Genomic DNA, 57,152 nt, shown 5'->3' with positions numbered 1-57,152 from the left:
TACGACACGCCGGACGGAACCTGCATCCGCGATTACGTCCATGTCTGCGATCTGGTCGACGCCCATGTTCTGGGGCTGAAATGGCTGCAGGAGGGCAAGGAAAGCCGCGTCTTCAACCTGGGCACCGGATCGGGATTCTCAGTGCGCGAAGTGATCGACGCCTCCCGCGCGGTGACCAATCGCGAGGTGCCCTATTCCGAAGGGCCGCGGCGTGCCGGCGACGCGACCAAGCTGGTTTCCGGTTCGGTCCGGGCAGAGAAGGAGTTGGGCTGGCAACCGGGCCGGTCTAAGATGGATCAGATGATCGCCGACGCCTGGAGATGGCACCAAACTGGCCACTACGAGAAATAGCATCCCGCTTGCCCCGGTTCCGGCGCGTCTGCTGGATATCACCCGTCTGATCCGTCGGTCGGGGCGGCGCCCCACCGGGGTGGACCGGGTGGAACTGGCCTATCTGCGGCACCTCTCGCATGAGAGCGTGCCGCTTTTCGCTTTGGTGCGCACGACTCTGGGCTGTGTGCTGCTGGGCCCCGACGGGGTGGCAGAGATCGCGGCGCGGATTGACGGGCGGCTGCCCTGGGGGCGGGCGGATCTGCTGTCGCGGCTGACCCGGCGCGACGGGGCGGTGCGGCGGGCGGAAAGCGACCTGCGCCGCTTCGCCCTGGCGCGCTGCCGGCCGAAACGGCTGGCCGCCATGCTGGCGCGGCATCTGCCCGAGGGGTTCGCCTATCTCAACGTCGGTCACAGCAACCTGACGGCGCTGACCTTGCGGGCGGTGCGTCAGGGCGGCGCCGGGCGGATCGCGGTGCTGATCCACGATGCGATCCCGCTGGAGTTTCCGCAGTATCAGCGCCCTGGCGTGGCAGAGGAATTCGCCGGCCGGCTGCAGCGGGTGCGGGCGCATGCCGATCTGGTGATCTACAACTCCGCCGACACCCGCGCCCGGGTCGAGGCACAGATGCAGGCCTGGGGGCTGCTGCCGCCGGCGCTGGTGGCGCATCTGGGGGTGGAGCCGGCGGTGCCGGGGGCGCTGCCAACGGGGATAGATGCGGAGCGGCCCTATTTCGTGGTGCTCGGCACCATCGAGCCGCGCAAGGGCCATGACCTGCTGCTGGATCTCTGGGAAGAGATGGGGCCGCAGGCGCCCGGGCTGATCATCTGCGGTGCACGCGGTTGGAACAACGCGGCGGTTTTCGCCCGGCTCGACGCGCTGCCTGCCGATGGCCCGGTGCGGGAGATGGCGGGGCTGGACGATGCCCAGATCGCCGCCCTGCTGCAGCGATCCTGCGGGTTGCTGTTTCCCAGCCGCGCCGAAGGCTATGGCCTGCCGCCGATGGAAGCCGCCGCGCTGGGGGTGCCGGTGGTCTCCTCCGATCTGCCGGCAATTCGCGAAGTGCTGGGCAACATTCCGGTTTACCTGAAAGAATCTGATCGGTATCAATGGCTAAGCGCCATCGAGAGCCTGAAAACAGGCCATAAGACGCAACAACTGACAGTGAGCGGAGCAGATTTCATCCCCCCGACATGGGAGGATCATTTCAACCTCGTTTTAAGGTTAACCTGATAGACGCGGTAAGTGATCTGTCTGCGGAATGTGTGAAAAGGGTTCGATTTGGGCGTATGGCAATCATACCGCCTGAGGCTGCAACGGCAGCGTTGGCGCATTCGGGCGTTTCGCAAGCGCCGCGAACTGTCGTCTGTGGTGAACCGGACCCAGAAGCTGCGCGGCGATGATATCCTGCTGTTTTCCACCCTGCGCAACGAACGGGTGCGGCTGCCCTATTTCCTGCAGTATTACCGTGGGCTCGGGGTCAATCACTTCCTGATCGTCGACAACGGCAGCTCCGACGGCTCGGCCGAGTATCTGAGGGAGCAGGCCGATGTCTCGCTCTGGTCTTCGACCCACAGCTACAAGCGGTCGCGCTTCGGGGTGGACTGGCTGAACTGGCTGCAGCGCCGCTACGCGCACGGGCATTGGTGCCTGGTGGTCGATCCCGACGAATTCCTGATCTACCCCTTCTGCGATACCCGGCCGCTCCGGGCGCTGACCGACTGGCTCGATGCCTCGTCGATCAAGTCGTTCTCGGCGATGCTTTTGGACATGTATCCCAAGGGGCGGATCGATGCGCAGCCCTATCGAGAGGGCGACGACCCGATCGAGATCGCGCGCTGGTTCGACAGCGGTAACTACACGCTGCGCAAGAACAAACGCTATGGCAACCTGTGGATCCAGGGCGGTCCGCGCAGCCGGGTGTTCTTCCGCGACGCCCCCGAAAAGGCGCCGGCGCTGAACAAGATTCCGCTGGTGAAATGGGACCGCAAATACACCTATGTCAGCTCGACCCACATGCTGCTGCCGCGCGGTCTGAACCAGGTCTACGATGAATGGGGCGGGGAAAAGGCCAGCGGCATCCTGCTGCATGCCAAGTTTCTCGATACCTTCTCGGCCAAGGCGGCGGAGGAGTTGGAGCGCAAGCAGCATTATGCGGCCTCGGTGGAATATCTCGCCTATGCCGAAAGCCTGAAGGACGATCCGGAGCTGTGGTGCAAGTGGTCGGAGAAATACATCAACTGGCGCCAGCTTGAGATCCTCGGGCTGATGTCCAAGGGGAACTGGGCATGAGCGGCAGCGTCGGCATCGTGATGCTGGTGCATACCGCCCTGCACCGGGCGGAGCAGGTGGCACGGCACTGGACGGCTTCGGGCTGTCCGGTGGTGGTCCATGTCGATCGCAACGTGTCGCGCCGGGTGCATCGCGATTTCGTCCAGTCGCTGGCTGACGATCCGCTGATCCGGTTCAGCCGGCGGCACCGCTGTGAATGGGGTGGCTGGGGGATCGTCGCTGCCAGCCAGTCGGCGGCGGAGCTGCTGCTGGCGGAATACCCCGAGGTGCGGCATGTCTACCTCGCCTCCGGCTCCTGCCTGCCGTTGCGCCCGGTGCAGGAGCTGGTGGATTATCTCGCGGCCCGGCCGCGCACCGATTTCATCGAAAGCGCCACCACCGCCGATGTGCCCTGGACCGTCGGCGGTCTGGACGAGGAACGCTTTACTCTGAGGTTTCCGTTCTCGTGGAAGCGGCAGCGATATCTGTTCGACCGCTATGTCGAGCTGCAGCGCCGGCTGGGGGTGAAACGGCATATCCCGGCGGGTCTGGTGCCGCATATGGGCAGCCAGTGGTGGTGCCTGACCCGCCAGACCCTGTCGGCCATCCTGCAGGACCCGGACCGCGGTACTTATGAGCGGTACTTCCGCCGTGTCTGGATCCCGGACGAGAGCTATTTCCAGACGCTGGCGCGGCGCTACTCCACCAGTATCGAAAGCCGGTCGCTGACGCTGTCGAAATTCGATTTCCAGGGCAAGCCACATATCTTCTACGACGATCACCTGCAGCTGCTGCGGCGGTCGGATTGCTTTGTCGCCCGCAAGATCTGGCCGCGGGCGGACCGGCTGTATCAGGCGTTTCTGACCGACAGCGATGCGGCGATGAAGCGGACCGAGCCGAACCCGGGCAAGATCGACCGGCTGTTCGCCAAGGCGGTGGAGCGGCGCACCCGCGGCCGTCCCGGGCTCTATATGCAAAGCCGCTTTCCCAATTCCGGCTGGGAAAATGGCCTGACCGCCACGCCCTATTCGGTGTTCCAGGGGTTTTCGGAGCTCTTCGACAATTTCGAGGGTTGGCTGACCAAGGCCACCGGCGCGCGGGTGCATGGCCACCTCTATGCCGAGACGCGGGTGGAATTCGCCGGCGACCAGCCGCTGATCAACGGGGCGCTGCCGGACAGCGCCGCGGCGCGCGATTACGATCCCAGGGGATTTCTGACCAATCTGATCTGGAACACCCGCGGCGAATGGCAGTGTTTCCAGTTCGGCCCGGCCGACAATCAGAAGATCAACTGGACCCTGGCACGCGATCCCAATGCGCAGATCTCGGTGATCACCGGGGCCTGGGCGGTGCCGCTGTTCCGGTCGAACCGTAATTTCGCCGAACTGCGCAAGGAGGCGGCCCGGCTGCAGCGGATCGAGAGCCGGCAGCTGGACATTCTGCGGTCGTCACATACCAAGGCGCGGATCCGGATCTGGAACATGGCGGAGTTCATCGAGGCGCCGATGGAACCGCTGCAGACCATTCTGGACGAAATCCGTCCGGCGCAGCAGCGGCATCTGGCCGAGGTGCCGAAGATGGTGGATCTCGACGGCTTCGGCCAGTTCCTGCAAAATCTCAAGAACCAGGGGATGCACCCCTATCTGATGGGGGATTTCCCGGTGGAACAGAGCCCGGCGGCAACGGCCAAGCCCGCGCGCAAACCCTATCTGGTGCGGTAACCGGATATGACGGCGGTTTTCGATTACTTCGTCATTTTCGCGGAAATGCGGACCGGGTCCAATTTCCTGGAAACCAACCTGAACGCGCTGGACGGCGTCGCCTGTCTGGGCGAGGCGTTCAACCCGCATTTCATCGGCTATCCCAACCGTGACGCGATCCTGGAGGTGACCCAGGCGCAGCGCGATGCCGATCCGGACAAGCTGTTGCGCGCGGTGCGCGAGATGCCGCAGACCCTGGCGGGGTTTCGCTATTTCCACGATCACGATCCGCGGGTGCTGGATCCGGTGCTGGACGATCCGCGCTGTGCCAAGATCATCCTGACCCGCAACCCGCTGGACAGCTACGTGTCATGGAAGATCGCCCAGGCGACCGGTCAGTGGAAGCTGACGGACGTGAAACGCCGCAAGGCGGCGCAGGCGCAATTCGACGCGGTGGAGTTCGCCGCCCATGTCGAGGCGCTGCAGCAATTTCAGATCACCCTGCTCAACCGGTTGCAGACCTCGGGGCAGACGGCCTTCTACATCGCCTACGAGGATTTGCAGAGCCTTGAGGTGATGAACGGGCTGGCGCGCTGGCTCGGGGTTCCGGCGCGGCTGGAGGCGCTGGACCAGTCGCTGAAGCCGCAGAACCCCGGGGCGATCGGCGACAAGGTGGCCAACCCGCGAGAGATGGAGCGAGCGCTCGCTGCGCTCGACCGTTTCGATCTGAGCCGGACGCCGAATTTCGAACCGCGCCGCGGCGCCGCGGTGCCCAGCTATGTCGCCGGGATCGGGCTGCCGCTGCTCTACCTTCCGGTGCGCGGTGGGCCGGAGGCGGAGGTGACCGGTTGGCTGGCGGCGGCCGAGGGTGTCGCGTCTGATGAGCTGCCGGTGAAGATGACGCAAAAGGCCCTGCGCCAGTGGAAACGCAAGCATCCGGGTCACCGCAGCTTTACCGTGCTGCGTCATCCGGTGGCGCGGGCGCATCATGTGTTCTGCACCCGGATCCTCAGCGATGGGCCGGGCAGCTATCGCCAGATCCGCGAGCTGCTGCGCAAGAAGTTCAAGCTGCCGATCCCGAAGTCGGGGCCGGACGACAGCTACAGCCGCGGCGATCATCGCGCCGCCTTTGTCGCCTTTCTGGAATTTCTGCGGATGAACCTGGCCGGGCAGACCCCGGTTCGGGTGGATGCGGCCTGGGGCACCCAGGCGCAGACGGTGGCGGGGTTCGGCGATTTCGCCCTGCCGGATCTGATCCTGCGCGAGGACGAACTGGCCGGCGCGCTGGCGGAACTGGCCCGCCATTTCGGCCATCCGGCGCCGGCTTTGCCGCAGCTGCCGGATCCGGGGCCGCATGCTCTGGCGGATATCTATGACGCAGAGCTGGAGTCGCTGGTCGCAGATGTCTACCAGCGCGATTACATGATGTTCGGATTCACCGCCTGGCGCGATGACGGTGCCTGAGCCGCGGGGCCGGTGGCGTCACGCCGCCAGCGAATGGGATTCGGTCAGCAGCGTATAGAGCGTGGAGGGATCCGGGTTCGCCCGCAGCTTGGCGCAGAGCGAGGCATCGCGCAGCGTCCGCGACACCAGCGCCAGCGCCTTGAGATGTTCGACGCCTGCCTCTTCCGGGGCGAAGAGGGAAAAGGCGATATCGACCGGCTGCCGGTCCACCGCGCCGAAATCGATCGGTTTTTCCAGCATCAGGAACAGCCCGATCACCCGGTCGATGCCGGGCATCCGCGCATGCGGCAGAGCGACGCCATGGCCCACACCGGTGGGGCCAAGGCTTTCGCGATCGAGCAGAGCTTCGACAGTGGCCTGCGGGTCGAGGCCATAGGCGCTTTGAGCAACATCCCCGATTTCCTGAAACAGTCGCTTCTTGCTGGAGACAGCAGAAAAGACCTTCACCGCCTCAGGGCTGAGGATGCTCGAAAGTGCCATCAGAGATTGCTCCGCTTCCGGGGCCGGCAGACGCGGCGCCATTTGCCTTCAGGTTGCGACTTGCGGGTCGATCCATCCGATATTGCCGTCCTCCCGGCGATAGACCACGTTCAACCCGTCCTTGCTCTCGTTCCGGAAGATCAGCACCGGCGCGCCGGCCAGCTCCATCTGCATCACCGCTTCACCGACAGAGAGCGAGGGAATCTTCGTCTCCATCTCTGCGATGATGATGGGCTGCAGGCTGTCGGGCTCTACATCATCGGTCTGTTCTTCCGCGGCGAGGATATACGAGGCCGCGCCGAAGAGTTCAACCGGTTCCGAGCGCACGCGATGGTGGTCTTTCAGCCGCCGTTTGAACCGGCGCATCTGCTTTTCCATCTTGGCGCAGCAGGCGTCGAAAGCGGCATAGATTTCGGTCGCGCTGGCCTTCGCGGTGGCGGTCAGCCCGGTCGAAAGATGGACCGTGGCTTCGCAGACATATTCATGCGCATCCCGCGAGAAGATCACATTCGCGTCGATGGGGTTATCGGAGTATTTCTTGATCGCTGCATTCAGTTCCTCCTGAACATGGGTTTGCAGCGCCATGCCGATGTCGATCTGTTTTCCGCTGATTTGGTAACGCATGTGCTCTCCTTTTCGTTATTCACCCGGCATTTTCCGGGCAGAACCCCGGCCTGCGTCAGTTGCGGGTGGTTGAGAATGGCAGCGCGGCAGAAACTGCACGACCGGGCCTTTTCGCAAAGGCCGGATCGGGAACCTCATGGGAAGCTGCGCGTGCCATGACACCATTTGAGGCGAGAACCCGGTCAGGTGTCAACGCGATCCTTACATCGCGAGACATAAAATCGCGGCGATCTGCCGGCGGGTCCGGTGGCGTTCGGGGGTGGCCATCGCGGCCGGTTCCGGGCCCGCGTCCGGTCAGGAAATCCGGAAGCTGTCGCCCAGATAGACCCGGCGGACGTTTTCGTTTTCGACCACTTCGCCGGGGGTACCGGACATCAGCACCTGACCGTCGTGCAGGATATACGCGCGGTCGACGATTTCCAGCGTCTCGCGCACGTTGTGATCGGTGATCAGAACGCCGATGCCGCGTTTCTTCAGGTCGGCCACCAGGTGGCGGATATCGCCGACGCTGATCGGGTCGACCCCCGCAAAGGGTTCGTCCAGCAGCAGATATTTCGGATCGGCGGCGAGACAGCGGGCAATCTCGACCCGCCGGCGTTCCCCGCCCGAGAGCGCCAGAGCGGGGGCGCGGCGCAGGTGTTCGATGGAGAAATCCGACAGAAGCTCCTCAAGCCGTTCGCGCCGCGCATGCGGGTCGCGGGCGGAGATATCGAGAACCGCGAGGATATTGTCCTCGACGCTGAGGCCGCGGAAGATCGACATCTCCTGAGGCAGATAGCCGATGCCCAGCCGGGCGCGGCGGTACATCGGCAGCGTGGTCACCGCCTGACCGTCCAGCGTGACGGCCCCGGTCTCGGGAAAGACCAGACCGGCAATTGTGTAGAATGTGGTGGTTTTACCCGATCCGTTCGGTCCGAGCAGGGCCACGACCTCGCCCCGGGCCAGTGTCATCGACACGTCCCGAATCACTACCCGCTTGCGATAGGATTTGCGGACACGCTCGACGCGCAGCCCGGAGGACCCTTCGGTCACGGTCAGGTCGGGCTGGGTCATTCGTCGTCGCTGTCCTGATTCAGGATCGTTTTCACCCGACCGGCCATGCGGGCGGTGCCGCTGTCGAGATCGACGGTCATTTTCTGCGAGCTGAGCACACTGGGCCCCTGGCTCAGCAGGACATTTCCGGTCATCACAATGGTGCCGCTGTCGATGCTGTAATCGGCGCGCTCCGCCTCGGCGGCATCGTCGCCGCTGACCAGCAGCACATCGCCGGTGGCCTCCAGCCGCTCGATCCGGCTCTGGGCGCGGTCATAGACGACAAAGACGCGGTTGGCGGTCATCCGCATGGCGCCCTGCACCACCAGAACGTCGCCGGTGAACTCTGCCGAGCCGTCGGCCTGATTGACGTCCAGATTGTCGGCGGTCACCTCGACCGGGGCAGAGCTGTCGGTCCGGCTCTTGCCGAAGGCGACGGGGACCTCCTGCGCGGCCAGCGCGCCGGCGCCAAACAGCAGCGTAACGGTCAGAAAAAGAAGGCGAAGATGGCGCACGTTACTCATCCCGGGACTGTTGCGGGTCGTATATCAGCTTTACGCCCTTGGTGAAAAGCATATGGACAGGGGCGTCCTTGTTTTTTGCGCCGATCTGCATCTGCCCGGCGGTGAAATCGCCAAACGGGCCGCTGGCCTGAACCGCGCCCGGGGTGCGGGCCGACAGGGTGCCGATACCGGCGTCGAGATGATCGGTCGTCACCGTGTAGCCGGTGGAGGTGGTGATCTTCACGTCGCCTTCGAACCGGGCCTGATCTCCGGCGATGTCCAGGCTGCCGGTCGCGGCTTCCAGCCGGATATCGCCGCCCTTGGACAGGGTCATATGGGCGCGCAGGTCCTGGGCATCGGCCATGCCGCCATCGCCGGCGGGATGGGCGACACTGGCGCTGACGGTGATCTCGTCGCCGCCATCGGTGATCCCGGAGAAGAACGGGCCGGTGATCTGCTGACCACGCATGCGCTCCTCCATGTCCTTCTGGGCGAAGGGCACGGTGGCGGTGGGGGTGGTGCCGCGCGACAGCAGAAACAGCGTCGACAGCAGCACCAGCGCCGCCAGTGGCAGGATGACCTTGAAGTAGGTGACCAGTCGTGAATGACGGTCCATTGCGGTTCCCTTTCCGGCTCGGTCCCGATCTCAGGCCAAACCCCAGTCCAAACCCCAGTCTAAACCTCAGCCCAGGCCGGCGCGCAGGCAGTCGTGGATATGCAGAAGTCCGGTGACCCGGCGCGAGCCTTCTGGATCGACGACGAACAGGCAGGTGATCTTGCGCCGGTTCATCACCGCCACCGCGGTTTCGGCCAGCGCGTCAGGGCCGATGGTGGTGGGATCGGCGGTCATCACCTCGGCCGCGGTATGCTGCATCAGCCCCTCCATGTGGCGGCGCAGGTCGCCATCGGTGATGATACCGATCAGCGCGCCCTCTGGATCGGTGACGCCGACCACGCCAAAGCTCTTGCGGCTGATTTCCAGAAGCACGTCGCTCATCGCGGTATCTGCGGCGACCAGCGGCAGCGCGTCGCCGCTGTGCATCAGGTCGCGCACCTTGGACAGCTGTGCGCCCAGCTTGCCGCCGGGGTGGAAGTCGCGGAAATTCTCCGGTCCGAAATGACGGTACTTCATCAGCGCGACAGCCAGCGCGTCGCCCATCGCCAGGGTCAGCGTGGTGGAGATCGTCGGCACCATGCCGAAACCGCAGGCCTCTCCCTGGTTCGGGATCAGCAGATGTTCGTCGGCCTGGGTCATCAGCGTGCTGTCCGGCCGGCTGGACAGGCCGATCAGCGGGATGTCGAAACGGCGGGTGTAGGCGACCAGATTGGCCAGCTCCGGTGCCTCGCCGGAATTGGAAATCGCCAGAACCACATCGCCCCGAGAGATCATGCCGAGATCGCCATGGCTGGCCTCGGCCGGGTGGACGAATTGCGCCGGCGTGCCGGTGGAGGCGAGCGTGGCGGCGATCTTGCGGCCGATGTGGCCGGATTTGCCGATGCCGCTGATGATGATCCGGCCCTTGGCGCTGAGGATCAGGGTCAGCGCGCGGACGAATTTGTCGTCCAGCGCCGCGGCCAGAACGTCCAATGCGCGGGCCTCGTCGGTGACGACCTGGCGCGCGGTGGCGAGGAAGGTTTCTGCGTCGGTCATGAGTGGGCGAAGATATCGGTTTCGGGCCAGCCTTCGAGATCGAGAAGCGAGCGGTGGGGGAGGAAGTCGAAACAGGCCTGGGCGATTTCGCTCCGCCCCTCGCGGGCGAGGCGCTTGTTCAGCTCCTGGCGCAGGCGGTGGAGATAGAGCACGTCCGAGGCGGCGTAATCCAGCTGCGCGGCGGTCAGGGTTTCGGCGCCCCAATCGCTCATCTGCTGCTGTTTGGAGATATCGACGCCGATCAGTTCTGAGGTCAGGTTCTTCAGCCCGTGGCGGTCGGTATAGGTGCGCACCAGCCGGCTGGCGATCTTGGTGCAATAGACCGGCGCGGCCAGCGCACCGAAGGCGTTGTACATGGCGGCGATGTCGAAGCGGCCGTAGTGAAACAGCTTCAGCACCTCTGGATCGGTCAGCATGCGGCAGATGTTCGGCGCTTCGGTCTGGCCCTTGGCCACCTGCACGATATGGGCGTTGCCGTCGCCGCCCGACATCTGGATCACGCAAAGCCGGTCGCGATGTGGATTCAGCCCCATGGTCTCGCAGTCGATGGCGACCACCGGCCCGAGATCGAGTCCGTCTGGCAGGTCGTTCTGATAGAGATGATTTGCCACGTCGGGGTCCTTAGATCGGAAAACGCCATAGGGTCCCGCCGGAAATAGGAGGTTTGCCGGCCAAACTCAACTGGCCGGGCGGTTGTGGGGGCGGGCATCGGGACCCCGGGGCTTGCGGCCGGGGCCGATCCGCGCCACGCTGCCGGCCCCGCAACCGGAGCGCATCCTGACCGTCCAGAGACATATCCCGCCCCCGCCGGAGCTGATCGGCGAGCTGCGTCAGCGCGGGCTGATCGTGCCGGGACCGGTGCGGATGCTGTCTGGCGGGCGATCGAACCTGGTCTGGCAGGTGCCGGGGCCGGTGGGGGCGCTGGTTCTCAAGCTCTATGATCCCGGCGCGGCGACGCCACTTTTCGCCAATGACGCCGGGCGTGAGGTTGCCGCGCTGCGGGCGCTGCAGCGGACCGGGCTGGCGCCGGAACTGGTGGCGGAGCGGGTCGACGGGCCTCTCTCTTGGGTGCTTTACCGCCACCTGCCCGGCGCCGGCTGGACCGCCGGTGCCGGGCAGGTGGCACGACTGCTGGGCCACTTGCATCGCCAGCCGCGGCCCGATCTGCCGGCCGGCCCCCGGGGCAGCGCCGCGCTGGTGCGCCAGACCCGGGCGCTGCTGGCGCTTTGCCCCGAGGATGGCGGGCTGGCGGGGCTGGAGCCGCCGGGGCGGGTGGCGGAGGTGGCACCCGCGCTGATCCACGGCGATCCGGTGCCGGGCAATATCGTCCTGGGGCCAGAGGGCGCTGCACTGATCGACTGGCAGTGCCCGGCGCTGGGCGATCCGGCCGCCGATCTGGCGATCTTCCTGTCGCCGGCGATGCAGCTGATCTATCGGGGTGCCCCGCTCAGCCCGGCGGAGGAGGCGGCCTGTCTCGCCGCCTATCCCGACCGGCGGGTCGTTGCCCGCCTGAACGCGCTCCTGCCCTGGTTTCACTGGCGGATGGCGGCCTATTGCCAGCTGCAGGCCGGGCGCGGCCAGACCCCCTATGGCGCGGGTCTGGCACTGGAACGCGCAGCGCTTCAGAGATCCTTGACGCGGAACGCCAGATAGGCCGGCGGCATCACGATGCGGCGGAAGCGACCGAAGGGAAAGCGGCCCATCGGCCGGCCCATGAACCCGGGATAGGGGCTGTCGGGGCGGTGGCCCTGGGCCAGCGCGGCCAGCAGGCTGCCGGCATAGCTTCCCATCGCGACGCCATTGCCGTGATAGGCGAGCCCGGCGAAGACCCCCGGCATTCCCGGCACTGGCCCGGTAAAGGGGATCTGGTTGCGCGAGACGCAGACCATGCCAGACCAGCTGTGGCGGCTTTCGACATGGGCCCAGGCGGGGAACATGGTTTCGAAATCGCGCCGCACCCGGGCGCGCGATCCGGTCTCCGACCCGGGGGTGGAGGTCAGTCCGCCGCGCATGCCGAACAGGAACCGCCGGTCCGGCATCAGCCGGAAGTAATGCAGCAGGTGGCGGGTGTCATAGGCCATCTGATCGCTGGTCCAGCCCTGCGCCGCCAGCTCCTCCTCCGTCAGTGGCCGGGTGACCAGTGCGGTGGATTGCGCCGGGATATAGCGGCCGGCCAGCCAGTCCGGCAGATCGTCGCTGGAATAGCCATTGGTGCAGATCAGCACGGTTTCGGCGCTGAGGCTGCCGTGTGGCAGGGCGATCACGTTGCGGCCGCCCTGTCGGGTGATCCGGCCCGCGGGGCTGTTCTGATAGATCCGGGCACCGGCGCCGGCCGCAGCCCTTGCCAGGCCGAGGACATATTTGCGCGGGTTCAGCCCGAAGCCATGGCGCACCGTCAGCCCGCCCTGGAAGGGACCGGTCAGGCCGCTGGCCTGCATCCCCTGATCGGCCAGATCCTGACGGCCGTGCAGGATGGCGTCGGGGTCGCCTTTGGCCTGCTGGCGCAGCCGCTCCATGGCGCGGGGCGAATGGGCCAGCTGGGTTTCGCCATGGGAATGGGTGTCGGCGTCGATGTCGAACCGCTTCAGGATATCTGCGACCAGATCGATGGCGGCGATTTCGGCGTGGTGGAACTCTGCCGCCTGATCGGCGCCGTAGGCTTTGGCGATCTTCTCGCTGCTGAGCTTGGCACCACCGACGCAGCAGAAGCCGCCGTTGCGCCCGGAGGCGCCCCAGCCGGGGTATTCGGCCTCGACCAGGGCGACATCTATGCCGGCCTCGGCCAGGTGCAGGGCGGCGGAAAGACCGGTGTAGCCGCCGCCGATGATGGCGACATCCGCCGTCAGATCGCCTCTGGCCTCGGGCCAGACCGGGGCCGCGATGGTCTCATCCCACCAGCACCCGTCCCGCGGCCCGGCGGAATAGGCATAACGTCCGAAGATATGTTTCATTATTGTGCGCGTGCAGCTTCCTGTTCGTCGCGCTGTTGACGAACCTTTTGAGTCTTGGTGACGAGCGAGGCGGTGATGACGCCGATCGCCACGATACCGATCATCACCGTCGACAGCGCGTTGATCTCGGGCGAGACGCCCAGACGCACGGCGGAGAAGATCTTGATCGGCAGGGTTGTGGCCGAGGGGCCGGAGGTGAAGGAGGCGATCACCAGATCGTCGAGCGACAGGGTGAAGGCCAGAAGCCAGCCGGAGATCACTGCCGGCGCGATGATCGGCAGGGTGACCAGCCGGAAGGCTTCGGCCGGGGTGCAGCCGAGATCGAGCGCGGCCTCCTCCAGCGACTTGTCGAAGGTGACGAGGCGAGAGGAGACCACCACCGAGACATAGCACATCGCGAAGGTGGTATGCGCCAGCACGATGGTAAAGACACCACGGTCCAGCCCGATGCCGATGAACAGCAGCAGCAGCGACAGGCCGGTGATCACCTCCGGCATCACCAGCGGCGCGTAGATCATGCCGGAGAACAGCGTGCGGCCCAGGAACCGGCCGCTGCGCACCATGACATAGGCGGCCATCGTGCCCAGCACGGTGGCGATGGTCGAGGACATGACCGCGACCTTAAGCGTTACCCAGGCGGCGCTGAGAAAGGCTTCGTCCTGCAGCAGTTCTCCGTACCACTTGGTGGAGAACCCGGCCCAGACCGTCACCAGCTTGCTTTCGTTGAAGCTGTAGATGATCAGGATCACCATCGGGATGTAGAGAAAGGCGAAGCCCAGCGTCAGCGACACGGTATTGAACCAGCTCAGGCGTCTCATTGTTCGGCCTCCGCCTGTTTTTGCTGGTTGCGCTGGAACAGCATGATGGGGACCACCAGGATCAGCAGCAGCACGATGGCCACGGCGCTGGCGACCGGCCAGTCTCGGTTGGAGAAGAATTCCTCCCACAACACCTTGCCGATCATCAGCGTGCCCGATCCGCCCAGCAGAGACGGGATCACGAATTCACCCAGCGCCGGGATGAAGACCAGGAAACAGCCCGCGACGATGCCGTTCTTCGACAGCGGCACGGTCACCAGCCAGAAGGCCGAGAGCCGCGAACAGCCCAGATCCTCGGCCGCCTCGATCAGGGATTCGTCCAGCCGGTCCAGCGCGGCATAGATCGGCAGGATCATGAAGGGCAGGTAGGTGTAGACGATGCCGATATAGACCGCGATCTTGGTGTTGAGGATGATCAGCGGTTCGCTGATCAGGCCGGTCCACAGCAGGAACTGGTTCAGGAAGCCTTCCTGGCTGAGAATGCCGATCCAAGAATAGACCCGGATCAGAAAGCTGGTCCAGAACGGCAGGATGATCAGCATCATCAGCGTGGCGCGCCATTCCTCGGGCGCGCGGGCCATGCCGTAGGCGATGGGATAGCCCACCATCAGGGTCAGCACCGTGGAAATCAGCGCGATCGTCAGGCTGGAGAGATAGGCCTTCCAATACAGATCGTCCTGCGTCAGCCAGACGAAGTTCTCCAGATCGAGATCGGCGAAGAAGCTTTTCAGACCGGCCCAGCCGCCGGCGAAATCCAGCGTCGGAGTATAGGGCGGGATCGCCAGCGCGGTGTCGCTGAGCGAGATTTTCAGGACGATGACGAAAGGCACCAGGAACAGTGCCAGAAGCCAGGCGTAGGGGATGGCGATCAGAAGGAACCGGCGCATGGGCTCACTCCGCCAGAAGGACGCCGCCGGTGACGGTCCAGGACAGCCAGACGCTGTCTTCCCAGGTGAAACTGCGGCGTGAGATGCGGCGGGTGTTGGCGGTCTGCGCCTTGATCACGGTGCCGGAGGGCAGCTCGACGTGATAGGTGGAGATATTGCCGAGATAGGCGATGTCCAGGACCTTGCCCTTGACCGCGTTGATCGCCGCCTCGGGGCGGTCGGCGGAGATGGTCACCTTCTCGGGGCGGATGGCAAGGTAACATCTGTCGCCGGTGGCGAAGGGATGGGCGGAGGTCGCCCTGATCGGCTCCTGCCCTTCGGCCCAGTCGATGCGATAGGTGTCCTGGCCGTCCGGGGTGGCGGTGCCCTCGATGATATTCACGTCGCCGATGAAGTCGGCGACATAGACGCTGTCGGGGGTCTCGTAGATACGATCGGGGGTGGCGACCTGCATCAGCCGGCCTTCGTCCATCACCGCCACGCGGGAGGCGACGGTCATCGCCTCTTCCTGGTCGTGGGTGACGATCACGAAGGTGGTGCCGGTCTTCTCCTGAATGTCCATCAGCTCGAACTGGGTGTCCTGGCGCAGCTTCTTGTCGAGCGCGCCCAGGGGTTCGTCCAGCAACAGAAGTTTCGGTGCCTTGGCCAAACTGCGTGCCAGCGCCACCCGTTGCCGCTGTCCGCCGGAAATCTGATGCGGCTTGCGCTTGGCGAATTTCTCCAGCCGCGTCAGCTTGAGCATTTCGGCCACGCGGTTTTCCAGGTCGATCTTGGGCATGCGGTCGCGGCGCAGACCAAAGGCGATATTGTCCCAGACGGACAGATGCGGGAACAGCGCGTAGGACTGGAACATCATGTTGACCGCGCGTTTGTTCGGCGGCACGCCGGAGATATCCTGTCCCGACAGCTCGATCCGGCCCTCGGTCGGGTTCTCGAACCCGCCCAGCATCCGCATCATCGTCGTCTTGCCGCAGCCCGAGGGGCCGAGAAGCGCGAAGAATTCACGCTCGTAGATATCCAGCGACAGGTTGTCGATCGCGGTGAAGGTTCCGAACCGCTTGGTGACGTTCTGGAACCGGATCAGCGGTTTCGCCTCTGGGTCTTCCCAGGGCGCAAAGGTCGTGGCGTGCAAGGTGGAGGTCCCCGTTTGGTTCCGGACTGGGAGAACGGCAAAACAAAAACGGCGGCCCCGGTCTCGGGGGGCCGCCGTCGCACCGGGGTCAGGTGCCCGATTTGATCTTGGTCCACAGCCGGGTCACGACCCGCTGCACCTTGGCGTCATAGGGGGTGGTGGTGAACAGGTTGTCCAGCGCCTCGGGCGAGGGGTAGATGGCCGGATCGCCGATCACGTCCTCTTCCAGATACTCTTGCGAGGCCAGGTTGCCGTTGGCGTAATAGACGTAGTTCGACGCCGCCGCCATGTTCTGCGCGTCCATGATGAAGTTCAGGAACTTGTGGGCCCCGTCGGGGTTCGGCGCATCGGCGGGGATCGCCATCATGTCGAACCACATCTGGGCGCCTTCCTTCGGCGCGTTATAGGCGACTTCGACACCGTTGTCGGCCTCGGCCGCGCGGTCGCGGGCCTGCAGCACGTCACCCGACCAGCCGACCGCGACGCAGATGTCGCCATTGGCCAGCGCGTTGATGTATTCGGAGGAGTGGAATTTCTGGATGTAGGGGCGGATCGCCATATAGACCGGCTCGGCCTTGGCGATGACATCGGGATCGTGGCTATCGGGATCCTCGCCGATGTATTTCAGCGCGGCCGGGATCATCTCGGTCGGGGCGTCGAGGAAATAGACCCCGCAGGAGGCCAGCTTTTCCATGTTCTCCGGCTTGAAGACCAGGTCCCAGCTGTCGATCGGGGCGTCTTCGCCCAGCACTTCCTGAACCTTGCCGACATTCACGCCGATACCGGTGGTGCCCCACATGTAGTTGATGGCGTAGTCATTGCCGGGGTCGTATTTGGCGGTGCGCGACGAGATCACGTCCCACATGTTCTTCAGGTTCGGCAGCTTGGACTTGTCCAGCTTCTGGAAGGCGCCCGCGGCGATCTGGCGCTGCAGGAAAGTGCCGGTGGGCACCACCACATCGTAGCCCGAGCCGCCGGCCAGCATCTTGGTTTCCAGCACTTCGTTGCTGTCGAAGACGTCATAGACCAGATCGATGCCGGTCTCTTCCTCGAATTTGGTCAGCAGGCTTTCGTCGATATAATCCGACCAGTTGTAGACGCGAACTTCCTCGGCCTGCGCGGCCGCGGTGCCCAGGGCGATAATCGCGGTCGCTGTGAGCGTTTTGAAGGTCATGTGTAGCTCCCCGATGAGGGCGGGTTGGGCCCGCACCTCTATTTGATCAAGTTTTTTGCCTTCTTGCTTGGCACAAGCTATGTTTCCATGCGTCCCGGCACAGCGCAAGCATGGACATCTGGAATGGAACGACTCTGTTGAATTTGATCAAAAAACCAGCAGCAAAAGCCCGCAAATCCCCGTCGGCCCCGCCTGTGCATGAGCAGGTGTACCAGAAACTACGGGCGCAGATTCTGTTCGGAGAGATGGCTCCGGGCCAGGCTGTGACGATCCAGGGGCTGACTGATTCGCTGGGGGCGGGCATGACTCCGGTGCGTGAGGCGATCCGGCGGCTGATCTCGGACGGGGCGTTGATGTTTCAGGGCAATCGCCGGGTTTCGGTGCCTGTTTTATCGGCAACAGATGTCGAACAGTTGACGTTCATCCGCAAGAAGATCGAGGCCGAGCTGGCCCGCCGCGCCGCCCAGCACGCCAGCCCGGCCCTGGTGGAAGAGCTGGAACGTATTGATGCAGAAGTGGATTCTGCGATTTCCATCGGCGATGTCTCTGGCTATCTGATGCAGAATTATCGCTTCCATTCGGTGCTTTATGACTATGCCGACGCGCCGATCCTTTCCGAGATGGCGGAACGTCTGTGGCTGCGCTTCGGCCCGTCGCTGCGGGTGGTCTGCGGCCGATTCGGCACCCAGAACCTGCCCGACCGCCATAAGGAGATGCTGACTGCGTTGCGCCGTCGGGATGCCGAGGGCGTGAGCCGCGCGATTGAGCAGGATGTCGATCAGGGTGTGCAGATGGTGACCGCGGTGCTGGCGGAACGACGCAGCGACAGCTGATTCGATTGACAGCGCGCAATTTGATCATATCTTCGGGGCAACCTTCGTTTTCAGGAGCCCCGCGATGCCCGCTATTACCAATCACATGCCGACTGCCGAGCTTCAGGCGCTGGATGCGGCCCACCACATGCACCCCTTCACCAACAATGACGAGTTGGCGGCAAAGGGCGCCCGGGTCATCACCCGGGCCAAGGGCGTTTACCTGACCGACAGCGAGGGTGTTGAGATCCTCGACGGCATGGCCGGGCTGTGGTGCGTCAACATCGGTTACGGTCGCGAGGAACTGGCGGACGTCGCCTCCCGTCAGATGCGCGAGCTGCCCTATTACAACACCTTCTTCCAGACCACCCATGTGCCGGCCATCGCGCTGGCCGCCAAGATCGCCGAGAAGGCGCCGGGCGATCTGAATCACGTGTTCTTTGCCTCTGGCGGATCCGAGGCGAACGATACCAACATCCGCATGGTGCGCGCCTACTGGCAGGCCAAGGGCAAGCCCGGCAAGTCGATCATCATCAGCCGCAAGAACGCTTACCACGGCACCTCTATGGGCTCCGCCTCGCTTGGCGGGATGAGCGCGATGCACGCCCAGGGCGGCATGCCGATTCCGGATATCCACCACATCAATCAGCCCTACTGGTGGGGCGAGGGCGGCGATACCGCGCCGGAGGATTTCGGCCTGGCCCGGGCGCAGGAACTGGAAGCGGCCATCCTGCAATACGGCGAAGACAAGGTCGCCGCCTTCATCGCCGAGCCGATCCAGGGCGCCGGTGGGGTGATCGTGCCGCCGGCGACCTACTGGCCGGAAATCCAGCGCATCTGCGACAAGTATGAAATCCTGCTGATCGCGGATGAGGTGATCTGCGGCTTCGGGCGGACCGGCAACTGGTTCGGCAGCGAGACCATGGGCATTCGTCCCGACATCATGACCATCGCCAAGGGGCTGAGCTCGGGTTACCAGCCGATCGGCGGGTCGATCGTCACCGACGAGGTGGCCGCGGTGCTCGACAGTATCGAGTTCAACCACGGCTATACCTACTCCGGTCACCCGGTGGCCGCGGCGGTGGCGCTGGAGAACATCCGGATCATGGAAGAGGAAGGTATCGTCGAGCATGTGCGCGATGTCATCGCCCCTTATCTGGCGGAGAAATGGACCGCGCTGGCCGATCATCCGCTGGTGGGCGACACCAGCATCGTCGGCATGATGGGCTCTCTGGCACTGACGCCGGACAAGGCGGCGCGGGCCAAGTTCGCGTCGGAGGCGGGAACGATCGGCTATATCTGCCGCGAGCGCTGCTTTGCCAACAATCTGGTGATGCGCCATGTGGGCGACCGGATGATCATCTCGCCGCCGCTGGTGATGACCCCGGGCGAGGCCGACATCCTGATCGAACGCGCCACCCGCGCGCTGGATGAAACCTATGCCCGGGTGAAGGACGAAGGCCTGCTGAAAGCCGCATCCTGATCGGTGCTGCGCAGCTGCGACATCGAACGGCGTCGGGGGTTCCCGGCGCCGTTTTTCGTTCGGGGCAAATTGCCGCTTGTGATTTCCGATTGTTTTTGTCAGATATGCGCCGACGCCAGATGCCGCGCATCCAGCCTGGGGACTTCAGCCTTTCGGGGCGGCCTGCGGGACGGATGCCGGTTGTGGCGTGTGATCCTGCCGCCACCCCGGAAACGAACCCGGCGCCTTCCCCTCGGTGGCGCTGCGGGCGGTGACGGGGCGGCGGCGGCGATCTGCGCCGTGGGTCCGCCCCGGCATCGGCGAAGCGTGCCGCCGGCGGAGCGGCGCGGAGGATCAGAAATCGACGCCGCGCTGCGCCTTGATGCCGGCCTGAAACGGGTGCTTCACCTCGGTCATCTCGGTGACCAGATCGGCGTAATCGCAGATCGCGGCCGGCGCATCGCGGCCGGTCAGGATCACCCCGGTGCGGGGCGCGCGCGCCTCCAGCCCTTCCAGAACTTCCTCGGCGCTGAGGTAGTCGTAGCGCAGGGCGATGTTGATCTCGTCCAGCACGATCAGATCGAAATCGCCGCTCTCCATCATCTCACGCGCGCGGGCGAAGGCGGCCTGAGCTGCGGCGATGTCGCGGTCGCGGTCCTGGGTGTCCCAGGTGAAGCCTTCGCCCATGGTGTACCAGGTCACCCCGCCGAGCCGTTCGAAGAACTGCCGTTCGCCGGTGATCCAGTTGCCCTTGATGAATTGCACCATGCCGACGGATTTCTTCCACCCCAGCGCCCGCACCACCACGCCGAAGGCGGAGGAGGACTTGCCCTTGCCCTTGCCGGTATGCACCAGCACCAGGCCGCGATCGGGATCGCCGGCCTCGGATACCTTGGCGCGGTGTTCCGCCTGCAGTTTCTGCATCTTCGCCTTGTGGCTGGCGGCGTCGGCTGTCTGGTCGCTCATCTCGGTCTCCTGATCTTTGTCCGGATCATAGGGCGGCGGCCGCCGGGGTAAAGGCGCCCGCTGTCCGGTCAGGCCTTGGGATCGCTGACCGCCCGGGCGCGGGACCGCTCCAGCCCCAGCTGATGTTCGCGCCAGATCACCAGGATGTTGCCGGCGATCACCAGCGCCGCTCCCGAAAGCATGATCAGCGTCGGGACCTCCTTGAACCAGACATAGCCGATCAGGATGGCGAAGAGCATCGAGGCATATTCATAGGGCGCCAGCATCGAGGCCGGACCGAAGCGATAGGAGGAGGTCACCAGGATCTGGGCGCCGCCACCGATCAGCCCGGCCAGGATCAGCAGCGCCAGTGTCTCGCCCCGGGGCACCACCCAGCCGAAAGGCATGGTCAGCAGCGCCAGCCCGGCGGCGGTGGCGGAGAAATAGAACACGATGGCCGAGGTCCGTTCGGTTTCGACCATCTTGCGGATATGGATTTGCACCAGCGCCCTGAGCGAGGTGGCACCAAGGATCAGAAAGGCGCCGAGCGTCGCCGCGCCCTGCCCGGAAGTGGTGCCGCCCAGCCGCGGCCAGAGCATAATCAGCACCCCGACCAGGCCGATGGCGACGGCGGAAAGCCGGATCATCCGAATCCGCTCGCCCAGCATAACGGCGGCCAGGATCAGCGTCAGGATCGGCGTGGCATAGCCGATGGCGGTGACCTCGGGCAGCGGCAGCAGGCCCAGCCCCGAGAAGGTCAGCCCCATCGCCGAGGTGCCGATCAGCCCGCGCCAGAAATGCACGATCGGCCGCTGCGCCACCAGCCCGCTGCGCAGCTCGCCGCGCGCGGCGATCCACACCAGGATCACCGGGATTGCAAAGAACGACCGGAAGAACACCGCTTCGCCCGGCGGTACATCGTCGGCGGTGGCCTTGATCAGCGCCGACATGATGGAAAACAGGCAAATCGCGCTGAGTTTCAGCGTGATGGCCAGGGCGGGTCGATGCGATGTTAACGAAGTTGCCATGCGCGCGACCCTGCTTCGGTTGCCGGAAAAGATCAACGGCTTGATTTCCGCCGCTCATAGGGCGCACAAACGCGCAGCGAGGAGAAGGAGCGCCCCATGTATGACGACAACTATCTGATCGCCCGGCTGCATGCCGCCGCCGTCGGCCAGGAAACCCGCAATTTCGCCACCTTCCCGGCCCGGGCCAGCATGACCTTCGGTGAGCTTTTCGCCGGTGCCGAACGCAATGCCGCGGCGCTGGTCGCGATGGGGGTGCAGCCCGGGGACCGCGTCGCGGTGCAGGTCGACAAGAGCATCGAGGCGATCCAGCTCTATCTCGGCACGGTGATGGCGGGGGCGATCTTCCTGCCGCTCAACACCGCCTATACCACGCCCGAGGTCGCCTATTTCCTGGGCGACGCCACCCCGCGTGTGGTGGTCTGTGATCCGGCGAAATACGAGGCGATCGAAGGCATCGCCGGCGACGCCCGGGTGGTCACGCTCGACGCCAAGGGGCTCGGCACGCTGACCGACGCGGTGGTCGGGCGCGGCGGGTTCACCCCGGTGCCGCGCGGCCCCGACGATCTGGCGGCGATCCTCTATACCTCCGGCACCACCGGGCGGTCGAAGGGTGCGATGCTGAGCCATGCCAACCTCGCCTCCAACTCCGAGATGCTGCGCGACTACTGGCAGTTCACCAAACAGGACGTGCTGATCCACGCGCTGCCGATCTTCCACACTCACGGGCTCTTCGTGGCGACCAACGTGGCGCTGCTGGCGGGCGCACAGGTGATCTTCCTCAAGGGCTTCGACGCCGACGAGATCCTCAAGGCGATGCCGCGCGCCACCGCGCTGATGGGGGTGCCGACCTTCTACACCCGGCTGCTCGCCGATCCGCGGCTGACGCGCGAGCGGGCGGCGAACATGCGGCTCTTCATCTCCGGTTCGGCGCCGCTGCTGGTCGACACCCATGAGCAATGGGAGGCCCGCACAGGCCATCGCATCCTGGAACGCTACGGCATGACCGAGACCAACATGAGCTGTTCCAACCCTTATGACGGCGAACGCCGCGCCGGCACCGTCGGCTTCCCGCTGCCGGGGGTCGAGGCGCGGGTGATGCACGACGGCAAAGAGGTGCAGGCGGGCGAGATCGGCGTGCTGGAGGTGCGCGGTGCCAATGTGTTCAAGGGCTACTGGCAGATGCCGGAGAAGACGGCGGAAGAGCTGCGCCCCGACGGCTGGTTCATCACCGGCGACATGGCGATGATCGACGCCGACGGCTATGTCACCATCGTCGGCCGCGAAAAGGACCTGATCATCACCGGTGGCTTCAATGTCTATCCGAAAGAGGTCGAAAGCCTGATCGACGATCTGCCCGGCGTGCTGGAAAGCGCTGTGATCGGGGTGCCGCATGCCGATTTCGGCGAGGCGGTCGTGGCCCTGGTGGTGCCGGAGGGCGAAGGCACGACGCCGGAGGCGATTACCGCCGCGCTCAACGGTCAGCTCGCCCGGTTCAAGCAGCCCAAGCGCATCGTGATGATCGATGCGCTGCCGCGCAACACCATGGGCAAGGTGCAGAAAAAGGCGCTGCGCGACACCTACGCCGAGCTTCTTGGCTGAGCGCGCGCCCGGTCCCGGCCGCGGGATCGGTGAGTATTTTTGCAGAGAAGAAGCAGGCTGGCGCGGCCGGAGGGGCGGGCCGGCCGCTCCGCGACCCTAGGCGGACGCTCAGGTGAGCCAGGCGAGCAGGATGTTCAGCGTCACGAAAGCGCCCGAGGTCGCCAGCAGGAGCGCGATGGCGGCGGCCCCTCCCAGCCCGCGTTCCTGCGCCAGAATCGGATAGATGCTGAACATCGGGATCGCCGCCGACAGGACCGCGGCGGCGTACATGTCGGGCGACAGGGCGGCCAGCCCCAGCGCCGGCAGCAGCGCCGCGGCCAGCGCCACCATCGCCGGGTGCAGCAGCAGCTTGACCGTGGCGATCTGGCCGGCCAGCAGCTTGTTGCCCTTCATGGGCAGCCCGACCAGAGAGCCGCCGATCACCACCAGCGACAGGGCGGCGGCGGAGGTGCCGAACATGCCGGTCAGCCGCAGGACCGGCGCCGGCAGCTCCCACCCCAGGGCGGAGACCGCCAGCCCGGCGATCATGCCGATCACCATCGGCCGGCGCAGCAGGGTGCGGAGCACCCGGGCCAGCAGGCGGAGCGGCGACAGCCCGGCCTGGCCGGAGGCCAGATCCATCAGCACCAGGCCGATCGGGATGACCACCACATTCTCGATCAGCACGTTCAGCGCCAGGATCACTCCGGCCAGATCGGGAAACAGCAGCAGCATCACCGGATACCCGATGAAGCCCGAGTTCGGACAGGCCGACCCCAGCACCGCCAGCGCCCGGCGCAGTTTGTCGGGAGCGGTGAGAGAAAACCAGCCGAAGCTGAGCGCCATCGTCGCCAGCCCGCCGGCCAGCATCACTAGCAGGTAATCGGTGCGCAGCACCGCCGAGAGCGGCCTGGTCGCAAGCGCGGTGAACAGCAGCGCCGGCAGCGCAAGGTTCAGCACATATTGTCCCATCATCCGCATGTCTTCGGGGCGGAACCAGCCGAGGCGCACCACAAGATATCCGATCAGGACAGCCGCGTAGATCGGAGCGGTGATGCTGATGATGTCGTTCATGGGGTCTTCCAGTCCGGGGGCAGATCGGTGCCGATTTCCTCGGCGAGGTCTTCGAGAAAGCGGATCATGCGCGCGGCGCGGCGCTGCGCAAGGGCGCGGCCGCCCCGGGTCAGCATATCGGCGGGAAGTCTCAGAAGTTTGACGCGAAAATGATCGAGAGTCTGGTGCCGGTCATCGAGATTGCGCGCTGTGGCGAAGGGATCGGCGGGATCGTAGAGCGGCCGGCCAAGGGCGCCGGAGACCGCGAAACAGCGCGCGATCCCGATCGCCCCCAGCGCATCGAGCCGGTCGGCGTCGCGCAGGATGCGCGCCTCCGGCGTCTCCGGGGGGAGGCCAGCGGAAAAGCTGTGCGCGGCGATGGCGTGCCGGGTGGCGGCGATGCGGTCCGGGGCGAAGCCCAGATCGTGCAGGATCGGCGCCGCTGCCCTGGCCGCGAGGGTCGAGGCACGGGCACGATCGGGGCTGTCCTTGGGCAGGTTGACCAGATCGTGCAGATAGCTTGCCGCCAGCAGAACCTGCCGGTCGGCATCCGCATCCGCGATGGTGCGGGCATTGGCCCAGACGCGGTCCAGATGCGCCAGATCATGGGCGCTGTCCTGAGCCATCCGGTGGGCCGCGATCTGTCGCAGCCGGGCGCGCAACCCGTCGAGATCAGCCAATACGGCCCCGGGTTTCGCCCACCGCGCCGCCGATCTGGCCGCGGTTCAGCAGGATATGATCGAGGATCACGCAGGCCATCATCGCTTCGGCCACCGGCACGGCGCGGATGCCGACGCAGGGGTCGTGCCGGCCCTTTGTGATGATCTCGGCCGCTTCGCCGGATTTGGTGATGGTCGCCCGTGTCTTCAGGATCGAGGAGGTCGGCTTCACCGCGAAGCGCACCACGATGTCCTGCCCGGTGGAAATCCCGCCGAGAATGCCGCCGGCGTGGTTCGACGAATAGACAGGCTTGCCATCGGGGCCGATGAAGATCTCATCGGCGTTTTCCTCGCCGGTCAGCAGCGCGGCGGCCATGCCCTCGCCGATCTCGACCCCCTTGACGGCGTTGATCGACATCATCGCCGCGGTCAGATCGGTATCGAGCTTGCCGTAGATCGGCGCCCCGAGGCCGGCGGGCACGCCCTTCGCAACCACCTCGATGATGGCGCCGACCGAATTGCCGGATTTGCGCAGCGCGTCCATATAGCCGGCCCAAGCCTCCGCCGCGTGGGCATCCGGGCACCAAAAGGGGTTCTGGCCGATCTGCCCGGCATCGAAGCGGCTGCGGTCGATGCCATGCGGGCCGATCTGGGTCATGAAACCCTGAATTTCGATCTCCGGCGCCAGCGCGGAGAGCGCCGCGCGCGCCAGCCCGCCGGCAGCGACCCGGGCGGCGGTTTCACGGGCCGAGGAGCGGCCGCCGCCGCGATAATCGCGGATGCCGTATTTCTGCCAATAGGTGATATCGGCATGACCGGGGCGGAATTTCTCCATGATCTCGGAGTAATCCTTGGACCGCTGATCGGTGTTCTCGATCATCAGCTGCACCGGTGTGCCGGTGGTCTGGCCTTCGAAGACGCCGGAGAGGATCTTCACCGCATCGGGTTCGCGCCGCTGGGTGGTGTATTTGCTGGTCCCCGGCTTGCGCAGATCCAGCCAATGCTGAAGCATGCTCTCGTCGATGGCGATGCCCGGCGGGCAGCCGTCGACCGCGGCGCCGAGCGCCGGCCCGTGGCTTTCGCCCCAGGTGGTGACACGGAAGAGATGGCCGAATGTGTTGATGGACATGGGGGCTCTCCTTTGCCGGGGTGATTAGCGGCGTGCGCCCCATGGCTCAAGCGGATTCGCCCGGTGGGCAGGTGGCGGACCCGGGGCGCTGCCCCGGATCCCGGAGTATTTCGGCAGAGAAGAAGCGCTGGCACGCGCCCGGTGTTTCGGGGTCAGAGAGTCGCCAGCAGGATCGCCACCATCGCGATCATCGCCACGATCTGGGTGAAGTAGAAGGTGAAACGCAGGAAGATCACCCGGTCGGTCTGTTCCAGGGCAATGTGGATGGTGCTCTGCACGATGCGGGCGGCGAGGACGATCACCGACAGGATGCCGAGCGCCGGCGCGGTGGCGCCGACCCGGTCGATCACGAAGACGATGGTGCCGAAGACGGGCAGGTTTTCGATGCAGTTCATATGCGCCCGCATTGCACGGGGATAGAGGCCGGAGCCGGCGTCGGGATCCGCGGTCCAGTGACTGATGCGGGTCTTGCCGGTGAGGATGCGGCTCCAGCGATAGACGCCGACGGTTGCGAAGAGGATCAGCAGGGTCCAGAGTGCAAAGCCCAGAAGCGCTGCGACAGGGAGTGTCATTTATGGTCCTTTCGGTAGGGGAGGCCGTTCGCGTGGCCGGTGTGGCACGGGGGATCCCGGCAGGCCAAGCGGCAACCTTTCCGGATCGGAAACCAGACGGGGACGCGGCATGACAGAGCGCCCGTCGCGCAGCATCTACGACGCCGCCCTGCCGGAGGATCTGCGCCAGGCGCTGAGGCAGGAGGTGCAGGAGCAGATCATTGGCTGCCTGAACCGGTTCTATTCGCTGGAAACCGCGATGTGGGGCAAACCGGTCGATGCGCTGATCGTGCGCACGGTGGTTCAGGGGCAACTGCAGAACAGGCTTTATGACCTGAGCGCGCTCTCTGCCGCGCTGGACCTGCCGATCGCGACGCTGCACCGCAAGGTCGGCGATCTGGAGGCCGCCGGCTATCTGCGCCGCGAGCGTCGGGGCAAGTCCGTTTGTCTGGTGCCGACGGAGGAGACCTGCCGCGCTCTGGATCAGTCGTTCGAGGAGATGATCGGCGCATTGCGCCGGCTCTATCGCGCCAATACGCTCTGACCCTGCAATCCGCTTGCCTCGCATCGCCCCCGCGCATAGGGTCGGCGCCACCTCGGGGTGCCCTGGCGCCGCATCGGGGGCGCGGGTCAGGCCCGGCGCCCGGCTGCTGCGGAAGACGGGCTGAGATGCGCGATGCGAACCCGTTGAACCTGAACCGGCTCATACCGGCGGAGGGAAGGTTTATGGACATGCCTCCACCCTTGCCCTGACGCCGCAAAGGAGGATGCCATGAAGTATCTTGCATTTGCAGCGGGACTGATCACCAGCGCAGCGGGCCAGATGGCCGCGGCGGAGACCCCCGTTCTCACCGTCTATACCTATGACAGTTTCGTCAGCGACTGGGGTCCGGGTCCGGCGATCGAAAAGGCCTTCGAGGCGGACTGCGGCTGCGATCTGAAATTCGTCGCCGCCGGCGATGGCGCCGCGCTGCTGGCGCGGCTGCGGCTGGAGGGCGCGCGGTCGGAGGCGGATGTGGTTCTGGGTCTCGATACCAACCTGACCGCCGCCGCCCGCGACACCGGGCTGTTCGCGCCGGTCGAGGTCGCGGCCGAGTACACCCTGCCGCTGGAGTGGTCCGACAGTACCTTCATCCCCTATGACTGGGGCTATTTCGCCTTCGTGCAGAACCGCGATCTGGTGGCGCCGCACAGCTTTCGCGAACTGGCCGACAGCGATCTGAAGATCGTGATCCAGGACCCGCGCTCCTCCACCCCCGGGCTGGGCCTGCTGATGTGGGTGAAGGCCGCCTATGGCGATGAGGCGCCGGCGATCTGGGCCGGGCTTTCCGACAATATCGTCACCGTCACCAAGGGCTGGTCGGAGGCCTATGGGCTGTTCCTGGACGGGGAGGCCGACATGGTGCTGTCCTACACCACCTCGCCGGCCTATCACCTGATTGCGGAAGAGGACGACAGCAAGACCACCGCGCTCTTTGACGAGGGCCACTACATGCAGGTCGAGGTCGCGGGCAAGCTGGCGGCCTCCGATCAGCCGGAGCTGGCGGATCGGTTCCTGCAGTTCATGGTGACCGATGCCTTCCAGTCGGTGATCCCGACCGCCAACTGGATGTATCCTGCCGTCACCCCCGCCGCAGGGCTGCCGAAGGGGTTCGAGACGCTGACCCAGCCGAAGACCGCGTTGCTGTTCCCGTCCGATGAGGCGGCGGCGCTGCGCGATCCGGCGCTGGCCGAATGGCTCGCCGCGCTCAGCCGCTGAGCCCGGCGCTGGGGGTCGTCGCGGCGCTGGGCGTCGCGGTGCTGATCCTCGGTGCGCTGGCGGCGGTGTTCTGGCGGGCGGAGGCTGGGCGTGGCCTCGGTCCCGCCGATTGGCAGGCGGTGCGCTTCACCGTGGTGCAGGCGGCGCTGTCGGCGGGGGTGAGCGTGGGCTTCGCCCTGCCGGTGGCGCGGGCGCTGGCGCGGCGGCGGTTTCCGGGCCGCGCGGCGCTGATCGCGTTGATGGGGGCGCCCTTCATCCTGCCGGTGATCGTTGCGGTGCTGGGGCTTCTGGCGGTCTTCGGCCGCTCGGGGTGGATCAGTCAGGGGTTGAGCCTGATCGGACTGCCGCCGCTGCGCATCTACGGGTTGCATGGGGTGGTGCTGGCGCATGTCTTCTTCAACCTGCCGCTGGCAACGCGGCTGATCCTGCAGGGCTGGCAGGAGATCCCGGCGGAACGGTTTCGTCTGGCCGCCCAGCTGGGCGCCGGGCCGGGGGCGATCTGGCGGCTGCTGGAATGGCCGATGCTGCGCCGCACCGCGCCGGGGGCGCTGGCGGTGATCTTCGCCATCTGTCTGACCTCCTTCGCCGTGGCGCTGACGCTGGGCGGCGGGCCGCGGGCGACGACGGTGGAACTGGCGATCTATCAGGCCTTCCGCTTCGATTTCGACCTGGCCCGCGCGGCGCTGTTGTCGGTGCTGCAGATCGTTCTGACCGGCGTGGCCGCGGCGCTGGCCCTACGCGCGGCGATGGGCGAGGGCTTCGGCGTCGGGCTCGACCGCGCGATCCGGCGCTGGGATGCGCAGGGCTGGGTGCTGAAGGGGCAGGATGGGCTGGCCATTGCCCTTGCCGCGCTGTTTTTGCTGCTGCCGCTGGCCGCCATCGCGACCGAGGGTGTCGCGGGCCTGATCGCCCTGCCGGCCAGCGTCTGGGGCGCGGCGCTGAATTCGCTGCTGATCGCGGCGGGCAGCACGGCGATCCTGCTGCTGATCGCGCTGCCGATGGCGGTGGCGGTGGCGCTGATGCGTCATCCCGGCTGGGTCGAGGGTGCGGGGTTGTTGGGCATGGCGGTGTCGCCGCTGGTGATCGGCACCGGCGCTTTCATCGTGATCTATCCAGTCGCCGATCCGGCGGCCCTGGCGCTGCCGGTGACGGCGCTGGTCAACGCGCTGATGGCCTTGCCTTTCGCATTGCGCATCCTGGTGCCGCGGGCGCGGGCGGTGATCGGCGATTTCGGGCGCCTGGCGCTGAGCCTGAACATGGGGCGAAGGGCGTTTGTCCGCCTTGTGCTCTGGCCCCGGATGCGGCCGCAGATCGGGTTTGCCGCCGGGCTTGCCGCGGCGCTGTCGATGGGCGATCTGGGGGTCATTGCGCTGTTTGCCGATCAGGAGGTCGCCACCTTGCCGCTGCAGATCTATCGCCTGATGGGCGCCTACCGGATGGAGGCGGCGGCGGGCGCGGCGCTGTTGCTGCTGACCCTGTCGGTGCTGTTGTTCTGGCTCTTCGACCGGGGAGGGCGCCGCCATGCTGAGGCTTGAGGGCGTGCAGATCCGGTCGGGCGATTTCACCCTGCGTGCCGACTGGTCGGTGGAGACCGGGGCACGGGTGGCGGTGATCGGCCCCTCGGGCGCCGGCAAGACCACGCTGCTCGAGGCGATTGCCGGGTTTCGCGATCTGGCGGCGGGGCGGATCCTCTGGGACGGGCGCGATATCGGCCGCGACGCTCCGGGGGCGCGACCCATCGCGATGTTGTTCCAGGACGGCAACCTGTTTCCGCATCTGAGTGTGGCGGAGAACGCGGGTCTCGGGGTCAGTCCCGACCTGCGGCTGACCCCGGCGGATCGGACACGGGTGCGGCAGGCGCTGGCGCGCGTCGGGCTGGAGGGGCTGGAGGATCGAAAGCCTGCCGCGCTGTCGGGCGGGCAGCAGAGCCGGGCGGCACTGGCGCGGGTATTGCTGCAGGGCCGGCCGCTTCTGTTGCTGGACGAGCCCTTCGCGGCGCTGGGTCCGGCGCTGAAGGCGGAAATGCTCGATCTGGTGGCGGAGCTGGCGGCGGAGAGTGGCGCGACGCTGATGATGATCAGCCACGATCCTGCCGATGCCCGGCGGATCGCCGGGCAGGCCATTCTGGTGGCCGATGGGGTGGCCGGGGCGCCGCAGCCGGTGGCGGCGCTGCTCGATACCCCGCCGCCGGCGCTCCGGGCCTATCTGGGCGAAGGGTAGGGGGCGCTGCCCGCATCGCCTGCGGCGATCCCCCCCGGGATATTTAAGGCCGGAAAAAGGGGGGTGAGCGGCGTCCCGGAAACGCTCCGGGGGAGCGTTTCAGCCGCGAACGGGCGGAGCCCCGGGAGGCGCTTGAGGCACTCCGGGGAGCCTCCTTTTCAATGCAGCGTCTGCCATTGCCAGATGCCACTCGGCGCGACCGCAATTCCCGCGAGGAGTGTCCGCGATGAACGGCCGGAGGGGGCTCCCCCCTCCGGCGCGGCATCACTCCGCGGCCAGCGGCAGAAGGGCGGCGCGGGTTCTGGTGATGGCGCGCGCGGCCTCGGCGGCCTCACGGCCCTTCTGAACGAAATGGGCGCGGAAGAACTCAGTGTGCTGCGGCGTTTCCTGATAGTGGTGCGGCGTCAGCGACACCGAGAGCACCGGCACCCCGGTGTCGAGCCCGGCGCGCATCAGCCCGTCGACCACCGCCTGGGCGACGAAATCGTGGCGATAGATGCCGCCGTCGACCACCAGCGCGGCGCAGGCCACGGCGGCGTAATTGCCGGTCGCTGCCAGATCGCGGGCCAGCAGCGGCATCTCAAAGGCGCCGGGGACATCGAAGACATCGACCTGATCGGCCGGGATCAGCTCAAGAAATCCGTCGAGCGCGCGGTCCACCACATCGGCGTGCCACTGGGCTTTGACGAAGGCGAAGCGGGTGGGTGTCATCATGATCTCTCCTATAGGTTCAGACACGTCACCCAAGGCGATCACGGGCGCCCGCACGGGCGGGGCCGGGCGGGACGCACGTTCTCTTTCATCCGGACTGTAACCGTCGGCCCCGGCCTCTCACCGGATCTGCTGACACCCCGATTGGGGCCGCTCGCGGGCTCACGGGTCGTGCCCGCATACCGCCGGTGGGGAATTTCACCCCGCCCTGAGAACGCCGCCAACTTGCCAAGCCGGGCGGCAGGTTTCAAGACTGTCCGGGAAGGAGACGCCACGATGCATCCAAATCCGGTCTTTCATACCGCCAGCGTGGCGGAAAACCTGGCCTTTGCACGGGCCCGCAGCTTCGGGGTCCTGGCGGTGTCCGTTGCTGGCGCCGCCCCGATGCTGAGCCACGTGCCTTTCCTGCTGTCGGAGGATGGCGAGACGGTGGAGCTGCATCTGGTCCGATCCAATCCGATCGCCCGGGCGCTGAGCGCGCCGCTGCCGGCCAGGCTCGCCGTCAACGGACCCGACAGCTATGTCTCCCCCGACTGGTACGGCATCGACGATCAGGTGCCGACCTGGAATTACGTTGCCGTGCATCTGACCGGTGTTCTGGAGCTGCGGCCGCAGGAGGAGCTGGCCGGCGTTCTGGACCGGCTGTCCGATCTGTTCGAAGATCGCCTGTTGCCCAAGATTCCCTGGCGCAGAGCCAAGATGGACCCGGAGGTTCTGGCACGGCTGATGCGGATGATCGTGCCGGTGCGGCTGAGGATCGAGACGGTGGAAGGCACCTGGAAGCTCGGCCAGAACAAGCCCGAGGCGGTGCGGCTGGCGGCTGCCGCCGGCATCGAGGAGGCCGGGATCGGGGCGGAGCTGGCAGCGCTCGCCGGGCTGATGCGGCAACAGTAGACAGCGGCCCGGCCTGCGCCTAGGGTCGAGGCGAAACGGGAGGAGGAGTTCGTTTTGATGAAGCTGATCATGTCCCCCGCCTCGCCCTTCGTGCGCAAGGTGCGGGTGCTGGCGGCGGAAATCGGGCTGACGGCGGAGATCGAGGAACTGCCGGTGGTGACCACCCCGGTGGACACCGATGCCATGCTGCGCGAGGCCAATCCGCTGGGCAAGATTCCGGCGCTGGTGCTGGAGGACGGCCGCACGATCTATGACAGCCGGGTGATCACCCGCTATCTCGACGTGCGCGCTCAGGCGGGGGTCTATCCCGAGGACCGGCTGTGGGATGTTCTGGTGCTTGAGGCCACCGCCGAGGGGGTGCTCGAGGCGGCGGTTCTGATGGTCTACGAGGGGCGCATCCGCCCGGAATCGCTGCATTATCCTCCGTGGATCGAGGCGCAGTGGGCGAAGGCGATCGGCGGTGTCCAGGCGATCGAGGCGCGGATGATGGAGCTGCTGTCGGGCCCCCTGAACATGGGGCAGATCGCGGTGGCCTGTGCGCTGGGGTATCTGGATTTCCGTCATCCCGGGCGCGACTGGCGCAGCGGCTGCCCGCAGTTGGCGGCTTGGTACGCCGACTTCGAATCACGCCCCTCGATGATTGCGACTCGCCCGGAAACATGAGTTTCGGCTATAAAATTAAGGCGGGCCGATTGCTCACATAAGTGTGACCATTCTGCGTCAAACCACCCTTCAGGTGCCTCTTGAAGGGGTCAAGGTGGCTGGACGTGAACGAATGTCATCGGTAGAAAACCACGCTGAGACACTGCGCGCGTGCGGTGTTGGCGCTTACCGCCCCGAAGGGGGCCTGGAACTGGAGAAAACCTCGTGTCCCACGCAGAAGACCACGAAGGCACCCGGAGGGATTTCCTCTATTACGCGACCGCAGGTGCGGGTGCCGTCACAGCCGGGGCCGTCATCTGGCCTCTGGTCAACCAGATGAACCCCTCGGCCGACGTTCAGGCGATGTCCTCGATCCGAGTCGATGTCAGCGGCGTCGAGACCGGCACCCAGATCACGGTCAAATTCCTCGGCAAGCCGGTGTTCATCCGCCGTCGCACCGAGAAGGAGATCGAAGAGGGCCGTGCCGTCGAGATGAGCGAGCTGGTCGATACCAACGCGCGCAACGTGAACAAGGGCGCCGACGTTCCGGCCACCGACGAGAACCGCACCATGGACGAGGCCGGTGAATGGCTGGTCATGATGGGGGTCTGCACCCACCTCGGCTGTGTGCCGCTGGGCAACAATTCGGGCGATTACGATGGCTGGTTCTGCCCCTGCCACGGGTCGCATTACGACACGGCCGGCCGTATCCGCAAAGGGCCGGCACCGGAGAACCTGCCGGTGCCCGTCGCGGAATTCGTCGACGAAACCACCATCAAGCTGGGGTAAGGGAGGCGCTTATGTCCGGAATTCCGCACGATCATTACGAGCCCAAGACCGGTGCAGAAAAGTGGCTGAACCGCCGCCTGCCGATCGTTGGGCTGATCTATGACACCATCATGATCCCGACGCCGAAGAACCTGAACTGGTGGTGGATCTGGGGCATCGTCCTGGCCTTCTGCCTGGCGCTGCAGATCGTCACCGGCATCGTTCTGGTGATGCATTACACCCCGCATGTGGATCTGGCCTTCGCCAGCGTCGAGCACATCATGCGCGACGTGAACGGCGGCCATATGCTGCGCTATCTGCATGCCAACGGCGCTTCGCTGTTCTTTGTCGCGGTCTACATCCATATCTTCCGCGGTCTGTTCTACGGCTCGTACAAGGCGCCGCGCGAAATCACCTGGATCGTCGGCATGCTGATCTATCTGGCGATGATGGGCACGGCCTTCATGGGCTATGTGCTGCCCTGGGGCCAGATGTCCTTCTGGGGCGCCACGGTGATCACCGGCCTGTTCGGCGCGATTCCCTTCATCGGCGATTCGTTGCAGACTTGGCTGCTGGGCGGGCCGGCGGTGTCGAATGCGACGCTGAACCGCTTCTTCTCGCTGCACTATCTGCTGCCCTTCGTGATCGCGGCGCTGGTCATCGTGCATATCTGGGCCTTCCATACCACCGGCAACAACAACCCCACCGGGGTCGAGGTGCGCCGCGGGTCGAAGGAAGAGGCCAAGAAAGACACGCTGCCGTTCTGGCCCTATTTCGTGATCAAGGACTTCGTGGGGCTCGCCATCGTTCTGGTGGTGTTCTGGGCGATCGTCGGCTTCATGCCGAACTACCTGGGTCACCCGGACAACTATATCGAGGCGAACCCGCTCTCGACCCCGGCGCATATCGTGCCTGAATGGTACTTCCTGCCGTTCTACGCCATCCTGCGCGCCTTCACCTCCGACGTCTGGGTGGTGCAGATCGCCTCCTTCGTCACCGGCGGGATCGTCGATGCGAAGTTCTTCGGGGTGATCGCGATGTTCGGTGCCATCCTGGCCATGGCGCTGGTGCCCTGGCTCGACACCTCCTCGGTGCGCTCGGGCAAGTACCGGCCGATGTTCAAATGGTGGTTCCTGCTGCTGGTGATCGACTTCTTCGCCCTGATGTGGCTGGGCGGCATGCCGGCCGAGGAACCCTATGCCTCGATCTCGCTGGTGGCGGCGGCCTACTGGTTCGCCTACTTCCTGGTGATCCTGCCGATCCTCGGTGTCATCGAGAAACCCGATGCCGTTCCCGCGACGATCGAAGAGGATTTCGATGCGCATTACGGCAAGAAAACCGCCTCGGCCGAGCTGAGCGGCGCCGAAGCGACCCCCGCCGAGTAAGAGAAGGGACCGGATAAGATGTTGAAGAAACTTGCTATCGGTGCCGCCCTCGCTCTGGCGCTGGGACCGTCGATGTCGCAGGCCGCCGGCGGCGGTGGCCATGTCGAGGATTTCTCCTTCTCCTTCGAAGGACCCTTCGGCACCTATGACCAGAACCAGCTGCAACGCGGTCTGCAGATCTACACCGAGGTCTGCGCCGCCTGCCACGGCATGAAATTCGTGCCGATCCGCACGCTGGCGGACGAAGGCGGCCCGGCGCTGCCCGAGGATCAGGTCCGCGCCTATGCCGCGCAGAACTTCCAGGTCTACGACCCCGAGCTGGACGAAGACCGGCCGGCCACGCCGACCGATCACTTCCCGGTTGGCAACGACCCCAAGGCACCCGACCTCAGCCTGATGGCCAAGGCGCGTGCCGGCTTCCACGGGCCGCTGGGCACCGGCATCAGCCAGCTGTTCAACGGCATCGGCGGGCCGGAGTACATCGCCTCCATCCTCACCGGCTATACCGGCGAGACGAAGGAAGAGGCCGGTACGCTGTTCTACGAAAACCACGCCTTCTCGACCGGCTGGATCGCGATGCCGCCGCCGCTGTCGGGCGAGGATGTGGAATTCGCCGACGGTCACTCGAACGAACTGCATCACGAGGCGCAGGATGTCGCGGCCTTCCTGATGTGGGCGGCGGAGCCGAAGATGATGGCGCGCAAGCAGGCGGGCCTGGTCGGGGTGATCTTCCTGGTGATCCTGGCGGCGCTGCTCTACCTCACCAACAAGCGCATCTGGGCGCCGATCAAGGGCAAGAAGCTGGAAGCCTGATCGCCGCTCCCGGTGACAAGGATATGGCCCCCGCCGGTTTCGGCGGGGGTTTTCTTTTGCTTGGATGAAAAGGGGCTCCGCCCCCGCCGCGGCTGGCGCCGCGTCTCCCCCGGAGTATTTGGGCAGAGAAGAAAGGTTGGGGGAAGACAGGATTGGCGTGCGCGGGACCTCCCGCCTTCTGACGCTGGATAGCCGGGAGGCGGCCCGATGAGGCGCTGGGACAGCGCCCCTGGACCCGTTCAGAGCGGGATCGCGGTCAGTTGGCTGTCGTCGTTGCGGCCGGTGAGGCGGGCGGGGACGATCTGACCCTCTGGCTGCGGCGCGGCGAAGGTCACTTCGGTGAACTGCTCGGTCCGGCCCATCAGGGCGTTTTCCATCAGCACCTGTGCCGACCGGCCGATCTGGGCGGTCAGGTGTTTGTCGACCTGCAGATCGCCGGCGGCGCGCAGCCGGGCGGCGCGGGACTTTATCACCGGGCCGCTGACCTGATTCGGAATGCGCGCGGCGGGGGTGCCGGGGCGTTTGGAATAGGGGAAGACATGCAGCCAGGTCAGGTCGCAGTCGGTCACCAGCTTCAGAGAGTTTTCGAAATGCGCCTCTGTCTCGGTCGGGAAGCCGGCGATGATATCGGCGCCGAAGGTCATCTCCGGGCGCAGGCGGCGGGCCTCCTCGCAGAAGCGAATCGCGTCTTCGCGCAGGTGGCGGCGTTTCATCCGCTTCAGGATCAGATCGTCGCCATGCTGAAGGCTCAGGTGCAGATGGGGCATCAGCCGCGGTTCGGTGGCGATGGCCTGCATCAGGTTGTCGTCGGCCTCGATCGAATCGATCGAGGAGATGCGCAGCCGCGGCAGATCTGGCACCAGGCGCAGGATGCGCATCACCAGATCGCCCAGGCGGGGCTCTCCTGGCAGATCGGCGCCCCAGCTGGTCAGATCGACGCCGGTCAGCACCACCTCGTTATAGCCGCGCTGCACCAGCCGCTTGATCTGGTCGACCACCACCCCGGCGGGGACCGAGCGGGAATTGCCGCGGCCGTAGGGGATGATGCAGAAGGTGCAGCGGTGATCGCAGCCGTTCTGCACCTGTACATAGGCGCGCGATCTGGTGCCGAAGCCGTCGATCAGGTGGCCGGCGGTTTCGGTCACCGACATGATGTCGTCGACCAGCACGCGTTCGGTCTCGCCGATGAAATCGGCGGCCATGCCGGCCCAGGTGGCGGGCTGCATCTTTTCGGTATTGCCGATGACCTGATCGACCTCGGCCATGGCGGCGAAGGTTTCCGGCTCGGTCTGGGCGGCGCAGCCGGTGACGATGATTCGCGCCTCGGGATTGTCGCGGCGCAGCTTCCTGATTTCCTGCCGCGCCTTGCGCACCGCCTCGGCGGTCACCGCGCAGGTATTGACCACCACGGCGTTTTCCAGCCCGGCGTCGCGGGCCAGTTCCTTCATCGCTTCGGTCTCATAGGTGTTGAGCCGGCAGCCAAGGGTGGTGAAGACCGGCGCGCTCATCCGAGGCTCTTCAGGAAGGCGGGGGTGAACTGCCCGGAGAAGACATGCATGGTGGGGCCGGTCATCCAGACGCCATCGTCGCGCCAGTCGACCCGCAGGGTACCGCCGTCGAGCTCGATGGTGACGGCGCGCCCGGTGAGATCGCGCCGGGCCGCAGCGACGGCGGTGGCGCAGGAGGAGGAGCCGGAGGCCAGAGTCACTCCCACGCCCCGCTCCCAGACCCGCATGCGCAGGTGGTCTGGGCCGATCAGGCTGGCGAATTGCACGTTGGTCCGCTCTGGATAGAGCGGATGGTGCTCGATCTCCGCCCCGCGGGCCTCCAGATCGACCGCCTCGGCATCCGCGACGAAGAAGGTGCAATGCGGGTTGCCCATGCCGGTGGCGGTGGGCTCCCCTTCGATCGGCAGGCGCAGCGTGTCCATCTCCCGCGCCAGGGGGATTTCGTCCCAGCGCAGTTGCGGCGGCCCCATGTTGACCGAGGTGAGCCCATCGCCGGCGTCGCGGGCATAGAGCGTGCCGCGTTCGGTGGTCAGGGTCAGCGCATCGCGGCGGGTTTCGGTCATCAGGTGGCGGGCGATGCAGCGGGTGGCATTGCCGCAAGCGGCGGAGGTGGAGCCATCGGCGTTGTAGAACACCAGATGCGCATCGGCCCCGTTCCGGCCGGGTTCGATCACCGCCAGCTGATCGAAGCCGACGCCGAAGTGGCGATGGGCGATTCCCTTCACCAGCGCCGGCGGCAGGCCGATCGCCTGCGCGCGCGCATCCAGAATGACGAAGTCATTGCCGAGCCCGTGCATTTTCATGAAGGGCAAAGAGGGGGTCGCATGGTCTGCCATGGCCGGCATATAGACCCGGCGCGAAACGGAATCCAGTCTCCGGCGCAGAAACCTCGCTTTTGGGCTTGACCGCCGGCGTCCCCGCCATTAGAGACCCGCCATCCGCTGCGCGGGACCTTGGAAACGCGCATCGGCACCGCAATTTAGGCGTTGAACCTCAGTTGGTTCTGTCCTAGGAAGCGGGACCGCAAGGGGCATTGCCCCGGCGACAGAGTGGGCCGTTAGCTCAGTTGGTAGAGCAACTGACTTTTAATCAGTGGGTCGCAGGTTCGAATCCTGCACGGCTCACCACTCATCACAGAAAATGATTTCTTTTCTTAAGGTTGTCAGCCTCATTGGCGGACCTTTGGGAAGGTTCACCAGATTTCGTTCGCGGTCCGGCCTCGCAATCAGCTTGCCGAAGGCAGGATCGGCCCCTCCTTCGTGCTGAGCTTCTGTGGTGCATTGCAGGGTTTGGGAGAGCGTTTTGTGGCCCGCCATTGCGCCGATCTCATGGGCGGTCGCCTCTGCCTTGGCCGGGCACCGCATTGCACGTCCAGCCTTGCGGTGGATCGTGTCTTGCCCGGACCTGTTGCAAAGAAAGTCCGATCACCCGGCAAGCTGTCCCGTACTGCGCAGGCCTGCGCTTGGGTTGCGGAACGTCCCGATGTCGTCGAACCCCGTTCCGGGGTGTTTCTTTGCAGGATCTGCTGGTCCCGCGCCCGATCCGCTCTTGTTTGAGCTGATTGAAGACGCTCTCGGGCAGGACCTTGTCAGCCATGGTTCGAGGACCGCGGGCGAGGGCGCTATTGTTCCAAGCCTTCCGGTGGCGCAAGACGCGTTTGCTCCTAAAATCCCGCCCCTCCCGCACGCCCGGGAGATCTCGCTTCGTCCGCCGGCCCTCGGCATCCTTCTCCGTCTCGCCCGACCGGCCTTGTCTATGACGGGTGGTGATCGACGTGGGGTGTGCGCTTCGTGTAGTCTCGATGCAGTCAATTCCAACTGAGCGGCCCGGTGCCGTTGTCCGACATGATCGCCTATCCTCCCCGTCGTTCGCGTGTGCATGAGGCCTTCGGGCCTGCTGCGGTAAGTTTTGCGCTCTGGACCGCGGCGCAAATCGGGGCGGATGTGTTTTGGGTGCGCGAAGGCTGGCGACCCGAGCGGCTCAATCCGCCGGGTTTCGGGGGCTTCGATCCGTCACGGCTGATTCTGGCGCAGACGAAGGACCAGACCGACACGCTCGCAGTGGCGGAGGAAGCTCTGCGCGATGGCGCGGTGCCCTTCGTTGTGCTGGAACTGACGGCCCCGATCAGCCTGACCGCCGGGCGGCGGCTGCAGCTGGCAGCCCGGGCCGGAACCACGACAGGGCTATGCCTGATCCCCGAAGGCATGGGATGTAATGCGGCCGAAACCCGATGGCATTGCGCGCCGGTCTTCGATGCGCAGGACTCGACTCGCCAATGCTGGAGTCTTAAAAAGAACAAATCAGGAACAAATGGAGCCTGGCATGTTCGATGGGACCCGGAGACGCATCGTGTCACTGTGGTTTCCCCGGTTCGCGAGTGACCGGGTTTTGCGGGCACGTCCGGTCGATGGCCCCTTTGTCCTGACGCTGCAGCAAAACAATGCCAACCGGATCTATTGCCTGAACGAGCCCGCCCGAGCGCGCGGGCTCTATCGCGGGATGCCATTTTCCGATGCGCGGGCTTTTTGTCCGAACCTGTCGAGCCGGCCGGCGGACCTGCATGCGGATCAGCGGTTTCTGGGTCTGCTGCGCCGTTGGGCGGTACGCTGGTGTCCCTGGGTTGGGTTTGAGGGGGCTGACGGGCTGGTTCTGGACATTACCGGGTCGGCGCATCTGTTCGGGGGCGAAGCGGCGATGATTACCGCGATGCGCGCACGCCTCGCCCGCGCGGGTCTGTCGGTGCGGATCGGCTGCGGCGATACGCGTGGGGCAGCCTGGGCACGCGCGCACCACGGCGAGGAGGCGGTGCTGGAAACCCTGCCCGTCGAGGCCCTGCGGCTTGATCCCGACACGGTCATGGCGCTGCAGCGCATGGGCCTGCGCAGCATCGGGCAGTTGGCCGAGAGCCCGCGAGCACCACTGGCGCGCCGGTTCGGGCCGGAACTGCTGTTGCGTCTCGATCAGGCGTTTGGCACCCGGCCGGAACAGATCACCCCTGAGGCCGAACCGCCCTGCTATGCCGTGCGGATGACCTTTCCTGATCCGATCGGACTGGTCGACGACGTCATGGCCGGAACAGAGCGGCTGCTCGAACGGCTGTGCGGCAAGCTGGCAGATCATCAGGCGGGGGCGCGGGTGCTGTGCCTGACCCTGCGCCTGGTGGATGGCGGGGTGCAGGATGTCGAGCTGCGTTTGGCGCGCGCCCTGCGCGATGCGGCCCGCATCCTGCCGCTGTTCCAGCGTGGGGTGGCTGAAGTGAATGCTGGCTTCGGCATCGACCAGATACGGTTGGAGGCGCTGCAGGTCGAGCCCCTGCCTCCCGAGCAGGTCACGCATGTCAGCACACGCGATCCAGGGCGGCTCGATGACCTGATTACCAGGATCGGCGCCCGGATCGGGCTGGAAAATGTACTCCGCTTCCTGCCCGCCGACAGCCATATCCCCGAGCGGAGCTTTTCCATTGCCCCGGCGGCGTTTTCCAAACCCGAAGCGGGCTGGGCCTGCCTGCGCCCGCGCCCGGTCCTGATCTTTTCTCCGGAACCCATTGCGGCGACTGGCCCGCGCCCGCCCCGGCGTTTTCGCTGGCGCAGAATGGCACTCACCACGGGTCGCGCTTCCGGGCCGGAACGGATCTGCCCGGAATGGTGGCTGGTTGACGATGCCTGGCAAAGTGGCCTGCGTGATTATTGGCAGGTCGAGACCCTGGAGGGGCGGCGGCTGTGGATGTTCTACACGCCACAAAACCCCGGTTGGTTCGTGCAGGGGGAATTCGCATGAGCTATGCCGAACTCTGCGTCACCTCGAACTTCACCTTTCTGACCGGTGCGTCTCACCCTGAAGAGCTGGTGACGCGCGCCGCCGAACTGGGGCTGACCGCCATTGCCATCACCGACCGCAATTCGCTGGCCGGTGTGGTGCGGGCCTATCGTGCCTTGCAGATTCTCAAGGACCAGGCTGCGGACAGGGGGCCAATTCGTTCACAACATGGGGTGGACAGCTCCTTGGGGCAGGACATCGGCAAGCAGGAGGACATGCCCCCTCCGCCGCCGCATCTGCCCAAGCTGATCACCGGCTGTCGGCTGGTGCTGCGCGACGGCCCGGTGGAGTGGCTGGCTCTGCCCACCGACCTCGCCGCCTATCAGCGGCTGTCCCGGCTTTTGACGCTGGGCAAGCGGCGCGCCGGGAAAGGCGAATGCGATCTGACGCTGGAGGACATGCTGGAAGGGTGCGAAGGCATGATCCTGATCATGCTGACCGACAGGCTGGAAATGGCGGCGCCGGCTCTCCAGAAACTCCGGTGCCGCTTTCCCGGCTATGTCTATCTGGGGGCCGCGCCGCGTTATGATGGTTCGGATCAGGACTGGCTGGCCGCCTGCGCCCGGCTGGCCCTGCGCTGTGCCACGCCGATGGTGGCCGTGGGCGACGTGCTTATGCACCGCGCCGCACGGCGGCAGCTGGCCGATGTGCTGACCTGCATGCGCGAGGGCTGTACGATTGACACGATCGGCACCCGGTCGCTTGCCAATGCCGAGCGCCGCCTGAAAGGCGTGCAGGAGATGCAGCGGCTGTTTCACCACCACCCCGCGGCCCTGCGCCGGACGCTGGAGATCGCGAATCGCTGCAGTTTCGATCTGTCCGAACTCAGCTACCAATACCCTGACGAGATCGCAGATGGCGGGGAACCTCCGATGGTGCGCCTGACCCGGCTGGCCCGGGAAGGGCTGGCCCGCCGCTATCCGGGCGGCGCAACCGAGAAGGCGAAAACTCTGCTGGCCAAGGAACTGGCCGTGGTGCAGGAGTTGAACTACCCGGCCTATTTCCTGACCGTCCACGATATCGTGCAGTTCGCCCGCTCCCGGGGCATCCTGTGTCAGGGGCGTGGCTCGGCGGCGAATTCGATCCTGTGCTATCTGCTGGGCATCACAGATGTTTCCCCTGACATGATCGGCATGGTGTTCGAACGTTTCATTTCGCGTCACCGTGGCGAGCCGCCCGATATCGATGTCGATTTCGAACATGAACGGCGCGAGGAAGTCATTCAATGGATCTACGCCCGATATGGTCGCCATCGCGCGGGGCTGTGTGCGACTGTGATTCATTTCCGTTCCCGCGCCGCGATCCGTGAGGTGGGCAAGGTCATGGGGCTTAGCCAGGACGCGACAGCCAGCCTGTCGGGACAGATCTGGGGGTCGTCCAGCTCGGGGCTGAATCCTGAACGCATCCGAGAGCTGGGTCTTGACCCCGGCGACCGGCGGTTGTCGCAAACTCTGCGCCTGATCGGCGAGATCATCGGCTTTCCCCGCCATCTCTCGCAGCATGTGGGCGGCTTCGTCATCACTCGGAGCCGGCTGGACGAGCTCTGCCCGATCGAGAATGCGGCAATGGCGGACCGCACCCTGATCGAATGGGACAAGGACGACATTGATACGCTGAACATCCTCAAGGTCGATGTGCTGGCGTTGGGAATGCTGACTTGCATTCGCAAGGCGTTCGGCCTTCTGAAGGACCATGAAAAGCAGGACCTGACGCTTGATTGTGTGCCCGCAGAGGATTCCGAAACCTATCGGATGTTGCAGCGTGCCGATGCGGTCGGCGTGTTCCAGGTCGAAAGCCGGGCGCAGATGAATTTCCTGCCCCGTATGAAACCGCGCGAGTTCTACGATCTGGTGATTGAGGTTGCCATCGTGCGGCCCGGCCCCATTCAGGGCGGCATGGTTCAGCCCTATATCCGGCGCCGGCAGGGGCTGGAGGCGCCAGAGCCTTTTGGCCCCGCGCTTGCAGAAGTTACGCGCCGGACTCTGGGTGTGCCGCTGTTTCAGGAACAGGCCCTGCAAATCGCCGTAGTCGGTGCGGGGTACAGTGCCGAAGAGGCCGACCACCTGCGCCGCTCTCTGGCCAGTTTTCGCCGCATGGGCACTATTGGCGAGCATCGCGACAAATTCATCGCCGGCATGATGGCCAAGGGCTATGATCTGGATGTGGCCGAGCGCTGCTTTTCCCAGATCGAGGGCTTTGCCGATTATGGCTTTCCCGAAAGTCATGCGGCGGCCTTTGCGTTGCTGGTCTATGTTTCCGCCTGGCTGAAGCGCCATCACCCGGCGGTTTTCGCCTGTGCACTGCTGAACTCCCAGCCGATGGGGTTCTATGCCCCGGCCCAGATCGTACGCGACGCCCGCGACCATCAGGTCGAGATCCGTCCGATCTGTGTCAATCACAGCGATTGGGACAGCACACTCGAACGCCGCCCCGACGGGGCGCTGGCGCTGCGGTTGGGGTTCCGACAGATCAAGGGCTTCCGGCAGGAGGATGCCACCTGGATCGTGGCGGCCCGCGGCAATGGTTATCGTGACCCTGAAAGCGTCTGGCTACGCTCCGGCGTCGCACCCTCGGCGCTTGAGCGGTTGGCCGAGGCGGACGCTTTTGCCGGCATGGGGCTGACGCGGCGCGATGCGCTGTGGCAGGTGCGCGCGATCCGGGCGCCGGCGCAACTGCCGCTGTTCAACGACCCGCTGGACGGAGAGGCGATCCACGAACCCGCGGTCTCCCTGCCGCAAATGCACCTGGGCGAGGAGGTGGTCGAAGATTACGTCGCCACGCGCCTGACCCTGCGCGCTCATCCGATGGAATTGCTGCGCCCCTCGATGCCCGGGCTCACCCGCCACGACGCGCTGGCCACCGCCCCGCTGCGGGATACCACGGTCTGCGGCCTCGTCATCACCCGCCAGCGGCCCGGCACCGCCTCGGGGGTGATCTTTCTGACCCTGGAGGATGAGACCGGGGTCAGCAACATCGTGGTCTGGAAGCAGGTGTTCGAGCGGTTCCGCCGCGCCGTGATGGGGGGACGGCTGTTGCGGGTAACGGGGCGGCTGCAGCGCGAAGGTATCGTCACCCACCTGATCGCGCAGCAGATCGAGGACGTCTCGCACCGGCTGTCCGAACTGGGCCACCCGATGGATGATGCCATCGGCCAGACCACCGCACAGACAGACAGCGCGCCGAGATCTCGCCCGGTTCCACGCGCCAGGCACCCCCGCGAGCAGGCCAAGCGATTGTTTCCGAGCCGGGATTTCCATTGACGCGGAAATAGGGGGCAAGCCGAAAGGCGGCGCGGAAGGCCTTTGGGGGTCTCCCACGGCCGGCCGCGACCGGTGCAGGTTGCGGTTTCCGGGATTCGCACGGTCCGGACCGGATCGGGGGATTGCGCATTGGCGGGCCAGCTCGGCTCGGGCGGACGATCCGCAGGATCAAGATGTGACCGTCAGGCGATAGCAAGACGGCAGCCAGGGTCAGCCGGGCGGCCGCCTTCCCAACAGCCTGCACACCCGCACCTGGGCCCGGTGTGTCAGGCGCGCGCCGATCAAGGCGCGTGGCAACCATTATGTGCGGATCGACGGCGCCGCATGGCAGACCCGGCATGGCCGGCGACAACATCCGCAAGGGCCGGATGTCAGCCCCGATCGCTTCATTGCCGATCTGATCCGCCGCGGCGGCGGCGGGGCTCAGGTGGCCGGGGCGATGTTGTGGTTCACCCGGAACAGGTTGCCGGGATCGTAGATCGCCTTGACGCGGGACAGCCGTTCCATGTTCTGCAGATAGATACCGGGAACCCGGGCGGTCTCATCTGCGGGCATGAAGTTCACATAGGCGCTGCCGATGGCATAGGGGCTGAGGCGGTCGAACAGGTCGCGGGCCCAGCCGATGCAGATATCGTCCTTCGCCGGGTCTTCCCAGCGGGTGTGGACGTTGACGATGAAATGCGCCGACCGGGACGGAAAGGCAGTTTCCGAGGCCGGGACCCGCGCCATCTGGCCACCGATATGGGCCACGAAAATTTCCGAGGCAGGGTCGGGCAGATCGGTCACCGCCGCGACCAGCGCTGAGATCGCCTCTTCGGGAAGAGAGTCGAAATCGTGGCTTTTCCAGTAATTGCGCACGCCCGGTGTCAGCAGCGGATCGAAGGCGGTCTGCCAGCCGGTCAGCGGGGTCGGGCCGATCGCCTCGGCGACCGGGGTGCCGAGACCGCGCAACTCCGCCAGGGCGGCCTCGCCCACCGCCAGATCGCCGCAATAGCAGACCGCGAAGACCAGCACCGGTTTGCCATGCCAGGCCTCGGGCAGGAACGGCAGCGGCGGCGCCAGTCGCAGCACGCTCCAGATCGTCAGCTCGTCCGGGGCGTCATCGGCGATGCGGGCGAAGGCCGGCAACAGCGCCTCTGCTGCGTCGAGCGGGTGTACGATCAGGCCCGAGAGCACCTCGGGGCCGACCGGATGCAGCCGAAACTCGAAACTGGTAATGACACCGAAATTGCCGCCGCCGCCACGGATGGCCCAGAACAGATCGGGGTTCTCGGTCGCGCTGGCGGTCAGCAACCGGCCGTCGGCGGTTACCACATCGGCGGACAGCAGGTTGTCGATGGTCATCCCGAACTTCCGCGTCAGCCAGCCGAAGCCGCCGCCCAGGGTCAGCCCGGCGATGCCGGTGGTGGAGTTGATGCCGGTGGGCACAGTCAGCCCATGTGGCTCGGTCTCCCTGTCGATATCTCCCAGGGTGGCGCCGGGTTCGACCCGTACGGTCCTGCGGGCGGCATCCACCCGGACGGAGCGCATCTGCGACAGGTCGAGCAGCAGGCCGCCGTCGGCGACGGCATGGCCGGCGATCTGATGGCCGCCGGAGCGGATCGCCAGCAGCAGATCGTGATCGCGGGCGAAATCCACCACCTTCTGGACATCGCTGGCGCCAAAGGCGCGGGCCACCAGGCCGGGGCGGCGATCGTTCATCGCGTTCCAAAGCGTGCGGGCGGCATCATATTCGGGGCTGCCGGCGGCATAGACGTCGCCGCGCAGGCTTGCGCCCAGGGCGTCGGCGGTGTCGGCAGAGATGTCGGCAGTGCCGCCGGACAGGGTTTTCAGACCAGGCATGACTTCGGTTCCTCCCAGGGTATGGAGGCTTCTTGCCCGGTCTGCCGCGCCGCCATCGGTTCGCGGCCACATCCGGCCCCGCGCCGCTGACGATCTTTGGTTGATTGCCGCCGCCCCGCATGGGGCGCTGCGGGGGCGCTAGGCGAAGATGCCCGGGTCGACTCGGTCAACCGGGGTGATCACATCGGCGGGGATGTTCAGCCGCTTTGCGGCCCGTCGGATCGCATCCTCGTCCGGCGCCTCGTAGAGGCAATAGGTTTTCCGCTTGTCGGCGCTGAGGAAGGAGAAGATCCACTCGATCCCCTCGTCGTCGTTGATTTCCTTGATGTGCAGCTTGGCGTCGTCAGAAATCTGAAGCTGCTCGGCGAATTGTCTTTCGATCAGAAAACGCGGCATCATTGGCTCCTGTCACTATGATGACGGGGATCAGTGCAGGGGTCCCCGCAAAGTTGACGCTAAGTAAAGCATACCGTGTTTTTCGGCAATTTCCAGCGCTTCAACCTCAAGTATATTGGCGGCCTTCTCGTCCTGCGGCCGACCGCGGCCGTGCAGGGTGCGGGCCAGACCGGCCTTGGTATGGGCGATCCAGGGCAGGGCCCGCATCCGGGTGTCGACCTCCAGCGCGCGCTCGAAATGCGCCTCGCTCGCGGTCCAGTCGCCCAGCAGCGCGGCCAGCGCCCCCAGCCGCCGGCCCGCCGCACCGATGCAGACGGTGGTGACCCCGGCGGTCACGGTGATGTCGCGGTAGGGCAGCAGCAGCTCATAGAGCGGCGCGGCCAGCTTGTCGTCGGTGACGGCGACGCAGATATCGGCAAGATAGGACAGCGTCGTCGAATAGAGCGCGTCCATCGGCAGATCGAACCCGGTTTCGGCCATTTCCGTCAGGATCCGCCGCGCCGCGTCGAGATGGCCGAGCTCTGCCGCGATCACCCCGAAGCCGGGTTTCCAGGCCATCTCGTCGGGATTGTCGTCGAGCAGCTTGCGGATCACCGGCGCGACTTCTCCCAGGCGGGCCTGTTCGCGCCGGATGGTGAACATCTGCACCCCGTAGACGCCCTCGATATGCGGCCCATGGGTCTGTCGGCCGATGCGCAGCGCCTTTTCCGCGTGCGCCTGCGCAGTGTCGAACTGCCCGTTGAGGATCGCCATCAGGGCGCGGCCGTGCTGTTCCACCCAGTGCAACTGCGGATGGTTGCGGGCGCGGCTGACCTCCGACAGGCGTTCGAGCGCCTCCTCGGCCATGTCGCGATCCCCCATTTCGGTGGCGACGTAGAAGTGCAGCGACCGGTCGCGCCCGCGGTCGATCTCGCTGAGGCCATCGGCGACGGACTGCATATCGGCGAGCCGGCCACGCCAGTTGGTGACCTCGTCGGGCGCGCGCGCCGGCAGCGGCGCGAAGAACCGCGACATCATCACCGCGAATTGCGCCCGTTTGTCGCCCAGCCGCGGTGCCAGCCGCAGCACCTCGTGGCTGAGCCGGGCACTTTCGGCGAAGCGGCCCAGGTGCATCGTGCAGCGGGCCATCTGCCCCGACAGCCGGCAGCGCATCCGTTCATCCGAGTCTGGCAGCGTCTCCAGGGCGGCGCGGCAGGCGGCATAGGCGGTCTCGACCCCGTGGCTGGACATCAGCGCCGCGTCGGCGGACCGCTGCGCCGCCTCGGCGTGCAGGTCGACCAGGCCGGCGCGGGAGGATTCGTCGATCGCCGCGAAGAGGGTATCGAGCGCTTCGGGCAGGCGGCCCACGCCCTCCAGGCTGCGGCCCAGCAGGATCCGGGCGGCGATCCGTTCCGGCAGGGCGGCGCGCCCCAGCTTCTCGGCGGTGGCGACGGTGGCCTTGGCATGGGCCAGCGCCTCTTCGTTTGCGGAACGCGCCAGATCCATCTCGGTCGCGCGTTTCCAGTGCGGGAAGGCCTCTGCCGGGGCCTCGGCCTCGGTGAAATGCCGGGCGATCAGCTCGGGTTCCCGCTCCGCCACGGCGGGGCGCAGCGCCTGCAACACCACGGCAGCCCGCCGATGGCAGTCGCGCCGGGTCTCCGACACCATCGAGTGATAGGCGGTGTCGCGCAGCAGCGCATGGCGGAACACATAGGCATCGCGGTGCTGGCCGCTTTCATAGACCAGCCCGGAATTGCACAGCTCGTCCAGGCTGGTGTGCACCGCTGCCAGCGACCGGTCCATCGCCCGTGCGATCAGATCGGCGTAGAATTCGCGACCGAAGACAGAGGCGGTCAGCGCGGTCTGCTTGGCCTCGTCCGAGACCGCGTCGAGCCGGGCCATCATCGCGCCCTGCAGCGATGGCGGCACCTCGCCGGCCAGATGGGTGCCGGCGGCGAAGACGGCGCGGGTGACTTCCTCGACGAACAGGGGCACACCGTCGGTCTTGGCGATGATATCCCGCGCGACGGCGGGATCGGGGCGCTTGCCCGAGACCTGAGAGATCAGCTCTGCTACTTGCTCGGGGTCCAGGCGGCGGATGTGCAGCGTGGTGACATGGCCATGCAGACTGGCCCAGTCGCAGGTCCATCCCGGCCGGTGCGTCACCAGCAACATCAGCCGCATATCCGAACAGGTGGCGACGATCCGCCCGAGGAACTGCGCTGTCGACGGGTCGATCCAATGGGCATCCTCGACTACCATCAGCACCGGATGCGCGACGGCGCGGGCGCGCAGCACCTCCAGCAGGGTGCGGGTGACCATGTCCTTGCGCTCCTCCGGCGGCATCGACACGATCGGTGCGGCGGCCTCGGCATCCGGCGCCACCTGGGTGAGATAGACCGACACCACGTGATCGAGATCGGCGGTCTTGCGCAGGAGCAGCAGGTGCCGCAGTTTTTCGGTGATCACCCTGGCATCGTCGCCGGGCTGCAGCCCGGCATCCTGGGCGATTCGTTGGGCGACCGGATGGAACGGTGTCTTGCTGAAATAGGGCGAACAGTTCAGGCGGATGATATCGGTCTCGTCGGCTGACACATGCTGGGTCAGGAAATCCTCCACCAGCCGCGATTTGCCGATGCCGGCCTCTCCGGTCAGCAGGACGACTTCGCCGGTGCCGGCCCGCGCCCGGGTCCAGGCCTGTTCCAGCAGGTCGCGTTCGATCTGACGGCCGACGATCTTCTCCCCGCGGGAGGGATGGGCGGCGTGATAGCGGCTTTCGGCGGTTTTCTCCCGGACCACCTGCAGGATCCGTTGCGGCGCCCGAAACCCCTTCAGCTCCATCGGTCCCAGATCGCGGCATTCGAACATCCCGCCCAGCAGCGTCTCCATCTCGGCCGGGATCACCAGCGTATTGGGGGTGGCCTGCGCCTCGATCCGGGCGGCGAGATTCAGGACCCGGCCGGTCACGGCGCCATCGTCGCGGGTCTGCTGCCCGACCAGATCGCCCACCACCACCGGCCCGGTTGCCACCCCGATCCGCAGCGCCAGCGGGCTGCCGTCGGGGGCCTGGATCTCTCCGATCCGTCCGAGGATTTCCAGCCCGGCGGCCACCGCGCGATAGGGGTGATCCTCATAGGCGGTGGGCCAGCCGAAATAGACCAGCATGCCGTCACCCAGAAACTTGGCGATATGGCCGCCGAACCGGGAAATGCCGCCGGCGACCATATCCTGATAGCGTTGCAGCGGCGGCCGCATCTCCTCGGGGTCGAAGCTGTTGCTCATTTCGGTGTAATTGACCAGATCGGCGAACATCGCGGTCAGCTGCCGCCGCTCCGCTGTCGAAACGGCGCCATCCGTACCCGGAGGGCTGTCGGCTTCGGCGCCGCCGGCGTGATGCGAAAGCTCTGCGATCGCGGCCAGCAGAATGCGCCGGTGGCCCAGGCTGATGCCAAGCTCTACCAGGTCCGTTTCCGTGACATGAGGAAGCGCCCGGAGGCCGATATCGTTCTGATTGAAGAGATCGGCGTATTGGTGCAACCCCAGGTCGTTGAGCCAAAGGTCTACACGGTCTCCCATGGTCTCATGATGCAGAGGGATGCCGATTCCCTCAAGTTTTTCATTGCGAAATCGGGCGGGCGCCGTTGTTTCGCAGGCAGGGGGAAGTCACCGGTTGGCCCCGCCGCACGGTCGGGACCGAAGCCGGTTGATTTGCCCGCCGATCCGGGGTGATCCTGCGCTGACCCTCTCTGAAGACGGAAGAGCGACATGGACAAGGAACGTCTGGCGGCCCTGCGGGCGCAATTCGGCGCGCAGAACAGCACCCGCATCTACGACCCGAAATTCGCCCGCGTCGGGCAAAAGCTGTTCAATCCCGCGGGCACCCGGGCGATGCCCTGGTCCGGGGTGCCGACGCTGCTGGATGCGCCGCACCGGCCCGACGGATCAGCCGAGGGGCTGCAGATCGCGTTGACCGGGCTGCCGATGGATCTGGGCATCACCAACCGGCCCGGCACTCGCTTCGGCCCCAGGGCGATGCGCGCGATCGAGCGGATCGGACCCTACGAGCATGTGCTGGACTGCCTGCCGCTGCATGAGGCGCGGGTGGCCGATATCGGCGATGTCGCCTTCACCGGGCGCTACGATCTGGAGCAGAGCCATCGCGATATCGAGGCGCATATCGACCGTATTCTGGCCGCCGGGGCGTTGCCGCTATCGGTCGGCGGCGATCATTCGGTGACCCATCCGATCCTGCGCGCCCTGGGGCGGGACCGGCCGGTGGGGCTGATCCATATCGATGCCCATTGCGACACCGGCGGCTCCACCGACGGCACCCGCTTCCACCACGGCGGGCCGATGCGCAACGCGGTGCTGGACGGGGTGCTGGACCCGGAGCGCACGATCCAGATCGGCATCCGCGGGTCTTCGGAATACCTGTGGGAATTCTCCACCGTCTCCGGCATGAGCGTGATCCACGCCGAGGAAGTGCCGCATCTGGGCATGGTCGAAATCATCCGCCGTGCCCGCGCCGTGGTGGGCGATGGGCCGACCTATCTGTCCTTCGACATCGATGCGGTCGATCCGGGTTTTGCGCCGGGGACCGGCACGCCCGAGGTCGGCGGGCTGACCCCGCGCGAGGTGCTGGAGCTGCTGCGCGGGCTGAAGGGGCTGAACCTGATCGGCGCCGATGTGGTCGAGGTGTCGCCGGAATATGACGCCACCACCAATACCGCCCATGTTGCCGCCCAGGTGATGTTCACCATCCTCAGCCTGATGACCTTCAGCCCGTCGTTGCCAGCCTGAGCCGGCGGGATGGTTGCGGCGCCGTCCCGGCCGGGTCTATGGGGGAAGGGTGCAGCTGTCGGCTCTGCCGGACGGCTGCTGATCGCAATTCGGCGGGCGCCTGCCCGCCGCAGCAAGGCCCGATGCCATGAATGATCTGATCGCCCGGCTGCGCACCCGTCTGGGTGCGGCCCATGTCCTGACCGGAGAGGACGCCGCGCCCTGGGCGCGGGACTGGACCGGCGACTATGCCGGCGCGCCGCTTGCGGTGGTCCGCCCCGCCGACCGGGACGAGGTCGCGGCGGTGCTGTGGCTGGCGGCGGATTTCCAGGTGCCGGTGGTGCCGGTGGCGGGCAATACCGGGCTGAATGGCGGTGCCATTGCCCCAGGGGCGATCGCGTTGTCGGTGGCCCGGCTGAACCGGATCCGCGAGATCCGGCCCGAGAGCCGGCTGGCGGTGGTCGGCGCCGGCGTGATCGTCGAGGCGCTGGATCAGGCGGCGGCAGAGCATGGTCTGTGCTTTCCGCTGTTCTTCGGCGCCGCCGGCTCGGCGATGATCGGCGGGGTGCTGTCGACCAACGCGGGCGGCTCGAACGTACTGCGCTATGGCACCACCCGGGCGCTCTGCCTGGGGCTGGAGGCGGTGCTGCCGGACGGTCGGATCCTCGATCTGATGACCGGACTCAACAAGGATAACACCGGGTTCGATCTGCGCGATCTGATGATCGGCGCCGAGGGCCAGCTGGGGATTATCACCGCCGCGGTGATGCGGCTGCACCCGCGCCCCGTCGAACGCGCGACCGCGATGGTGGCGCTGGATGGGCTGGCGCAGGCGCCGGCGCTGCTGACGGCGCTGCAGGATGCCAGCGGCAACGAGGTCGCCGCCTTCGAATACATGCCGCGCGCTTATATCGAACATGCCAGGGCGCTGTTTCCCCAGATGCGGGAGCCGTTCGAGGCACCGGCCCCGGTCAATCTGCTGGTCGAGGTTCAGGCCCGCCGCATCGGTCAGGCCGGCGCCGCGCTGGAGGAGGTTCTGGGCCAATGGCTGGAAGCCGGGCGGATCGCCGACGCAGTGATCGCCCAGTCCGAGGCGCAGCGGCGCGAGATGTGGGCACTGCGCGAGGCCTCGGCCGAGATCGTGTTTTGCCGTCACCCGGTGATCGACACCGACATCGCGTTGCCTCTGGATCTGGTGGAGGCGTTCCTGACCCGGATCGAGCCGCTGATCCAGCAGGTGGACCCGGGCTGCGAAAGCCTGGCGGTGGCGCATCTGGGCGATGGCAACATCCATTTCAACGTCTGGCTGACCCGCGAGGACGCGGCATTGGCCGAGGCGCTGCGCGAGACCATCGATAGGCTGGTGGTGGGGATGGGCGGCACGTTTTCCGCCGAACATGGCATCGGCATCGCCAAGCGGCAGTCGATGGCCCGGTTCAAGGATCCCGTGGCGCTGGACCTGATGCGGTCGATTAAGCAGCTCTTGGATCCCGCCGGTCTGCTGAACCCGGGCAAAACGCTGCCTTGACGCGCTTCAGCCGGTGGCGATGCGCTGGAGCCAGGTGGTGAAGCAGGCAGCGTCGCGGCTGGGCTGCTCCGGTGTCAACGCGACATAGGTTTGGCCGGAGGGGCGGAAGCCGAAGGGGGCCAGCAGACGCCCGGCGGCCAGGTCGTCGCGTACCAGAACCTCCGGCGCGATGGCGACGCCGAGCCCGGCGGTTGCGGCCTCCAGCATGAAATAGAAATGTTCGAAGATGCGGGCCGCCTCGGGCACCGGCAGGCCCTGCTGCGCGCACCAGTCTGGCCAGGCCGACATCCGCGTTCTGGTGTGGAGTGTCGGCAGGCCGAGCAATGCGGCGGGATCATCCAGAGCGGCTGGGTCGCGCAGGCTGTCGCAGAGCGCTGGGCTCAACACCGGGCCGGTGAGATCGGCAAACAGCGGCAACGCCCGGGCAGCCCCCCAGGGTCCGGGGCCGACCCGGATGGCGACATCGAACCGCTGGCGGGTGAAATCCACCGGCGCGTCATCGGCGGTCAGCCGCACCTCGATCTCTGGCTGTTCGGCCTGAAAGGCGGCCAGGCGCGGGATCAGCCAGCGCATCGTCAGCGTGCTGAGGCAGGATACGTCCAGCACCCGGCGGTCGGTGTGCATCGTGCGCAGCACGGCGGTTTCGATCCGGTCGAAGGCCTCTGTCAGCGACGGTTGCAGGGCCCGGGCCGCATCCGTCGGGACCAGACGATTGCGCGGCCCTTCGAACAGCGGCACGCCCAGCACCTGTTCCAGCCCGCGGATCTGGCGGCTGACCGCGCCATGGGTCACGCCGAGTTCCTCTGCCGCGTGGCTCATCTGGCCATGCCGCATGGTCGCCTCGAAGGCGCGCAGGGCGTTGAGGGGCAGGGTGCCGCGTTTCATGTGCGTTTTTCTCACATATGGGGTGATTAATCATCGTTTTCAAAGGAAAATCAATCCGCGATAAGAGCCTGTGTCACATGTGTTTCCATCGTCCCTGTCGCGTTCGACACCCTTTTCACCGCGCCCGGCCGCCCGACCGGTCCGCGGATTCCGGAGCTGCAATGTCTAATCATGTCTTCGTCGCCGTGTTGTTTGCAGCCGTCCTGCATGCCGGCTGGAACTCTGTCGTCAAGCTGGGGCTGGACCGGGCGTCGACCGTTCTGTTGCTGGCGATCGTTCAGGCGGCGCTGGCGCTGCCGATCCTGCCTTTCGTCGCCCAGCCGCCGGTTCCGGCCTGGCCCTGGATCGCCGCGGCGGCGGCGCTGCATGCGGGGTACAAGCTGTTCCTGATCCAGGCCTATGCCCATGCCGACCTGAGCCAGGCCTATCCGCTGGCGCGTGGCAGTGCGCCGCTGATCGTCACCCTGGTTTCTGCAGCCTTTCTGGGGGTGGCGTTCAGCCCGATGGCACTGGCGGCGGTGGCGGCGATCTCTGCCGGCATCCTGTTGATGGCGCTGAAGGGCGGCAGCGGCGGGCGGATGCGCGGCAAGGCGCTGTTCTATGCGCTGGGAACGGCGGGGTTCACCGCCAGCTATACGCTGCTGGACGGGGTCGGGGCACGGATCGCGGGCGGGGCGTCTGGATTCATCCTCTGGATGGTCGTCGGCGATGCGCTGATCATGGTGGCTTTCTTTGCCGCAGTGCGCGGGCGGGCGGCCTTTCCGGCGCTGTTGCCGGCGTGGAGAACCGGAATTGCCGCCGGCGCGATGTCGCTGGGCTCCTACTGGATCGCGGTCTGGGCTTTCACCCAGGCGCCGATCGCTCTGGTTGCGGCGCTGCGCGAATCCAGCATCCTTTTTGCGGCGCTGATCGCGGCCTTCGTGTTGCACGAAAGGGTGAGCCGCTGGCGTTGGACCTCCGCCGGCCTGATCGCCTGCGGCGTCGCGATGATGAAAATATGAGACCTTCCAAAAGGTTGCGCAGAGCTTTCCATATCGCAGGAGAAGCCCCCCCCGCGTCACTGGGGCGCGGGCGATTCGGCTGGAACCCCGGGGGTTTCACACTAGAGTAGCGGGCAGAGAGCACGAAAATACAACCGCACGCTGCGCGACCCGACCGGAAGTGAAATGCCCGCCAAGCCCTCCGCCCGAGATCTGATCACCGACTCCCCGAAACGTCTGCTGCGACAATCCTCGCTCTGGGCGCTGGTGTCGGGGGGGCTCTGGCCGCTGCAGGCCGGTCTGATCGCCTGGACCGTCGCGCAATGGGCGGCGGGAGAGCTGGGGCCGGCGGCCTGGGCGGCAGCAGCGGGATTCGCCGTTCTGGGGGCGCTGCGGGCGGCCTCCGACCGGATCAGCGCGCGCCGGGCCTTTGCCGCGGCGGATGAGGTGATCGCCACCCAGCGGCGGATATTCCTGGACCGTGAGCCGCTGCGGATCGACCGCAGCAGGTCCTCGGCCGATCTGGCGGCGCTGCTGTCGGAAAAGCTGGCGATGCTGGCGCCCTATATCTCGCGCTATACCCCGGCGATGTCGCGGGTGCGGGTGATCCCGCTGCTGTTCATCGCCTGCACCTTCTATGTGTCGTGGATCGCGGCGCTGATCCTGCTGGTGGCGGGGCCGCTGATCCCGGTGTTCATGGCGCTGGTCGGCATGGCCGCGAAAGAGGCCAGCGAAAAGCAGATGGCGCAGATCGGCGACATGAACGCGCTGCTGATCGACCGGATCGCGGCGCTGCCAGATATCCGGCTGCTGAATGCCGCCGACCGGTCCCGCGCCGATTTCGCCGACCGGGCGGAGGGTCTGCGCAAGCGGACCATGGCGGTGCTGCGGGTGGCCTTCCTGTCGTCGACGGTGCTGGAGCTGTTTGCCGCCATCGGCGTGGCGATGGTGGCGGTCTATATCGGGTTTTCGCTGCTGGGAGAGGTGACCATCGGCGCCTGGGCCACCCCGCTGACCCTGGGTGAGGGGATTTTCATCCTGCTGCTGGCGCCGGAATTCTTTCAGCCGCTGCGCGATCTGGCCTCGGCCTGGCACGACAAGGCCTCCGCCGATGCGGTGAGCGACGAGCTGCGGGCGCTGGCAGAGGAGACGCGGGCGCCGGTGCTGGGTCTGGGTGCGGTGGCCCCCCGGCTGAGCGGCCCGGCAGAGCTGCGGTTCGACGGTGTCAGCGTCAATCGCGGCGGCGCCTGCCGGGCACTGCCCGATCTGCGGATCGCGGCCGGCGAAAGCGTGGCGATCCGGGGGCCGAGTGGCGTCGGCAAATCCACCCTGCTGGATCTGGCGGCCGGGCTGCTGCGGCCCGACAGCGGCACGATCCTGGTGGCCGGTCAGCCGCTGACCGACGAGACCGCGGATGCCTGGCGCGCCCGTGTCGCCTTCGTGCCGCAATCGGTGCATGTGCCCGATATCACGCTGCGCGATTTCCTCGACCCCCATGGCAGCGGCGCCGATCTGGACGCGGCGCTGGAGCGGGCGCGGGCCGGTGCCATCGTCGCTGCGCTGCCGCAGGGGCTGGAGACCAGGCTGGGCGAAACCGGCGCCGGCGTGTCGGGCGGCGAGGCGCGGCGGCTGTTGCTGGCGCGGGCTTTCCTGTCCGGGGCCGAGGTGATCCTGGCCGATGAGCCGACCGCCGATCTCGACCGCGCCACGGCGGCGCAGATCATTGCCGCACTGGGCGATCTGCGGGCGGAGGGGCGCACGGTGGTGGTCGCCAGCCACGATGCCGGGCTCTGCGCTGCGATGGACCGGGTGATTGATCTGGAGGGCCGGGCATGACGCGTCTGTGGCGTATCCTCAGGCTGATCTGGTCGGCCGACCCCTGGGCGATGAGCCGTGGCGCGGCGCTGACGGTGGTGGTGTTGATCATGGGCGCCGCGCTTCTCGGGCTGTCGGGCTGGTTCATCACCGCCACCGGGCTGGCCGGGGTTGCCGGCATCGGCATCGCCTTCGACGTCTTCCGCCCCTCTGCCGGGGTGCGGTTCCTGGCATTGGGCCGGGCGGTGGCGCGCTATGGCGAACGGCTGCTGACCCATGACGCGACGCTGCGGGCGCTGGCGGCGCTCAGGATCACGCTGATGCAGCGGTTGGAGCTCTGGCCGATGGAGGCGCTGCGGCGGCTGCGCGGTGCCTCGGCGCTGACCCGGATCACTGCCGATGTGGATGCGCTGGACGGGGTCGCGTTGCGGCTGGCGCTGCCGGTGGCGGCGGCGGTGATCACCCATGCGGTGGCCTTCGTCATGTTGTCCTGGCTGGTGGCGCTGCCGGTCGCGGCGTCGATCGCGGTGGGCTATCTGGTTGGCGGTGGGCTGGTGCTGATCCGGGTGGCGCTGCGCACGCTGGAACCCTCGACCCGGGCCGAGGCGGCGATGCAGGCGCTGCGGCGCGGCGCCATCGGCCTGTTCCGGGGTCAGCGCGAGGCGATTCTGCAGGGCGTGGTGCCCGACTGGCGTGCCCGTCTCGATGCCGAGGAAGCGGCGGCGCGGGCGGCTCAGGACCATCTGGACCGGATCGATACCGGTGCCGGCATGGCGCTGTCGGTGCTGGTGGCGCTGATCACGGCGCTGGTTCTGGGGATTTCCGGCCCGCTGATCGCGGCGGGTCAAATTGACGCGGCCGAAGCCGCCATTGGCGTTTTCGTTGCCCTGGCGCTGGCGGAAACCGTTCTGCCGCTGCGCCGCGGCGTGGCAGAGCT

Annotated in this window: 51 protein-coding genes, 1 tRNA gene and 2 riboswitches (2 of these 54 cut by a window edge); of the genes, 27 read left to right on the top strand and 25 right to left on the bottom strand. The window is 66.3% G+C overall.

What is annotated here, in order from left to right; all coding sequences use genetic code 11:
- From galE to QO033_RS04490, 5 genes are all read left to right on the top strand, one after another.
- Positions 1-351 carry the 3' portion of a UDP-glucose 4-epimerase GalE gene (galE, locus tag QO033_RS04510; RefSeq protein WP_284479736.1) on the top strand. It extends 633 nt beyond the left edge of the window, so the window shows 351 of its 984 coding nt (coding positions 634-984); its start codon lies off the left edge, out of view; its stop codon occupies positions 349-351.
- An 88-nt stretch (positions 352-439) separates the two neighbouring features.
- Positions 440-1,564: a glycosyltransferase gene (locus QO033_RS04505; RefSeq protein WP_284479735.1), complete on the top strand. Its 1,125-nt coding sequence runs from the start codon at positions 440-442 to the stop codon at positions 1,562-1,564.
- Positions 1,565-1,612: 48 nt separating this feature from the next.
- Complete coding sequence (locus QO033_RS04500) at positions 1,613-2,623, top strand: glycosyltransferase family 2 protein (protein ID WP_284479734.1); 1,011 nt, start codon at positions 1,613-1,615, stop codon at positions 2,621-2,623.
- Positions 2,620-4,323: a DUF5927 domain-containing protein gene (locus QO033_RS04495; RefSeq protein ID WP_284479733.1), complete on the top strand. Its 1,704-nt coding sequence runs from the start codon at positions 2,620-2,622 to the stop codon at positions 4,321-4,323. Before QO033_RS04500 ends, QO033_RS04495 begins: the two co-directional genes overlap by 4 nt.
- A 6-nt stretch (positions 4,324-4,329) precedes the next feature.
- The gene (locus tag QO033_RS04490; RefSeq protein WP_284479732.1) at positions 4,330-5,766 is read left to right on the top strand and encodes a nodulation protein NodH; all 1,437 of its coding nucleotides are present in this window, start codon (positions 4,330-4,332) and stop codon (positions 5,764-5,766) included.
- Positions 5,767-5,784: 18 nt separating this feature from the next.
- Here QO033_RS04490 and QO033_RS04485 read toward each other — a convergent pair whose 3' ends face one another.
- From QO033_RS04485 to QO033_RS04455, 7 genes are all read right to left on the bottom strand, one after another.
- Positions 5,785-6,246: a PTS sugar transporter subunit IIA gene (locus tag QO033_RS04485; RefSeq protein ID WP_284479731.1), complete on the bottom strand. Its 462-nt coding sequence runs from the start codon at positions 6,244-6,246 to the stop codon at positions 5,785-5,787.
- 48 nt (positions 6,247-6,294) lie between these two features.
- Complete coding sequence (gene hpf / locus QO033_RS04480) at positions 6,295-6,870, bottom strand: ribosome hibernation-promoting factor, HPF/YfiA family (protein WP_284479730.1); 576 nt, start codon at positions 6,868-6,870, stop codon at positions 6,295-6,297.
- 294 nt (positions 6,871-7,164) lie between these two features.
- Positions 7,165-7,923, bottom strand: a complete 759-nt coding sequence (gene lptB, locus QO033_RS04475) for an LPS export ABC transporter ATP-binding protein (protein ID WP_284479729.1) — start codon at positions 7,921-7,923, stop codon at positions 7,165-7,167.
- Positions 7,920-8,417, bottom strand: coding sequence for a lipopolysaccharide transport periplasmic protein LptA (lptA, locus tag QO033_RS04470; RefSeq protein ID WP_284479728.1), 498 nt, complete (start codon positions 8,415-8,417; stop codon positions 7,920-7,922). Before lptA ends, lptB begins: the two co-directional genes overlap by 4 nt.
- A 1-nt stretch (position 8,418) precedes the next feature.
- Positions 8,419-9,021: an LPS export ABC transporter periplasmic protein LptC gene (gene lptC, locus QO033_RS04465; protein ID WP_284479727.1), complete on the bottom strand. Its 603-nt coding sequence runs from the start codon at positions 9,019-9,021 to the stop codon at positions 8,419-8,421.
- Positions 9,022-9,087: 66 nt separating this feature from the next.
- Positions 9,088-10,056: a KpsF/GutQ family sugar-phosphate isomerase gene (locus tag QO033_RS04460; RefSeq protein WP_284479726.1), complete on the bottom strand. Its 969-nt coding sequence runs from the start codon at positions 10,054-10,056 to the stop codon at positions 9,088-9,090.
- Entirely contained in the window at positions 10,053-10,667 is a 615-nt protein-coding gene (locus QO033_RS04455; protein WP_284479725.1) for a ribonuclease D, read from the bottom strand. The genes QO033_RS04460 and QO033_RS04455 overlap by 4 nt, the downstream gene beginning before the upstream one ends.
- Before the next feature lie 112 nt (positions 10,668-10,779).
- Between QO033_RS04455 and QO033_RS04450 the strand changes: the two genes are divergently transcribed.
- Positions 10,780-11,709 carry a phosphotransferase family protein gene (locus QO033_RS04450; protein ID WP_284479724.1) on the top strand — a complete coding sequence of 310 codons (930 nt, stop codon included), beginning with the start codon at positions 10,780-10,782 and terminating at the stop codon, positions 11,707-11,709.
- On the opposite strand, the gene QO033_RS04445 is transcribed toward QO033_RS04450, so the two are convergent.
- The 5 genes from QO033_RS04445 to QO033_RS04425 all read right to left on the bottom strand — a co-directional run bounded on the left by QO033_RS04445 (position 11,679) and on the right by QO033_RS04425 (position 17,018).
- The gene (locus QO033_RS04445) at positions 11,679-13,007 is read right to left on the bottom strand and encodes an NAD(P)/FAD-dependent oxidoreductase (protein WP_284479723.1); all 1,329 of its coding nucleotides are present in this window, start codon (positions 13,005-13,007) and stop codon (positions 11,679-11,681) included. The two genes, QO033_RS04450 and QO033_RS04445, sit on opposite strands and share 31 nt — an antisense overlap.
- A complete protein-coding gene (locus QO033_RS04440) occupies positions 13,007-13,825 on the bottom strand; it encodes an ABC transporter permease (protein ID WP_284479722.1) in 819 nt (272 codons plus the stop codon). Before QO033_RS04440 ends, QO033_RS04445 begins: the two co-directional genes overlap by 1 nt.
- A complete protein-coding gene (locus QO033_RS04435) occupies positions 13,822-14,712 on the bottom strand; it encodes an ABC transporter permease subunit (protein ID WP_284479721.1) in 891 nt (296 codons plus the stop codon). The genes QO033_RS04440 and QO033_RS04435 overlap by 4 nt, the downstream gene beginning before the upstream one ends.
- A gap of 4 nt (positions 14,713-14,716) precedes the next feature.
- Positions 14,717-15,844, bottom strand: coding sequence for an ABC transporter ATP-binding protein (locus tag QO033_RS04430; RefSeq protein WP_284479720.1), 1,128 nt, complete (start codon positions 15,842-15,844; stop codon positions 14,717-14,719).
- 88 nt (positions 15,845-15,932) lie between these two features.
- A complete protein-coding gene (locus QO033_RS04425) occupies positions 15,933-17,018 on the bottom strand; it encodes a polyamine ABC transporter substrate-binding protein (protein ID WP_284479719.1) in 1,086 nt (361 codons plus the stop codon).
- A 110-nt stretch (positions 17,019-17,128) separates the two neighbouring features.
- Here QO033_RS04425 and QO033_RS04420 point away from each other — a divergent pair, with 110 nt between their 5' ends.
- Positions 17,129-17,851 (top strand): GntR family transcriptional regulator, encoded by a 723-nt coding sequence (locus QO033_RS04420; protein WP_284479718.1) that lies wholly within the window; start codon positions 17,129-17,131, stop codon positions 17,849-17,851.
- Positions 17,852-17,915: 64 nt separating this feature from the next.
- Positions 17,916-19,313 carry an aspartate aminotransferase family protein gene (locus QO033_RS04415; protein WP_284479717.1) on the top strand — a complete coding sequence of 466 codons (1,398 nt, stop codon included), beginning with the start codon at positions 17,916-17,918 and terminating at the stop codon, positions 19,311-19,313.
- A 333-nt stretch (positions 19,314-19,646) separates the two neighbouring features.
- Here QO033_RS04415 and cobO read toward each other — a convergent pair whose 3' ends face one another.
- The gene (cobO, locus tag QO033_RS04410) at positions 19,647-20,258 is read right to left on the bottom strand and encodes a cob(I)yrinic acid a,c-diamide adenosyltransferase (protein ID WP_284479716.1); all 612 of its coding nucleotides are present in this window, start codon (positions 20,256-20,258) and stop codon (positions 19,647-19,649) included.
- Between the two features lie 68 nt (positions 20,259-20,326).
- Complete coding sequence (locus QO033_RS04405) at positions 20,327-21,265, bottom strand: DMT family transporter (RefSeq protein ID WP_284479715.1); 939 nt, start codon at positions 21,263-21,265, stop codon at positions 20,327-20,329.
- A 96-nt stretch (positions 21,266-21,361) separates the two neighbouring features.
- Here QO033_RS04405 and QO033_RS04400 point away from each other — a divergent pair, with 96 nt between their 5' ends.
- Positions 21,362-22,864: a malonate--CoA ligase gene (locus QO033_RS04400; RefSeq protein WP_284479714.1), complete on the top strand. Its 1,503-nt coding sequence runs from the start codon at positions 21,362-21,364 to the stop codon at positions 22,862-22,864.
- 108 nt (positions 22,865-22,972) lie between these two features.
- On the opposite strand, the gene QO033_RS04395 is transcribed toward QO033_RS04400, so the two are convergent.
- From QO033_RS04395 to QO033_RS04380, 4 genes are all read right to left on the bottom strand, one after another.
- Entirely contained in the window at positions 22,973-23,917 is a 945-nt protein-coding gene (locus tag QO033_RS04395; RefSeq protein ID WP_284479713.1) for an AEC family transporter, read from the bottom strand.
- Positions 23,914-24,576 carry an HD domain-containing protein gene (locus QO033_RS04390; protein WP_284479712.1) on the bottom strand — a complete coding sequence of 221 codons (663 nt, stop codon included), beginning with the start codon at positions 24,574-24,576 and terminating at the stop codon, positions 23,914-23,916. The genes QO033_RS04395 and QO033_RS04390 overlap by 4 nt, the downstream gene beginning before the upstream one ends.
- A complete protein-coding gene (gene aroC / locus QO033_RS04385) occupies positions 24,569-25,684 on the bottom strand; it encodes a chorismate synthase (protein ID WP_284479711.1) in 1,116 nt (371 codons plus the stop codon). The genes QO033_RS04390 and aroC overlap by 8 nt, the downstream gene beginning before the upstream one ends.
- Before the next feature lie 152 nt (positions 25,685-25,836).
- Positions 25,837-26,256: an MAPEG family protein gene (locus QO033_RS04380; protein WP_284479710.1), complete on the bottom strand. Its 420-nt coding sequence runs from the start codon at positions 26,254-26,256 to the stop codon at positions 25,837-25,839.
- A 109-nt stretch (positions 26,257-26,365) separates the two neighbouring features.
- Here QO033_RS04380 and QO033_RS04375 point away from each other — a divergent pair, with 109 nt between their 5' ends.
- From QO033_RS04375 to QO033_RS04360, 4 genes are all read left to right on the top strand, one after another.
- The gene (locus QO033_RS04375) at positions 26,366-26,779 is read left to right on the top strand and encodes an ArsR family transcriptional regulator (RefSeq protein WP_284479709.1); all 414 of its coding nucleotides are present in this window, start codon (positions 26,366-26,368) and stop codon (positions 26,777-26,779) included.
- Between the two features lie 43 nt (positions 26,780-26,822).
- Positions 26,823-26,972, top strand: a riboswitch (TPP riboswitch).
- A 35-nt stretch (positions 26,973-27,007) separates the two neighbouring features.
- Positions 27,008-27,994, top strand: a complete 987-nt coding sequence (gene thiB / locus QO033_RS04370) for a thiamine ABC transporter substrate binding subunit (protein ID WP_284479708.1) — start codon at positions 27,008-27,010, stop codon at positions 27,992-27,994.
- Entirely contained in the window at positions 27,970-29,529 is a 1,560-nt protein-coding gene (locus QO033_RS04365) for a thiamine/thiamine pyrophosphate ABC transporter permease ThiP (RefSeq protein ID WP_284479707.1), read from the top strand. The genes thiB and QO033_RS04365 overlap by 25 nt, the downstream gene beginning before the upstream one ends.
- The gene (locus tag QO033_RS04360; protein ID WP_284479706.1) at positions 29,516-30,214 is read left to right on the top strand and encodes a thiamine ABC transporter ATP-binding protein; all 699 of its coding nucleotides are present in this window, start codon (positions 29,516-29,518) and stop codon (positions 30,212-30,214) included. Before QO033_RS04365 ends, QO033_RS04360 begins: the two co-directional genes overlap by 14 nt.
- Before the next feature lie 264 nt (positions 30,215-30,478).
- Here QO033_RS04360 and QO033_RS04355 read toward each other — a convergent pair whose 3' ends face one another.
- Positions 30,479-30,925 carry a 6,7-dimethyl-8-ribityllumazine synthase gene (locus tag QO033_RS04355; RefSeq protein WP_284479749.1) on the bottom strand — a complete coding sequence of 149 codons (447 nt, stop codon included), beginning with the start codon at positions 30,923-30,925 and terminating at the stop codon, positions 30,479-30,481.
- A gap of 76 nt (positions 30,926-31,001) precedes the next feature.
- Positions 31,002-31,145: riboswitch (FMN riboswitch) on the bottom strand.
- 56 nt (positions 31,146-31,201) lie between these two features.
- Here QO033_RS04355 and QO033_RS04350 point away from each other — a divergent pair.
- The 5 genes from QO033_RS04350 (at position 31,202) to QO033_RS04330 (ending at position 35,427) form a co-directional block, all read left to right on the top strand.
- Positions 31,202-31,819, top strand: a complete 618-nt coding sequence (locus QO033_RS04350; protein WP_284479705.1) for an FMN-binding negative transcriptional regulator — start codon at positions 31,202-31,204, stop codon at positions 31,817-31,819.
- 57 nt (positions 31,820-31,876) lie between these two features.
- On the top strand, positions 31,877-32,482 hold the full coding sequence (locus QO033_RS04345) for a glutathione S-transferase (protein ID WP_284479704.1): 606 nt from the start codon (positions 31,877-31,879) through the stop codon (positions 32,480-32,482).
- A gap of 204 nt (positions 32,483-32,686) precedes the next feature.
- Positions 32,687-33,250 carry a ubiquinol-cytochrome c reductase iron-sulfur subunit gene (petA, locus tag QO033_RS04340; RefSeq protein ID WP_284479703.1) on the top strand — a complete coding sequence of 188 codons (564 nt, stop codon included), beginning with the start codon at positions 32,687-32,689 and terminating at the stop codon, positions 33,248-33,250.
- Between the two features lie 11 nt (positions 33,251-33,261).
- The gene (gene petB, locus QO033_RS04335; protein ID WP_284479702.1) at positions 33,262-34,614 is read left to right on the top strand and encodes a cytochrome b; all 1,353 of its coding nucleotides are present in this window, start codon (positions 33,262-33,264) and stop codon (positions 34,612-34,614) included.
- A gap of 18 nt (positions 34,615-34,632) precedes the next feature.
- Positions 34,633-35,427: a cytochrome c1 gene (locus QO033_RS04330; RefSeq protein ID WP_284479701.1), complete on the top strand. Its 795-nt coding sequence runs from the start codon at positions 34,633-34,635 to the stop codon at positions 35,425-35,427.
- Between the two features lie 239 nt (positions 35,428-35,666).
- Here the strand turns inward: QO033_RS04330 and mtaB are convergent, their stop codons facing one another.
- Together mtaB and dapF are read right to left on the bottom strand one after the other, a co-directional pair.
- Complete coding sequence (gene mtaB, locus QO033_RS04325; RefSeq protein WP_284479700.1) at positions 35,667-36,935, bottom strand: tRNA (N(6)-L-threonylcarbamoyladenosine(37)-C(2))-methylthiotransferase MtaB; 1,269 nt, start codon at positions 36,933-36,935, stop codon at positions 35,667-35,669.
- Positions 36,932-37,780 carry a diaminopimelate epimerase gene (gene dapF, locus QO033_RS04320; protein WP_284479699.1) on the bottom strand — a complete coding sequence of 283 codons (849 nt, stop codon included), beginning with the start codon at positions 37,778-37,780 and terminating at the stop codon, positions 36,932-36,934. The genes mtaB and dapF overlap by 4 nt, the downstream gene beginning before the upstream one ends.
- A gap of 206 nt (positions 37,781-37,986) precedes the next feature.
- On the opposite strand from dapF, the gene QO033_RS04315 reads away from it, so the two are divergent.
- From QO033_RS04315 to QO033_RS04300, 4 genes are all read left to right on the top strand, one after another.
- A tRNA-Lys gene (locus QO033_RS04315) sits at positions 37,987-38,062 on the top strand.
- Positions 38,063-38,764: 702 nt separating this feature from the next.
- Positions 38,765-39,316, top strand: coding sequence for an ImuA family protein (locus QO033_RS04310; protein ID WP_407682090.1), 552 nt, complete (start codon positions 38,765-38,767; stop codon positions 39,314-39,316).
- A complete protein-coding gene (locus QO033_RS04305; protein ID WP_284479698.1) occupies positions 39,258-40,712 on the top strand; it encodes a Y-family DNA polymerase in 1,455 nt (484 codons plus the stop codon). The genes QO033_RS04310 and QO033_RS04305 overlap by 59 nt, the downstream gene beginning before the upstream one ends.
- On the top strand, positions 40,709-44,011 hold the full coding sequence (locus QO033_RS04300) for an error-prone DNA polymerase (protein ID WP_284479697.1): 3,303 nt from the start codon (positions 40,709-40,711) through the stop codon (positions 44,009-44,011). Before QO033_RS04305 ends, QO033_RS04300 begins: the two co-directional genes overlap by 4 nt.
- Before the next feature lie 423 nt (positions 44,012-44,434).
- On the opposite strand, the gene QO033_RS04295 is transcribed toward QO033_RS04300, so the two are convergent.
- The 3 genes from QO033_RS04295 to QO033_RS04285 form a co-directional block, all read right to left on the bottom strand.
- Positions 44,435-45,853: an FAD-binding oxidoreductase gene (locus QO033_RS04295; RefSeq protein ID WP_284479696.1), complete on the bottom strand. Its 1,419-nt coding sequence runs from the start codon at positions 45,851-45,853 to the stop codon at positions 44,435-44,437.
- A gap of 138 nt (positions 45,854-45,991) precedes the next feature.
- Positions 45,992-46,249, bottom strand: a complete 258-nt coding sequence (locus QO033_RS04290) for a DUF4242 domain-containing protein (protein WP_284479695.1) — start codon at positions 46,247-46,249, stop codon at positions 45,992-45,994.
- Between the two features lie 30 nt (positions 46,250-46,279).
- Positions 46,280-49,804, bottom strand: coding sequence for an AAA family ATPase (locus QO033_RS04285; protein ID WP_284479694.1), 3,525 nt, complete (start codon positions 49,802-49,804; stop codon positions 46,280-46,282).
- Between the two features lie 189 nt (positions 49,805-49,993).
- Between QO033_RS04285 and speB the strand changes: the two genes are divergently transcribed.
- Both speB and QO033_RS04275 read left to right on the top strand, forming a co-directional pair.
- On the top strand, positions 49,994-51,028 hold the full coding sequence (speB, locus tag QO033_RS04280; protein WP_284479693.1) for an agmatinase: 1,035 nt from the start codon (positions 49,994-49,996) through the stop codon (positions 51,026-51,028).
- A 127-nt stretch (positions 51,029-51,155) separates the two neighbouring features.
- Positions 51,156-52,535: an FAD-binding oxidoreductase gene (locus tag QO033_RS04275; RefSeq protein ID WP_284479692.1), complete on the top strand. Its 1,380-nt coding sequence runs from the start codon at positions 51,156-51,158 to the stop codon at positions 52,533-52,535.
- A gap of 6 nt (positions 52,536-52,541) precedes the next feature.
- On the opposite strand, the gene QO033_RS04270 is transcribed toward QO033_RS04275, so the two are convergent.
- The gene (locus QO033_RS04270) at positions 52,542-53,420 is read right to left on the bottom strand and encodes a LysR substrate-binding domain-containing protein (RefSeq protein ID WP_284479691.1); all 879 of its coding nucleotides are present in this window, start codon (positions 53,418-53,420) and stop codon (positions 52,542-52,544) included.
- Positions 53,421-53,581: 161 nt separating this feature from the next.
- On the opposite strand from QO033_RS04270, the gene QO033_RS04265 reads away from it, so the two are divergent.
- The 3 genes from QO033_RS04265 to QO033_RS04255 all read left to right on the top strand — a co-directional run.
- Positions 53,582-54,421 carry an EamA family transporter gene (locus tag QO033_RS04265; RefSeq protein ID WP_284479690.1) on the top strand — a complete coding sequence of 280 codons (840 nt, stop codon included), beginning with the start codon at positions 53,582-53,584 and terminating at the stop codon, positions 54,419-54,421.
- A gap of 165 nt (positions 54,422-54,586) precedes the next feature.
- On the top strand, positions 54,587-56,236 hold the full coding sequence (cydD, locus tag QO033_RS04260) for a thiol reductant ABC exporter subunit CydD (RefSeq protein WP_284479689.1): 1,650 nt from the start codon (positions 54,587-54,589) through the stop codon (positions 56,234-56,236).
- Positions 56,233-57,152: the 5' portion of an amino acid ABC transporter ATP-binding/permease protein gene (locus tag QO033_RS04255; RefSeq protein WP_284479688.1), read on the top strand. 754 nt of this gene lie beyond the right edge of the window; 920 of the gene's 1,674 nt are visible here — the first part of the coding sequence; it begins with the start codon at positions 56,233-56,235; the stop codon falls past the right edge of the window. The genes cydD and QO033_RS04255 overlap by 4 nt, the downstream gene beginning before the upstream one ends.

It is taken from the genome of Pseudodonghicola flavimaris (genome assembly GCF_030164425.1).
Classification (GTDB): domain Bacteria; phylum Pseudomonadota; class Alphaproteobacteria; order Rhodobacterales; family Rhodobacteraceae; genus Pseudodonghicola; species Pseudodonghicola flavimaris.
This window is presented reverse-complemented; position numbering and strand designations above follow the sequence as displayed.

Coding starts and splice junctions, on each gene's coding strand:
- lptC (WP_284479727.1), bottom strand. CDS start 9,021: ATGGACCGTCATTCACGACTGGTCACCTACTTCAAGGTCATCCTGCCA.
- QO033_RS04300 (WP_284479697.1), top strand. CDS start 40,709: ATGAGCTATGCCGAACTCTGCGTCACCTCGAACTTCACCTTTCTGACC.
- QO033_RS04350 (WP_284479705.1), top strand. CDS start 31,202: ATGCATCCAAATCCGGTCTTTCATACCGCCAGCGTGGCGGAAAACCTG.
- lptB (WP_284479729.1), bottom strand. CDS start 7,923: ATGACCCAGCCCGACCTGACCGTGACCGAAGGGTCCTCCGGGCTGCGC.
- QO033_RS04400 (WP_284479714.1), top strand. CDS start 21,362: ATGTATGACGACAACTATCTGATCGCCCGGCTGCATGCCGCCGCCGTC.
- QO033_RS04330 (WP_284479701.1), top strand. CDS start 34,633: ATGTTGAAGAAACTTGCTATCGGTGCCGCCCTCGCTCTGGCGCTGGGA.
- QO033_RS04295 (WP_284479696.1), bottom strand. CDS start 45,853: ATGCCTGGTCTGAAAACCCTGTCCGGCGGCACTGCCGACATCTCTGCC.
- QO033_RS04420 (WP_284479718.1), top strand. CDS start 17,129: ATGGACATCTGGAATGGAACGACTCTGTTGAATTTGATCAAAAAACCA.
- QO033_RS04415 (WP_284479717.1), top strand. CDS start 17,916: ATGCCCGCTATTACCAATCACATGCCGACTGCCGAGCTTCAGGCGCTG.
- QO033_RS04365 (WP_284479707.1), top strand. CDS start 27,970: ATGGCTCGCCGCGCTCAGCCGCTGAGCCCGGCGCTGGGGGTCGTCGCG.
- QO033_RS04375 (WP_284479709.1), top strand. CDS start 26,366: ATGACAGAGCGCCCGTCGCGCAGCATCTACGACGCCGCCCTGCCGGAG.
- QO033_RS04435 (WP_284479721.1), bottom strand. CDS start 14,712: ATGCGCCGGTTCCTTCTGATCGCCATCCCCTACGCCTGGCTTCTGGCA.
- QO033_RS04445 (WP_284479723.1), bottom strand. CDS start 13,007: ATGAAACATATCTTCGGACGTTATGCCTATTCCGCCGGGCCGCGGGAC.
- QO033_RS04425 (WP_284479719.1), bottom strand. CDS start 17,018: ATGACCTTCAAAACGCTCACAGCGACCGCGATTATCGCCCTGGGCACC.
- QO033_RS04270 (WP_284479691.1), bottom strand. CDS start 53,420: ATGAAACGCGGCACCCTGCCCCTCAACGCCCTGCGCGCCTTCGAGGCG.
- QO033_RS04440 (WP_284479722.1), bottom strand. CDS start 13,825: ATGAGACGCCTGAGCTGGTTCAATACCGTGTCGCTGACGCTGGGCTTC.
- QO033_RS04265 (WP_284479690.1), top strand. CDS start 53,582: ATGTCTAATCATGTCTTCGTCGCCGTGTTGTTTGCAGCCGTCCTGCAT.
- QO033_RS04305 (WP_284479698.1), top strand. CDS start 39,258: ATGTTCGATGGGACCCGGAGACGCATCGTGTCACTGTGGTTTCCCCGG.
- QO033_RS04345 (WP_284479704.1), top strand. CDS start 31,877: ATGAAGCTGATCATGTCCCCCGCCTCGCCCTTCGTGCGCAAGGTGCGG.
- QO033_RS04485 (WP_284479731.1), bottom strand. CDS start 6,246: ATGGCACTTTCGAGCATCCTCAGCCCTGAGGCGGTGAAGGTCTTTTCT.
- hpf (WP_284479730.1), bottom strand. CDS start 6,870: ATGCGTTACCAAATCAGCGGAAAACAGATCGACATCGGCATGGCGCTG.
- QO033_RS04290 (WP_284479695.1), bottom strand. CDS start 46,249: ATGCCGCGTTTTCTGATCGAAAGACAATTCGCCGAGCAGCTTCAGATT.
- cydD (WP_284479689.1), top strand. CDS start 54,587: ATGCCCGCCAAGCCCTCCGCCCGAGATCTGATCACCGACTCCCCGAAA.
- QO033_RS04355 (WP_284479749.1), bottom strand. CDS start 30,925: ATGACACCCACCCGCTTCGCCTTCGTCAAAGCCCAGTGGCACGCCGAT.
- aroC (WP_284479711.1), bottom strand. CDS start 25,684: ATGTCCATCAACACATTCGGCCATCTCTTCCGTGTCACCACCTGGGGC.
- QO033_RS04490 (WP_284479732.1), top strand. CDS start 4,330: ATGACGGCGGTTTTCGATTACTTCGTCATTTTCGCGGAAATGCGGACC.
- QO033_RS04285 (WP_284479694.1), bottom strand. CDS start 49,804: ATGGGAGACCGTGTAGACCTTTGGCTCAACGACCTGGGGTTGCACCAA.
- QO033_RS04275 (WP_284479692.1), top strand. CDS start 51,156: ATGAATGATCTGATCGCCCGGCTGCGCACCCGTCTGGGTGCGGCCCAT.
- QO033_RS04495 (WP_284479733.1), top strand. CDS start 2,620: ATGAGCGGCAGCGTCGGCATCGTGATGCTGGTGCATACCGCCCTGCAC.
- cobO (WP_284479716.1), bottom strand. CDS start 20,258: ATGAGCGACCAGACAGCCGACGCCGCCAGCCACAAGGCGAAGATGCAG.
- QO033_RS04395 (WP_284479713.1), bottom strand. CDS start 23,917: ATGAACGACATCATCAGCATCACCGCTCCGATCTACGCGGCTGTCCTG.
- QO033_RS04360 (WP_284479706.1), top strand. CDS start 29,516: ATGCTGAGGCTTGAGGGCGTGCAGATCCGGTCGGGCGATTTCACCCTG.
- thiB (WP_284479708.1), top strand. CDS start 27,008: ATGAAGTATCTTGCATTTGCAGCGGGACTGATCACCAGCGCAGCGGGC.
- speB (WP_284479693.1), top strand. CDS start 49,994: ATGGACAAGGAACGTCTGGCGGCCCTGCGGGCGCAATTCGGCGCGCAG.
- QO033_RS04380 (WP_284479710.1), bottom strand. CDS start 26,256: ATGACACTCCCTGTCGCAGCGCTTCTGGGCTTTGCACTCTGGACCCTG.
- QO033_RS04460 (WP_284479726.1), bottom strand. CDS start 10,056: ATGACCGACGCAGAAACCTTCCTCGCCACCGCGCGCCAGGTCGTCACC.
- dapF (WP_284479699.1), bottom strand. CDS start 37,780: ATGCCGGCCATGGCAGACCATGCGACCCCCTCTTTGCCCTTCATGAAA.
- QO033_RS04405 (WP_284479715.1), bottom strand. CDS start 21,265: ATGGCAACTTCGTTAACATCGCATCGACCCGCCCTGGCCATCACGCTG.
- petB (WP_284479702.1), top strand. CDS start 33,262: ATGTCCGGAATTCCGCACGATCATTACGAGCCCAAGACCGGTGCAGAA.
- mtaB (WP_284479700.1), bottom strand. CDS start 36,935: ATGAGCGCGCCGGTCTTCACCACCCTTGGCTGCCGGCTCAACACCTAT.